This window comes from Paenibacillus lemnae (assembly GCF_012933385.1).
Lineage (GTDB): Bacteria > Bacillota > Bacilli > Paenibacillales > Paenibacillaceae > Paenibacillus_AQ > Paenibacillus_AQ lemnae.
The window spans coordinates 56,961-114,631 of sequence record NZ_JABBPN010000005.1; the positions used below are offsets into that span (position 1 = coordinate 56,961).

54 protein-coding genes and 2 riboswitches (2 of these 56 cut by a window edge) are annotated in these 57,671 nt (G+C 48.9%); of the genes, 39 read left to right on the top strand and 15 right to left on the bottom strand.

Translation table 11 applies throughout. From position 1 onward, the window contains the following. Both HII30_RS07630 and sda read left to right on the top strand, forming a co-directional pair. On the top strand, positions 1 to 448 hold the 3' portion of the coding sequence (locus tag HII30_RS07630; protein ID WP_169504421.1) for a YheC/YheD family protein. 215 nt of this gene lie to the left of the window's left edge; the window shows 448 of its 663 coding nt (coding positions 216–663); its start codon lies beyond the left edge, outside the window; it ends in the stop codon at positions 446 to 448. A 304-nt stretch (positions 449 to 752) separates the two neighbouring features. Continuing rightward, on the top strand, positions 753 to 896 hold the full coding sequence (gene sda / locus HII30_RS07635) for a sporulation histidine kinase inhibitor Sda (protein ID WP_169504422.1): 144 nt from the start codon (positions 753 to 755) through the stop codon (positions 894 to 896). A 149-nt stretch (positions 897 to 1,045) separates the two neighbouring features. Here sda and HII30_RS07640 read toward each other — a convergent pair whose 3' ends face one another. After that, positions 1,046 to 2,044, bottom strand: coding sequence for an NAD(P)/FAD-dependent oxidoreductase (locus HII30_RS07640; RefSeq protein ID WP_169504423.1), 999 nt, complete (start codon positions 2,042 to 2,044; stop codon positions 1,046 to 1,048). A 306-nt stretch (positions 2,045 to 2,350) separates the two neighbouring features. On the opposite strand from HII30_RS07640, the gene HII30_RS07645 reads away from it, so the two are divergent. Together HII30_RS07645 and HII30_RS07650 are read left to right on the top strand one after the other, a co-directional pair. Beyond that, complete coding sequence (locus HII30_RS07645) at positions 2,351 to 3,541, top strand: NAD(P)/FAD-dependent oxidoreductase (RefSeq protein ID WP_169504424.1); 1,191 nt, start codon at positions 2,351 to 2,353, stop codon at positions 3,539 to 3,541. After that, the gene (locus tag HII30_RS07650; protein ID WP_169504425.1) at positions 3,542 to 3,790 is read left to right on the top strand and encodes a hypothetical protein; all 249 of its coding nucleotides are present in this window, start codon (positions 3,542 to 3,544) and stop codon (positions 3,788 to 3,790) included. A gap of 352 nt (positions 3,791 to 4,142) precedes the next feature. Here the strand turns inward: HII30_RS07650 and hemQ are convergent, their stop codons facing one another. After that, entirely contained in the window at positions 4,143 to 4,892 is a 750-nt protein-coding gene (hemQ, locus tag HII30_RS07655) for a hydrogen peroxide-dependent heme synthase (RefSeq protein ID WP_169504426.1), read from the bottom strand. A gap of 267 nt (positions 4,893 to 5,159) precedes the next feature. Here hemQ and HII30_RS07660 point away from each other — a divergent pair, with 267 nt between their 5' ends. The 3 genes from HII30_RS07660 (at position 5,160) to dnaI (ending at position 8,077) form a co-directional block, all read left to right on the top strand. Then, a complete protein-coding gene (locus HII30_RS07660; RefSeq protein WP_169504427.1) occupies positions 5,160 to 5,459 on the top strand; it encodes a YuiB family protein in 300 nt (99 codons plus the stop codon). Between the two features lie 134 nt (positions 5,460 to 5,593). After that, complete coding sequence (locus HII30_RS07665; RefSeq protein ID WP_169504428.1) at positions 5,594 to 7,096, top strand: replication initiation and membrane attachment family protein; 1,503 nt, start codon at positions 5,594 to 5,596, stop codon at positions 7,094 to 7,096. Positions 7,097 to 7,129: 33 nt separating this feature from the next. Beyond that, positions 7,130 to 8,077 carry a primosomal protein DnaI gene (gene dnaI, locus HII30_RS07670; RefSeq protein WP_169504429.1) on the top strand — a complete coding sequence of 316 codons (948 nt, stop codon included), beginning with the start codon at positions 7,130 to 7,132 and terminating at the stop codon, positions 8,075 to 8,077. A 98-nt stretch (positions 8,078 to 8,175) separates the two neighbouring features. On the opposite strand, the gene HII30_RS07675 is transcribed toward dnaI, so the two are convergent. Beyond that, positions 8,176 to 8,331 carry a YqzM family protein gene (locus HII30_RS07675; RefSeq protein ID WP_169504430.1) on the bottom strand — a complete coding sequence of 52 codons (156 nt, stop codon included), beginning with the start codon at positions 8,329 to 8,331 and terminating at the stop codon, positions 8,176 to 8,178. A gap of 224 nt (positions 8,332 to 8,555) precedes the next feature. On the opposite strand from HII30_RS07675, the gene trxA reads away from it, so the two are divergent. After that, entirely contained in the window at positions 8,556 to 8,873 is a 318-nt protein-coding gene (gene trxA / locus HII30_RS07680; RefSeq protein WP_169504431.1) for a thioredoxin, read from the top strand. 126 nt (positions 8,874 to 8,999) lie between these two features. Further along, a complete protein-coding gene (gene uvrC / locus HII30_RS07685; protein ID WP_169504432.1) occupies positions 9,000 to 11,054 on the top strand; it encodes an excinuclease ABC subunit UvrC in 2,055 nt (684 codons plus the stop codon). Positions 11,055 to 11,232: 178 nt separating this feature from the next. On the opposite strand, the gene HII30_RS07690 is transcribed toward uvrC, so the two are convergent. Next, complete coding sequence (locus HII30_RS07690) at positions 11,233 to 12,897, bottom strand: CPBP family intramembrane glutamic endopeptidase (RefSeq protein ID WP_169504433.1); 1,665 nt, start codon at positions 12,895 to 12,897, stop codon at positions 11,233 to 11,235. 266 nt (positions 12,898 to 13,163) lie between these two features. Continuing rightward, a riboswitch (cyclic di-AMP (ydaO/yuaA leader) is annotated at positions 13,164 to 13,305 on the top strand. An 84-nt stretch (positions 13,306 to 13,389) separates the two neighbouring features. Here HII30_RS07690 and HII30_RS07695 point away from each other — a divergent pair. After that, positions 13,390 to 14,718 (top strand): TrkH family potassium uptake protein, encoded by a 1,329-nt coding sequence (locus HII30_RS07695; RefSeq protein WP_169504583.1) that lies wholly within the window; start codon positions 13,390 to 13,392, stop codon positions 14,716 to 14,718. Between the two features lie 14 nt (positions 14,719 to 14,732). Continuing rightward, a complete protein-coding gene (locus HII30_RS07700; protein ID WP_169504434.1) occupies positions 14,733 to 15,398 on the top strand; it encodes a potassium channel family protein in 666 nt (221 codons plus the stop codon). An 87-nt stretch (positions 15,399 to 15,485) separates the two neighbouring features. Here HII30_RS07700 and HII30_RS07705 read toward each other — a convergent pair whose 3' ends face one another. Next, positions 15,486 to 16,415 (bottom strand): LysR family transcriptional regulator, encoded by a 930-nt coding sequence (locus tag HII30_RS07705; protein ID WP_169504435.1) that lies wholly within the window; start codon positions 16,413 to 16,415, stop codon positions 15,486 to 15,488. Between the two features lie 179 nt (positions 16,416 to 16,594). Between HII30_RS07705 and HII30_RS07710 the strand changes: the two genes are divergently transcribed. From HII30_RS07710 to HII30_RS07730, 5 genes are all read left to right on the top strand, one after another. After that, positions 16,595 to 17,263: a succinate dehydrogenase cytochrome b558 subunit gene (locus HII30_RS07710; protein WP_169504584.1), complete on the top strand. Its 669-nt coding sequence runs from the start codon at positions 16,595 to 16,597 to the stop codon at positions 17,261 to 17,263. 17 nt (positions 17,264 to 17,280) lie between these two features. Then, entirely contained in the window at positions 17,281 to 19,023 is a 1,743-nt protein-coding gene (gene sdhA / locus HII30_RS07715; protein ID WP_169504436.1) for a succinate dehydrogenase flavoprotein subunit, read from the top strand. Positions 19,024 to 19,038: 15 nt separating this feature from the next. After that, the gene (gene sdhB / locus HII30_RS07720; protein WP_169504437.1) at positions 19,039 to 19,803 is read left to right on the top strand and encodes a succinate dehydrogenase iron-sulfur subunit; all 765 of its coding nucleotides are present in this window, start codon (positions 19,039 to 19,041) and stop codon (positions 19,801 to 19,803) included. Positions 19,804 to 19,952: 149 nt separating this feature from the next. Further along, entirely contained in the window at positions 19,953 to 20,642 is a 690-nt protein-coding gene (locus HII30_RS07725; RefSeq protein WP_169504438.1) for a potassium channel family protein, read from the top strand. Between the two features lie 23 nt (positions 20,643 to 20,665). Continuing rightward, complete coding sequence (locus tag HII30_RS07730; protein WP_343045076.1) at positions 20,666 to 21,550, top strand: metallophosphoesterase; 885 nt, start codon at positions 20,666 to 20,668, stop codon at positions 21,548 to 21,550. A 155-nt stretch (positions 21,551 to 21,705) separates the two neighbouring features. Here the strand turns inward: HII30_RS07730 and HII30_RS07735 are convergent, their stop codons facing one another. Beyond that, complete coding sequence (locus tag HII30_RS07735) at positions 21,706 to 22,518, bottom strand: histidinol-phosphatase (protein ID WP_169504440.1); 813 nt, start codon at positions 22,516 to 22,518, stop codon at positions 21,706 to 21,708. A 54-nt stretch (positions 22,519 to 22,572) separates the two neighbouring features. Next, complete coding sequence (locus HII30_RS07740) at positions 22,573 to 23,475, bottom strand: LysR family transcriptional regulator (protein WP_169504441.1); 903 nt, start codon at positions 23,473 to 23,475, stop codon at positions 22,573 to 22,575. 324 nt (positions 23,476 to 23,799) lie between these two features. On the opposite strand from HII30_RS07740, the gene HII30_RS07745 reads away from it, so the two are divergent. The 5 genes from HII30_RS07745 to HII30_RS07765 all read left to right on the top strand — a co-directional run bounded on the left by HII30_RS07745 (position 23,800) and on the right by HII30_RS07765 (position 28,738). After that, positions 23,800 to 24,258 (top strand): chemotaxis protein CheX, encoded by a 459-nt coding sequence (locus tag HII30_RS07745; RefSeq protein ID WP_169504442.1) that lies wholly within the window; start codon positions 23,800 to 23,802, stop codon positions 24,256 to 24,258. 78 nt (positions 24,259 to 24,336) lie between these two features. Continuing rightward, the gene (locus tag HII30_RS07750; protein ID WP_169504443.1) at positions 24,337 to 25,110 is read left to right on the top strand and encodes an SDR family NAD(P)-dependent oxidoreductase; all 774 of its coding nucleotides are present in this window, start codon (positions 24,337 to 24,339) and stop codon (positions 25,108 to 25,110) included. A 206-nt stretch (positions 25,111 to 25,316) separates the two neighbouring features. After that, the gene (locus HII30_RS07755; RefSeq protein WP_169504444.1) at positions 25,317 to 26,747 is read left to right on the top strand and encodes a DEAD/DEAH box helicase; all 1,431 of its coding nucleotides are present in this window, start codon (positions 25,317 to 25,319) and stop codon (positions 26,745 to 26,747) included. 18 nt (positions 26,748 to 26,765) lie between these two features. Beyond that, entirely contained in the window at positions 26,766 to 27,518 is a 753-nt protein-coding gene (locus HII30_RS07760; RefSeq protein ID WP_169504445.1) for an ABC transporter ATP-binding protein, read from the top strand. Continuing rightward, the gene (locus tag HII30_RS07765) at positions 27,515 to 28,738 is read left to right on the top strand and encodes an ABC transporter permease (protein WP_169504446.1); all 1,224 of its coding nucleotides are present in this window, start codon (positions 27,515 to 27,517) and stop codon (positions 28,736 to 28,738) included. Before HII30_RS07760 ends, HII30_RS07765 begins: the two co-directional genes overlap by 4 nt. 66 nt (positions 28,739 to 28,804) lie before the next feature. Here the strand turns inward: HII30_RS07765 and HII30_RS07770 are convergent, their stop codons facing one another. Continuing rightward, positions 28,805 to 28,921, bottom strand: coding sequence for a sporulation protein YjcZ (locus HII30_RS07770; RefSeq protein ID WP_169504447.1), 117 nt, complete (start codon positions 28,919 to 28,921; stop codon positions 28,805 to 28,807). 162 nt (positions 28,922 to 29,083) lie between these two features. After that, entirely contained in the window at positions 29,084 to 30,382 is a 1,299-nt protein-coding gene (locus HII30_RS07775; RefSeq protein ID WP_169504448.1) for an aminotransferase class I/II-fold pyridoxal phosphate-dependent enzyme, read from the bottom strand. 196 nt (positions 30,383 to 30,578) lie between these two features. Between HII30_RS07775 and HII30_RS07780 the strand changes: the two genes are divergently transcribed. Further along, positions 30,579 to 31,364 carry a helix-turn-helix domain-containing protein gene (locus HII30_RS07780; protein WP_169504449.1) on the top strand — a complete coding sequence of 262 codons (786 nt, stop codon included), beginning with the start codon at positions 30,579 to 30,581 and terminating at the stop codon, positions 31,362 to 31,364. A 287-nt stretch (positions 31,365 to 31,651) separates the two neighbouring features. Next, positions 31,652 to 32,536 (top strand): SDR family oxidoreductase, encoded by an 885-nt coding sequence (locus tag HII30_RS07785; RefSeq protein ID WP_246246186.1) that lies wholly within the window; start codon positions 31,652 to 31,654, stop codon positions 32,534 to 32,536. Positions 32,537 to 32,538: 2 nt separating this feature from the next. Here HII30_RS07785 and asd read toward each other — a convergent pair whose 3' ends face one another. Next, positions 32,539 to 33,342: an archaetidylserine decarboxylase gene (asd, locus tag HII30_RS07790; protein WP_169504450.1), complete on the bottom strand. Its 804-nt coding sequence runs from the start codon at positions 33,340 to 33,342 to the stop codon at positions 32,539 to 32,541. A 164-nt stretch (positions 33,343 to 33,506) separates the two neighbouring features. Beyond that, a riboswitch (TPP riboswitch) is annotated at positions 33,507 to 33,621 on the top strand. A gap of 93 nt (positions 33,622 to 33,714) precedes the next feature. Between asd and HII30_RS07795 the strand changes: the two genes are divergently transcribed. The 7 genes from HII30_RS07795 (at position 33,715) to HII30_RS07825 (ending at position 43,799) form a co-directional block, all read left to right on the top strand. Further along, a complete protein-coding gene (locus HII30_RS07795) occupies positions 33,715 to 34,344 on the top strand; it encodes an ECF transporter S component (RefSeq protein ID WP_169504451.1) in 630 nt (209 codons plus the stop codon). After that, the gene (locus HII30_RS07800) at positions 34,337 to 35,935 is read left to right on the top strand and encodes an ABC transporter ATP-binding protein (protein WP_169504452.1); all 1,599 of its coding nucleotides are present in this window, start codon (positions 34,337 to 34,339) and stop codon (positions 35,933 to 35,935) included. The genes HII30_RS07795 and HII30_RS07800 overlap by 8 nt, the downstream gene beginning before the upstream one ends. Beyond that, entirely contained in the window at positions 35,932 to 36,738 is an 807-nt protein-coding gene (locus tag HII30_RS07805; RefSeq protein WP_169504453.1) for an energy-coupling factor transporter transmembrane component T family protein, read from the top strand. Before HII30_RS07800 ends, HII30_RS07805 begins: the two co-directional genes overlap by 4 nt. Before the next feature lie 263 nt (positions 36,739 to 37,001). After that, positions 37,002 to 37,946: a stalk domain-containing protein gene (locus HII30_RS07810; RefSeq protein WP_169504454.1), complete on the top strand. Its 945-nt coding sequence runs from the start codon at positions 37,002 to 37,004 to the stop codon at positions 37,944 to 37,946. Between the two features lie 356 nt (positions 37,947 to 38,302). Beyond that, positions 38,303 to 40,477 (top strand): DUF5704 domain-containing protein, encoded by a 2,175-nt coding sequence (locus HII30_RS07815; protein ID WP_211184479.1) that lies wholly within the window; start codon positions 38,303 to 38,305, stop codon positions 40,475 to 40,477. A 670-nt stretch (positions 40,478 to 41,147) separates the two neighbouring features. Then, positions 41,148 to 42,941 carry a group II intron reverse transcriptase/maturase gene (ltrA, locus tag HII30_RS07820; protein ID WP_169504586.1) on the top strand — a complete coding sequence of 598 codons (1,794 nt, stop codon included), beginning with the start codon at positions 41,148 to 41,150 and terminating at the stop codon, positions 42,939 to 42,941. A gap of 174 nt (positions 42,942 to 43,115) precedes the next feature. Next, positions 43,116 to 43,799, top strand: coding sequence for a hypothetical protein (locus tag HII30_RS07825; RefSeq protein WP_169504455.1), 684 nt, complete (start codon positions 43,116 to 43,118; stop codon positions 43,797 to 43,799). Positions 43,800 to 43,910: 111 nt separating this feature from the next. Here the strand turns inward: HII30_RS07825 and infC are convergent, their stop codons facing one another. After that, positions 43,911 to 44,438 (bottom strand): translation initiation factor IF-3, encoded by a 528-nt coding sequence (gene infC / locus HII30_RS07830; protein ID WP_169504456.1) that lies wholly within the window; start codon positions 44,436 to 44,438, stop codon positions 43,911 to 43,913. Positions 44,439 to 44,671: 233 nt separating this feature from the next. Between infC and HII30_RS07835 the strand changes: the two genes are divergently transcribed. Further along, entirely contained in the window at positions 44,672 to 45,649 is a 978-nt protein-coding gene (locus HII30_RS07835; protein WP_169504457.1) for an aldo/keto reductase, read from the top strand. 151 nt (positions 45,650 to 45,800) lie between these two features. Beyond that, positions 45,801 to 47,561, top strand: coding sequence for a WG repeat-containing protein (locus HII30_RS07840; protein WP_169504458.1), 1,761 nt, complete (start codon positions 45,801 to 45,803; stop codon positions 47,559 to 47,561). Positions 47,562 to 47,603: 42 nt separating this feature from the next. On the opposite strand, the gene HII30_RS07845 is transcribed toward HII30_RS07840, so the two are convergent. Together HII30_RS07845 and HII30_RS07850 are read right to left on the bottom strand one after the other, a co-directional pair. Beyond that, complete coding sequence (locus HII30_RS07845; RefSeq protein WP_169504587.1) at positions 47,604 to 48,023, bottom strand: ImmA/IrrE family metallo-endopeptidase; 420 nt, start codon at positions 48,021 to 48,023, stop codon at positions 47,604 to 47,606. A gap of 17 nt (positions 48,024 to 48,040) precedes the next feature. Further along, entirely contained in the window at positions 48,041 to 48,487 is a 447-nt protein-coding gene (locus HII30_RS07850; RefSeq protein WP_169504588.1) for a helix-turn-helix domain-containing protein, read from the bottom strand. Between the two features lie 340 nt (positions 48,488 to 48,827). Between HII30_RS07850 and HII30_RS07855 the strand changes: the two genes are divergently transcribed. The 4 genes from HII30_RS07855 (at position 48,828) to HII30_RS07870 (ending at position 52,731) form a co-directional block, all read left to right on the top strand. Continuing rightward, positions 48,828 to 49,235 carry a phage holin family protein gene (locus tag HII30_RS07855; protein ID WP_169504459.1) on the top strand — a complete coding sequence of 136 codons (408 nt, stop codon included), beginning with the start codon at positions 48,828 to 48,830 and terminating at the stop codon, positions 49,233 to 49,235. A 157-nt stretch (positions 49,236 to 49,392) separates the two neighbouring features. After that, positions 49,393 to 50,814, top strand: a complete 1,422-nt coding sequence (locus HII30_RS07860; RefSeq protein WP_169504460.1) for a deoxyguanosinetriphosphate triphosphohydrolase family protein — start codon at positions 49,393 to 49,395, stop codon at positions 50,812 to 50,814. 37 nt (positions 50,815 to 50,851) lie between these two features. After that, positions 50,852 to 51,787 carry an MsnO8 family LLM class oxidoreductase gene (locus HII30_RS07865; RefSeq protein ID WP_425495981.1) on the top strand — a complete coding sequence of 312 codons (936 nt, stop codon included), beginning with the start codon at positions 50,852 to 50,854 and terminating at the stop codon, positions 51,785 to 51,787. Further along, positions 51,784 to 52,731, top strand: coding sequence for a TRM11 family SAM-dependent methyltransferase (locus tag HII30_RS07870; RefSeq protein WP_169504461.1), 948 nt, complete (start codon positions 51,784 to 51,786; stop codon positions 52,729 to 52,731). Before HII30_RS07865 ends, HII30_RS07870 begins: the two co-directional genes overlap by 4 nt. A gap of 98 nt (positions 52,732 to 52,829) precedes the next feature. On the opposite strand, the gene HII30_RS07875 is transcribed toward HII30_RS07870, so the two are convergent. Continuing rightward, positions 52,830 to 53,783, bottom strand: coding sequence for an NAD(P)-dependent oxidoreductase (locus HII30_RS07875; RefSeq protein ID WP_169504462.1), 954 nt, complete (start codon positions 53,781 to 53,783; stop codon positions 52,830 to 52,832). A gap of 403 nt (positions 53,784 to 54,186) precedes the next feature. Here HII30_RS07875 and thpR point away from each other — a divergent pair, with 403 nt between their 5' ends. From thpR to HII30_RS07890, 3 genes are all read left to right on the top strand, one after another. Continuing rightward, the gene (gene thpR, locus HII30_RS07880) at positions 54,187 to 54,759 is read left to right on the top strand and encodes an RNA 2',3'-cyclic phosphodiesterase (RefSeq protein ID WP_169504463.1); all 573 of its coding nucleotides are present in this window, start codon (positions 54,187 to 54,189) and stop codon (positions 54,757 to 54,759) included. A 91-nt stretch (positions 54,760 to 54,850) separates the two neighbouring features. Then, positions 54,851 to 55,831, top strand: a complete 981-nt coding sequence (locus HII30_RS07885) for a cell wall hydrolase (protein WP_169504464.1) — start codon at positions 54,851 to 54,853, stop codon at positions 55,829 to 55,831. Positions 55,832 to 55,871: 40 nt separating this feature from the next. Further along, entirely contained in the window at positions 55,872 to 56,555 is a 684-nt protein-coding gene (locus HII30_RS07890; RefSeq protein ID WP_169504465.1) for a metal-dependent hydrolase, read from the top strand. Between the two features lie 154 nt (positions 56,556 to 56,709). On the opposite strand, the gene HII30_RS07895 is transcribed toward HII30_RS07890, so the two are convergent. Then, positions 56,710 to 57,671 carry the 3' portion of an MGDG synthase family glycosyltransferase gene (locus HII30_RS07895; RefSeq protein ID WP_169504466.1) on the bottom strand. The gene runs 202 nt beyond the window's last position, so only the last 962 of its 1,164 coding nucleotides appear in the window; its start codon lies beyond the right edge, outside the window — the gene reads right to left on this strand; its stop codon occupies positions 56,710 to 56,712.

A 57,671-nucleotide genomic window follows, 5' to 3' on the forward strand; every position in this document is an offset into this window, starting at 1 on the left:
CAGCCATAAAGGGCAGACCATGTTCGCAGCTTCATTTTCACAGTTGATCCAGATGATCACAAGAATAAAACTAAAGCGGAAATATCTCATCCAGCAGGGGATTCATCTGGCAAAAATCAACGGTCGGCCGCTGGACTTTCGTGTCAAAGTGGTTGAGATTAACGGTGTCTGGCAGTTCCGGGCTATGGTAGGGCGTCTGGCCCGCCGAGGATTGTTTGTGACCAATCTTTGCAAAGGGGGTACTATGCTTAAATGCAGACCCGCGATCCGAATGTCTCTACCACATGTCAACTCGCTTGCCATTCGCAATGAAATGAGACAGCTCACACGCAATTGCATAGCGGTAATGGAGTCCCATTTCCCTGGAGTTGGAGAATTAGGATTTGATTACGGGATTGATATCAACGGCAAGATATGGATCTTGGAAGTGAACACACGCCCTAGCTGATTTTTCCGACATATACCATTTATGTTGTTTATATCTTTTCGATGAGGGTAATAAACTATAAACGTAATATTGCCGATAATAATATTAAGTTAGTAAAAAATATTTTTTGAGTCATAGATTTCCTTTATATCCTGTGTATAACTGTTATCCCCATTATCCAGTTTGGTATATCTGGATTTACAGCACTTACTAACACTTTATACACAGGATTTCCACAACAGCTTGTGGATAGACGAACAGTTGTTCTGGCATTCAATGTTTGATATGATGATCTCAGGAAAATGAAGGAAGGGGTGCAATTCGTATGGCTATGTTGACGGATGAGATGCTTTTAGATTCCTATCATATGGCAATTGAATTAAAGTTGGAAAGGGAATTTATCACACTGCTTCTGGCCGAGATCCATAAACGGAACCTAGACACCGTTTCCAACAGTATCCTGCATTAACTCACACGACGTATAGAGAAATGAATCTATGATGACAGCATCATAGTGATAGAAGACCTACATATAAACAACTGTCATCCCATAGAAAAGGTATCTTCCATTCACAGATGATTTTGGATCAAATGTGGTGAAAGATACCTTTTTTGTGACTACAATTTCATATTTGAGCTGTGTCCAGGAGCCAGGCGCGCATCGGGATCGAAATATACCTTGGCATTGTTAACAGCTGTAGGTGCTTCACCGAAACCGACGGCAATCAGCTTTACTTTACCGGGATAACTCGTAATGTCCCCTGCAGCGAAGATACCTGAGACACTGGTTTCCATCCGGGAGTCCACGATGATGGAATTGTTCTCAATGGCAATTCCCCATTCTGTGATGGGACCCAGGGATGAAACGAAGCCGAAATTGACAATGACATCATCGACTTCAATATCCTGCTGTTCTTTAGTCTTGATGTGGGTAAGCGTGACCTTGTTGATCTGCTCCTCGCCATGTAGTGCGGAAATTTCGGTCGGCGTGATTACCTTCACGCTGGAATTCATGAGCCGCTCTACGCTGTGCTCATGAGCCCGGAATTTATCCCGGCGGTGTACCAGGGTGACCTGTTCTGCCAGAGGCTCCAGCATCAGCGCCCAGTCCACTGCAGAATCGCCGCCGCCGCTGATCAATACGTTTTTGCCTTCGAAACGGCGAAGGTCACTGATGAAATAATGCAGATTACTATCTTCAAACCGGCTGGCGTTCTCAAGTTCCAGGCGCCGAGGTTCAAAGGCACCGACTCCGGCTGTAATAATAATAGACCTGGCATGATGCTCGTCCTTGTCGGTCTTCACAATGAAGTGACGATCTTCCACTTTCTCGACAGCCAGAACCTTCTCATCCAGCCGGATGTCTGTATCAAAATGATCCATCTGCCGGGACAGATTATTTACCAATTCCTGTGCGGTCACTTTAGGGAATCCTGCGACATCGTATATATATTTCTCGGGATATAGGGCGGCGAGCTGCCCTCCAAGCTGAGGCATGCTTTCGATCAGCTTCACTGAAGCCTGGCGCATACCGCCGTAAAATGCGGCAAACATACCCGCTGGACCGCCACCGATGATAAGCAGGTCGCTCATTTGTTCCTCCGGTATTGTACTCATGGGGATAGCACCTCCGTCTTTCATCATTAGATTCTAACACATTCTTTACTATTATAATCGTCCTTCACGTGCAAAGAAAGCGGGGAGGCTTGTGCAGCCTAATACGGTCAAAATTAATTCTTGATCTTTGCAGTGAATATGTCTATGATTAACGTGATAACTTGTGCTTATTGGCTTGAACACAGCCTGCTATGCATGTAAATCTATGTCATCATATCAGCGGGCTCTTTAGAGAGCTCTCTCTTTTTTTAATCGATGGTCAATAAAACCCACTATATATAGAAGAAAGCCGGGAGGAGCAGGAGAATGAGCAGCATACCGAAAATCGTAATCCTTGGAGCGGGTTACGGCGGCATTTTGACAGCGCAGCGGCTGCAGAAAGAACTCAACTACAATGAAGCGGACGTTACACTGGTAAATCGACACGATTATCATTATATCACGACCCATCTGCATATGCCGGCAGCAGGAACAGACAGCATTGAGAATACCAGAGTATCCATTTCCAAGCTCATCGACGAATTCAAAATTGATCTGGTGAAATCCTCGGTACAGGAAATTCGTCTGCATGATAAAAAAGTGATTTTGGAGGATGGAACGCTCTCATATGATTATTTAATCATTGCGCTTGGGGGCGATCCGGAAACCTTCGGCATTCCGGGCTTGGCAGAGCATGCCATGTCCATTCGAAGCATTAACTCGGTTCGTCTCATTCGCTCGCATATTGAACATCAGTTTGCATTGTACAAGAATGAGCGCAGACCGCAGGAACGCATTAACTTTGTCGTAGGGGGTGCTGGATTCAGCGGCATCGAATTCGTTGCGGAGCTGGCAGACCGCATTCCCAAGCTGTGCAGAGAATATGACGTAGACCCGGCTCTTGTTAATATATACAACATTGAGGCTGCGCCTACGGCACTTCCGGGTTTTGCTCCTGAGCTGGTCGATTACGCGATGGAGACGCTGAAGAAAAAGGGAGTGACCTTCAAGCTGGGCACTGCCATTAAAGAATGTACACCGCACGGAGTTATTCTAAGTACCGGAGAGGAAATTCGCTCGAATACAGTTGTGTGGACCGGCGGTATCCGCGGTAACCGTCTGGTGGAGTCAGCCGGTTTTGAAACCATGCGCGGGCGTGTGAAGGTGGATGAATACCTGAGGGCACCTGGGCATGATAATATTTATATTATTGGAGACAATTCGCTGATCTTTAACGGGGAACGTCCTTATCCGCCGACAGCTCAGATGGCGATGCAGCAAGGTGTGTGCTGTGCGCAAAATATCGTGGCGACGATCCGGGGCAAAGTCCTGCGCAAGTTTGAATATCAACATAAAGGAACCGTCGCTTCCCTGGGCAAGGGACAGGGGATCGGGGTTGTCGGAAACAAGACATACCAGGGATGGAAAGCAGCACAGCTGAAAAAACTGGTAGACCTGAGATATCTGTATGTTATCGGCGGCATCATGCTCGTCCTGAAAAAAGGAAGGTTTCTGTAAATGAGACACTGCAGTGTACAGGTGCGCGGTTTACTGGAGAGAAGCGAGCTGGACCGATATAACGCGCTCATGGAGGTCGGTTCGTTCTTGGAGTCTCAGGAGCGATATGATCTGGCTTACACGATACAGCAGGAAGTGGATCTGCTCATTATGCCTGCTATCGAGCGTTTGAAGGATAAGAGCAGAGCACGAGATGCCGCTACGGCGGAATATCTGCAATCCCTGCGCGACAGCGAAGACGATGAATAAACATAAACAGGCTGCTTCACAGAGATATAATCTCTGCTGAGCAGCCTTTTTGTAATTATTTAGAATTAAAATAAAATTCACTTGTTTAACGTAGGTTGAGAACCAATCTGGAGAAGCGAAGCGGTCGGCTCAAAGCTTTCTGAAGGAAAGCTAGCATCGGAAGCAAACGCTATCCCCGGATTTACCCTTATATGAGTATCAATTCAAAAAAATCTGGGGATAACAGCGATCGGAAGATGGTTCTCAATCGAAGTGGACCTTTGTGTAATTTATAACTTCAATTTATGTAGGTGATATAAAAAAAGCAGCCTGCCTTCCATAGGGAGTGCAGACTGCAGCCATCGTGTGCGAACTATACTTTCATCAGCTGATTCAAGCTTGGGTGGTCCAGCAGATTACCGACGTAAAACGGACCAAATTCCCCGAAACGCGCACTAACCTCATCAAACCGCATTTCGTAAACAAGCTTTTTGAATTGGAGGGCGTCGTCTGCAAACAGAGTCACGCCCCATTCCCAGTCGTCGAAACCGACGGAACCCGTAATAATTTGTTTGACTTTCCCTGCATATCCGCGTCCGATCAGACCATGACTTTGCATCATGGATTTGCGCTCATCCATGCTCAGCATGTACCAGTTATCTGACAGATCCCGCTTTTTGTTCATCGGATAGAAACAAATGTGACGGGATTTTGGAAGCTGCGGTTTCAGTCTTGCCACGACATGTGGGTTCTCCATCGGATCGCCGCCGCCGGAAGCAGCCAAGTAGTTGCTCAGCTCCACAACACTGACATAGGAATAGGATTTCGTCGTATATTTGGCAAATGTCGTTTTATTAAACGCATTTTCGATCTCGTTCAGATCCTCCAGTGTTTCCCTGAGGTGCATGAATACCACATCGGCTTTTTGTCCCACAATGCTGTAAACCGCCGTGCTGCCCTGCTTCGCTTCATCCACCTGATCCCAGTCAGCCAGAAATTCGTTCAGCTCTTCTAGGGCTACAGCACGTTCCTCTTCATCAGCCGCCTTCCAGGCCGGCCAGTTGATGGAACGAAAATCATGCAGTGCGTACCACCCTTCCAGGGTTAAGGCCGCTTCATTCATATGATCACTCCTACATCATAATGATATTTCCATATCCACGCATCCAAGCAGGCAGACACATCGACTTGTCCGCTTGGCATACCTCTTTACATTGTATCGAACGGGAGGCGGAAGGGCAAACGCTGACACAATCTATTCACGGAAAATTCGTTGATATACGACATTATTTTTAGTAAACTATCTACTAGTCCGTCCTAGTTTCTACTAATGAAGCATGATATATAATAGGAACACAGGGCGGCGAAGAAGAAGAGGTGAAGGGCTGCAATGCTTGAATTAATTCCGGTTTTGGTACTGATGATATTGTTTTTCGTCATGATGTTCGGTATAGGCTTTATCCTGAACATGCTGATGAAAACGACCTGGTTTCCCTGTTATTTATTCGTGATCGTTGTTCTTCCCCTGGTGGTGTACAGCTTGTGGAGTCCGGAGGATACAACACTTCTTGCCCATATAGGTTCATTCCAGCTGGTCGATTATTTAACCGGTGTGGCTGGTTTAGGCGGAGCTTTTTTAAGCGGCTGGGCGATTCATGTTCTGCGGATCAAGGGGTTCAAAATGTTCTAGGGATCTTGTGCCATACTGTGGCATCGGCGGCTCACCCGAAGGGGAGGGTCGTTTTTATTTTCGTTTTTATGATAGAATAGAGGCAGTCTATTTTGAGCAGATGCTGCTTGAATGACTGGGAAGGAGCTGACACCATGCGCATGACTAATTTCTTGCATTTTACTGAAAACCACCGTTACTGCGTATATCGCGACTTCTGCCTGAGTGGTTTGGATGACAAAATGCTCAGTTCCATATATCAGCCTATGGTTGGCGCGTTTGCCGTCAGTCTGTATCGCCTTTTGGGCACACATGTGCCTGTGGAAAAGGTAGGCTACTCTAATATCGAGCAGCAGCGAAGGCTGTTTCTGACCTTGGGACTTGAGCCCAGCGAAAAAGGACGGCGATATTTAATCGAACAAACGTCCAAGCTTGAAGCGGTGGGACTGCTGCAAACCAGCCGGCTTTATGTGCCTGAAACGGATGATTATATTTACGAATATGAGATGCAGCCGCCGCTGTCGCCATCTGAGTTTTTTAATACACAGCATCTGACACTGCTGCTGCGCGACAAGGTTGGCAAGTTCACGGTATTGGCGCTTCGTGAGCAGCTGTGGAGCAAGGAGCCTCAGGAATGGAGCGGTGTTTCTTTAAATAAAGAGAATATCTCTGTCCCTTTTTATGATATTTTTGAACTGAATACACATGTCATCGATTACGAGCTGGAACAGGCGCTGACCGAGGTAGAAACTCCCAGGAAGCAGGCGGTTCCAGTGATTCAGCAGGCCGAGGGCCTGAATTATGCCGATATTATTCTCCGGTTTCCCCGCGAATCCAAAAACAGGGTGTTTGTGGAGCGGCTGCGGTATGATCATGAGCAGATGGGCATCGTGAACTATGTTGTCCGCAAATACGAGCTGAACGTGCAGGATATCTGCCGCCTTCTGGATGAGGATGGCATCTTCTCCAGTACGGGAGACGTGATGCTTGATGATCTTCAGCACAGGGCGAGCCTGCATTTTCGTCAAGGCATGAAGCTGCAGGAGAAGCGGCAGGTAACCGCAGGCAAGGTGGTAGCCCTGCATCAGGAGCTCAGTGCTGACTCCGGCGAGCCTGCTGAAGAACATGCTGTTCAGATGGAGTACTATGTAGAAGTGCCGATTCAGTTTCAGTCCAAGTGTGATATTCACCAATATAATATGATGCTCCGCAATGAACCGTATACCCGATTGCTGCAGACGTTTTTTCCGGGCTCGGTGCCTGTTCATTTTATGGATATGTTTGAAAAAATCGACCTCAGCTACAAGCTGCCGGGCGAAGTCATAAACGTATTGATTCATTACTTGATGTCTCTCATCGCCGCAGGCGGTGAACAGCGCATCAACCGCAATTTTGTCGAGGCGATCGCCTCCAACATGCTGCTGAAGCAGGTCAACAGCTATGAGAAAGCCGTCCAGTATATTCGCGACCAGGCCAAGAGCAAGGGCAAACAGGCGCAAGCCGCTTCGCGCACGCGTACATACGTCAACGGAGGGAAAGGCAAGCCGGACATTCCGGTCGTGTCCACCTCCGCATCAGGAGAGACGGTGACAGAAGAGGAATACGAAGAGATGATGAAGCTGGCTGCCGAAATGCAGACCAGCAAGAAAAAGGGATAGAGTATCTGCATGAAGAGAAAGGAGGGGACAGTCATGGAATCTCTGGGAGAACTGCTGGACAGCATGAAGAGTCCGGCCTTCCGCCGCAAGTCTGATGAAATTGCCAAGGAGCTGCTGGAACATCCGCTGGTCCGAAGCCTGAAAGAGCAGCATCCGGAGCTGACTGAACAGGTGCTCCGCACCAACTTGAGCAGGGTGTATCAGTATGTCGGGGATCACAATAACTGTGAGCACTGCCCGGGGCTTGAGCGTTGTCCGAATGATTTTCAGGGACACTACAGCAAGCTGGATGTTCAGATCGTGAACGGTTCGCCGGAGATTTATGAACGAAAGGCACCGTGCTCCCTGCAGATCTCGAAGACCAATGAGGACCAGATCCGTAAGCGGATCCGCAGCTTTTATGTGGATGAACGTGCGCTGGAGGAAGGGTACAATGAGGTTGAGATCATGTCCAAGGATCGCCTTCGTGCTCCTGCAGTCCATCAAGTATTCAGGTATATCCGCGATACGAGAGAGAACGGATTGTCTCCGAAGGGTTTGTTCCTGACAGGATCGTTTGGGACAGGAAAGACTTTTTTGATGTGTTATCTGCTGCATGAGCTGGCGAAGCAGGGGTTTACCGGAGTCATCGTGTATATGCCGGAGTTCATGGAAGATTTGAAATCCATGATGCAGGATAACAGCAAGCTGAAGGAAACGGTAGAAACGATGAAGCACTGCGACCTGCTCATTTTTGATGATATTGGAGCGGAAAATCTGAATCCCTGGGTTCGGGACCATGTGCTCGGCTCCATATTGAACTTCAGAATGAACCGCAAGCCGACATTTTATACGTCCAACTATCGGCTGGATGGCCTTGAGAAGCATTTGAGCTTTACGAGCAAGGATGGGGAAGAGGCTCACAAAGGACAGCGTCTAATGAACCGGATTTCGCCATTCGTCGATGTAGTGCAGCTGTTTGGAGAGAATCAGCGGGGATAGAGCAATAGGACAATCCAGATAAAAAGAGGGGTATCCCGCAAGATCCAGGATCTTGACAGGGTACCCCCTCTTTTTTCGTGTGAGACCTTATGGAGACATTAACTGAAGATGAACTTCACAATAACCATAGCGAAGAATACGATGAACATGAAAATAAACATGCCACCGAATCCAAGCATCAGGTCGAAAAAGTCATTGCGCGGTTCTTCATTCACATGTTCCCGAGGATCTACTGCGTGCACGTTTACATCCATGGTGCTGCCTCCTCAAACTGCCGGATGATGGGTGTAGACCGATCATCCAGTTGTTACTAGTAGTATACTCAATGCATTGTTCATTTGTAAAGAATAGAGAAACAGCCGGGTGCGTGTACATGTTTCGCAATCGACTCAATGGTGTGGTATACTATAGTGGTCAGCTTAGACATAATAGTCTAGGCACCATTTTATTGTGAGATCCCTGTAAGGAGGAGATATTCATGGCTATCGTCAATGTATCCGATCAAACCTTTGCAAGTGAAGTGGAAGGTCAAGGAACGGTTGTAGTTGATTTTTGGGCGCCTTGGTGCGGTCCTTGTAAAATGCTTGCTCCGATTCTGGATGAATTGTCCCAGGACCTCGGTGATGATGTGAAAATTGCGAAGGTAAACGTGGATGAGAATCCTGAGTCTGCATCGCGTTTTGGCGTAATGAGTATTCCTACCATGATCTTCTTTAAAGACGGCCAGCCTGTCGATAAAGTCGTAGGACTCAACTCCAAAGAAGCCTTGAAAGGCATCATTGCTAAGCATCAGTAAGCATCTTTAGCAAGGATGAAGTGTAATCATACAGCGCCTTCGGTTTTTTCTGCCGGAGGCGTTTTGTGTGGATGAAGGATGAACATGGTGTGATCCCATATTTCCCCCTTGGAGAGGAGGAGAAGGATGGAAGATTTTGCGCGTAAGCTTCAGGAACAGGAGAAAGCCATGGAGAAGATTCGCAACAAGCTGGCATTGCTGCCTGATCTGTCGGGATGTTACCTGATGAAAAACGGTGAGGGCACCATTATATATGTGGGCAAAGCGAAGGTTTTGAAAAACCGCGTGCGTTCCTATTTTACCGGGAGCCATGATGGTAAGACCCAGCGTTTGGTTTCGGAGATCCGTGACTTTGAATACATTGTAACCGCAAGCAATATGGAAGCGCTCATTCTGGAATGTAACCTGATTAAAGCGCACCAGCCGCGTTATAATGTCCTGCTCAAAGACGATAAAACCTATCCATATCTCAAAATAACCTATGAACCGCACCCCCGTCTAAAAGTGACACGGAAGGTGCTTAAAGATAAAGCTAAATATTTCGGACCTTATCCGAACGCCTATGCGGCCCATGAGACGAAAAAACTGCTTGATCGCATGTATCCGCTGCGGAAGTGTGATGTGATGCCGAAGGATGTCTGTCTGTACTATCATATGGGACAATGTATGGCTCCTTGTGTGAAAGAGATTCCCAAGCAGGCCTACGAGGATATTACGAATGAGATCCGTGCTTTTCTGAGCGGCGGTCATGAAGAGGTCAAAAAAGAACTTCAGCGCAAAATGGAAGAAGCCGCAGAGGAACTCTATTTCGAGCGCGCCAAAGAGCTGCGGGATCAGATCATGCATATCGATGCCATTATGGAGAAGCAGAAGATCACGACGGCCGATACCCGGGATCGGGACGTGTTCGGTTACTGGGTCGATAAAGGCTGGATGTGTGTGCAGATCTTTTATATGCGGCAGGGGAAAATGGTTCAGCGCAACGCATCGGCATTTCCGTATTACGGGGAAGCCTACAGCGACTTTCTGTCGTTCGTTGCCCAGTATTACAGTGACAATCCTGCGCTTCCGCAGGAAATTCTTCTGCCTGTTCCGGAAGAAGCGGATGACCTTGCTCAAACCGGGACACCGGCTGCGGCAGCTGAAGCTGAGCATGAACCGGGACGAAACGCGGAACATGACGCCGACCTTGTCGTGAACAATGAAGATACAGATGCCCCTTCAGACCTTTTGGATGAATCAGAAGACAGCCTGGATAACTCAGATGAATCAGCCAGTACCAAGGCTGACTTTAAACCGGATCTTACCGGGGCCGTGGATCCGGCAGGAGCGGCTTCTGCACTGCAGGAGTGGATCGGCGTAAAAGTGCTTGTCCCGCAGCGCGGCAAGAAGCGTCAGATGGTCGGCATGGCTTCCCAGAATGCGAAGGTTGCACTGGATGAGAAATTCCGCCTTATTGAACGAGACGAAGAGCGTACGACGGTGGCAGCGGCGAATCTGGGGGAATTGATCGGTTTGGAGAAGCTGGACCGGATCGAAGCCTTTGATAACTCCAACATTCAGGGGTCCAATCCGGTATCGGCGATGGTCGTATTTATCGACGGCAAGCCGGCCCGAAAGGAATACCGGAAATACAAGGTTCGGTCTGTCGAAGGGCCGGATGATTATGAGACCATGCGGGAAGTGATCAGGCGCCGCTATGAACGGGTGCTGAAGGAGAACCTGCCGATGCCGGACCTGATTGTCGTCGACGGCGGTAAAGGCCAGATATCCGCAGCTGTGGATATTCTGGAGAACGAGCTGGGGTTGTTCATTCCGGTCTGCGGTCTCGTGAAGGATGCCAAGCATAAAACAGCACAGCTGATGGTCGGCGACCCGCCGGAGCCGGTGGCGCTGCCCCGCGACAGCCAGGAGTTTTACTTGCTGCAGCGCATCCAGGACGAGGTGCACCGGTTTGCAATTACCTTTCACCGCGATCAGCGGGGGAAATCCATGGTGACCTCCAAACTGGACGGAATCCCCGGCATCGGAGAGAAACGGCGCAAGCTGCTGCTGAAGCATTTTGGCTCCATCAAGAAAATCAAGGAAGCCAGTATCGAGGATTTCCGGCCATTGTCCATCGGCGACAAGCTTGCCCGTGAAATCTTAAAGGCCCTTAATGATACCGTAAGTGAAGTTTAAGAGTCTGTCGCTTAACTTTTTATTGGATGGCACGGCAGTGGAAACTATATGTGAGACAAATAAACAAGGCTCTGCATCACGCTTCGCGGCGCGGCAGAGCCTTGTTTGTTAATTATATAGACTGAACTGAAGATAAAACCCTTCTGTAGCGGAGGTGACAAGTGATTCTGGAGAGGCGCTAGACGGTGCTGCCGCCAAAGCTTTTCTGTTTCGGCTGATGATATTTGAAGATGACCAGTCCCACAATGGCGGGAAGCAGCATATAAAAGATGCCTGTCAGCAGGTTGGCCGTTCCGCTCATCATGGCCAGGCTGAAGCCCATCAGAATGCTGTTAAACACGACATGTGCAAACATGACAGCCAAGTACCCGTATCGCAGAAATATAAAGCTGAACAGCAGGCCGATCACAACCAGCTCAATGGGCCTTGAGATGATCGGGTAAATTGGATACAGCGTATGACCCAAAGCCCAGATGATGGAGGAGATCAGGCTGGCAGCAAATGTGCTGCGGAATATTTTTTTGAGCATCTTGATTCCGAACATTCGAAATACAGCTTCCTCCATAATACCGGCCAGCCAGGCCATTAACGGAAATAGAAAAGGATACAGCATGTTGTACGGAGACTGCTCCGCATCGGTGGTGGACCAGGTGTTCAGCGTCAGGCCGAGCACCACAAAGATGATTGACTGCACACCCATCAGGATGAAAGCCCACAAATATCCGAGCTTCATGCTCTGCAGGACGTAGCGTCCATAACCCGGTTCTTTGCTTCGGGGCCATGGGTTAAGACTGTTCTCTTTTTGCCACAGGCCGCTGCCCCCTACTAATGCAAAATATACCAGGGCGGAGAAGATCAGCGAGTAACCGCCGTAGAAGAGCATCACGCCACGGATCATGGAAGACGACATTCCCTCGGATTCATACAGCGGCATCAGGTTATACACATTCAGCATTTGAATGATGAACACCAGGATGGCCAGAAAGATTCCTCGTTTAAAGGAAGTGTGTGCCCGTGTCTTTACACTGTATACAATCGAGAGTTTCCCCAGGACCAGGGTCAGCAGGCCGTATCCGAGAAATGTGAGGAGCGTCGCCTGAAGTGTCTGCCGCTCTACATATTGGGTATGGGCTGCCGGAACAGAGAAACCGGGTTCGTACGATCTGAGCTGATTGTTCTCATATGTAAATTTCAATTCTAATACGGCATCGCCAACGGAAGCTGACGGATCTCTATAAATGAGCCCGGGGTCTCCTTCCTGCGTAACCAGTGTAAGCTTGGACGGATTATAGCCAGCCCGCACCACCCATGGCTCCGCAAGTGTCTGTTTCTGCGTTAGCGTCATATCGCCTTCGATCGCAAGCAGCATCTGCTGCCGTACTCGCTCTCCCTGAAGAAGCGCTCCTTTATAGCTGGAGTCCTTCAAATCGTAAATGAAACCCGAGATCGCCCCTGTCTGCATGTGCACATCGATATTCAATGCCGTTCCATCCGGCTGTTCAAAACGGACCCGATATACGTCATAGGGGTATTTATCTTTATACTGCTTGTTGTACTGCTCCAGCTGACTTTCCTTCGTCAAATATCCATAGAGACCGGATCGCGTCTGGTAGCTAACGACGGGACTCTGGGTACGGTCTGGTGTAAACGAGATCTGCTCGTTGACGAAGCGTTCCGCCGCTTCAGCTGCCTCTGTCTTGCTGATGAGGTTAGGATTGGAAGCCTCGGAATTAATCCCGGGAATGACCTGCAGAATCAGAAACAGAAAACATCCGATGAGCGCCATAGTGATCAAGGGCTTAAAATCAGGCTTCAGGACAAGCGGGGTCCCTGAACGGTTCATGTCTTACCTCCTTCGTATCTATATTGTGGACAGGACCTAAAGCCAATATAACATATTATGAAACAGGGGTAGGGGTTATCCCTTCTTTGAGAAATGAAAAAGAAGCTGAAAAAGCGGGAAAACTTACGAAAACCTCAGAAAATCATATGCTATTATTCATGAATATGCTCTATTTGCTGCTTTTTTAAAGGAATTCAATTAAAAATGGCTTTGGGATTTCACGGCCCTTGCGTTATAATCACTTCATGTCAACACATCATATGAATTGAATATACCAGCCGAATTTCGAATTGAAAACGGGGGAACCATGTAATTGGGGTGAATTTCGCAAAGCAAGTCAGCGAATAGGGCAGCCTGTGATATGCCCGAATCCGTCAGCTAACCTCGCAGGCTGTGTGCACAGGGACCTAGGCTTGTTTTTTAAAGGCATTGGATTTCCAGTGTCTTTTTTATTTGCGACTTTGTAGTGGGGTGAGAACGTTGATAAAAAAAATGAAATGGTTCCATCTGTCGCCGCCGCAGGTTCTGGTGACCGGCTTCGGCAGTATAATCCTCATAGGGACCATTCTGCTCATGCTCCCCATTGCGAGCGAAACTGGCGAGTCTTTGGGATTTATGAATGCTTTATTTACAGCCACTTCCGCCACGTGTGTAACAGGGCTTGTCGTCGTGGATACGGAAACCTTCTTCAGCACATTTGGAGAGGTGGTTATCATGCTATTGATGCAGATCGGCGGTCTCGGATTCATGACGATGGCAACCTTGTTCGCCCTGGTCCTGAAGCGGCGCATTTCCCTAAAGGACCGGCTGCTGCTGCAGGAGTCCATGAACCAGTCTTCGATTGAAGGGATCGTACGCCTGATCCGCAGAGTGCTCTTTTACTCTTTGATCATTGAAGGTGCGGCTGTTATTCTCTTCTCGATCCGTTGGGCGTTTGATATGCCTTTTGGAAGGGCCGTTTACTATGGGGTTTTTCATGCCATAAGTCTGTTTAACAATGCTGGATTTGACTTGTTCGGCGGCTTTAAGAGCTTGACCCAGTATGTAAATGATCCATTAGTGAATATTGTTAGTATGTTTTTGATCATCGCCGGCGGCATTGGCTTTGTTGTTATGTCAGAGCTGGTGGATTTCAAAAAAAAATTAAAGCTGTCTCTGCATTCCAAAGTTGTTCTCTCCATGTCGGGCACATTGATCCTAATTGGTGCGGTCGTAATTTTTATATTCGAGTTTACCAATACCAAGACACTGGGCTCTCTGGGATGGGGAGGCAAAGTATGGGGGTCTTTCTTTCAGTCGGTGACCCCAAGAACGGCAGGTGCCAATACACTGAATATTCCGGATCTCCGGCAGGCCTCACAGTTTTTCATCATCATCCTGATGTTTATCGGGGCTTCACCAGGCTCCACGGCAGGCGGTATCAAGACGACGACCTTTACGATCATGATTGGTGCGGTCATCGCAATGATTCGCGGACGCGATGATATTGTTCTCTTTCGTTATCGTCTGGCCCAGGAACGCATATTCAAGGCACTTACGATTTCACTGCTGGCCCTTCTGCTGATCGTCACCGTCTCGATGATTCTTTCTACCACTGAAGATGCCAGCTTCTTGACCATACTATTCGAGACGACGTCCGCGTTCTCAACGGTAGGATTATCTATGGGGCTGACGACGGAACTGTCGCTTTTTGGAAAGCTGCTTATCTGTGTGACGATGTTTGCGGGGCGTGTGGGTCTCCTGACGCTGGTATTTGCATTGGGTCCAAAGAAAGGAAAAGAGCTGTACCGCCATCCGGAAGGTAAAATGATTATAGGATAAGGGGATAGAAATGTATGAAACCAAAGCAGTTTGCGGTGATCGGCCTGGGACGCTTTGGCTCCAGCCTCGCGCTGGAGCTGATGGACCTTGGCTACGAGGTGCTCGGCATCGACCGGGATGAGGAAGTGGTAGAGGATATGAGCGATCTTCTGACACACACGGTAGTTGCGGATGCAACGGACGAGGAGGTCCTCAAATCACTTGGAATTCGTAATTTCGATTGCGGGATTGTAGCGATCGGGGATGATATTCAGACCAGTATTCTGACAGCTATTCAGTTGAAGGAGCTGGGCGTCGCCACCGTAGTTGCCAAAGCGATTTCCGTACTGCACGGAAGGGCGCTGGAGAAGCTGGGGGTAGATCGGGTTATATTTCCTGAACGAGATATGGGAATCCGGGTGGCCCATCAGCTGGTGACACCGAATCTGCTGGATTATATGGAGCTGTCCAAAGATTATCTTCTGGTAGAGATGACGGTAACTGATTGTATGAATGGCAAAACATTGAGTGAGCTGAACACACGGACACGGTATGGCGTAAGTATTGTGGCACTGAATCAGCGCAAAGGGATTATTGTCGCGCCTACAGCAATGGATGTTGTCAGTGCTGGGGATATCATGGTGGTCATTGGCAGCAAGGAGAACATTGACCGTTTTGAAGGAGAAGTCGTCAATACTTGATATCACACGTGAGAAAGCGGCCTTCACATTTGCGCGTGAGTAAGGCCGCTTGATCATGTATTCTTGTTAGCCGGGGGTTGGACAAGATCAGTGGCTCTTCGTATTCTTCAACCGCCGTTCTTCTTCCAGTTTACGAAACAGTGCCTCGGTCTCGGCAATCCAGCGGCTGGCTGCACTGCTGAGCTCGGAAGCGTCACCGTAAATGAGGCTGGTCGTTCTGCGGGTTTCGATCAGGGCGGGGATATGAATGTCCGCAAGCCCGTTGTCTTTCAGCAGCTGGGGCCTCAAATACGATTTGGGCAGCAGAGCCGCAGCCTTGCATGTGGGCAGCAGACGGACAATTGCTTCAAATGAATCGATTTCCATCCGGATATCCGGCATGATCCCCCAGCGGTGAAAGAGATCATCGGTCAGTTTACGGTACCAGGTACCTGTGGAAAAGATGATCATCGGCAGTCCCTGCAGATGCTGCATCCCTACTTCGGCGGCTTCAGCTAGCGGGTGACCCTCAGGCAGTACCAGCTCCAGGTGATCATCAAACAGCGGAATACAGTTCAGTCCCTGCTGGTTAATAGAAGACGCCACAATACCCACATCGACCCGTTTGTCACGGACAGAAGATACGATTTCATGGGTTTTGCCGGTGATGAGCTTGATTTCGGCAGATGGATGGCGCTCCATAAAGGCATTGACCAGCGGCGGCAGTGTGGTCTGCAGTGTCGTCAAACTTGCCCCCAGGGTAATGGTGATTTGTTCACCTTCCCGATAATGGGCAAGCGTCTGCATGAAACGCTGTTGATTTTGACGCTGCTCCAATGCGTAAGTATAAGCAAGCTGGCCAATGGAGGTCAGTTCCAGCCGTTTGCCGCGGCGATTGAACAGCTGGACACCCAGCTCGTCTTCAAGTTTGGAAATTTTGCGTGACAAGGCAGGCTGAGACAGATTAAGCAGCTTGGAAGCTTTATTCAGGCTGCCCTGTTCTACGACAATGGAGAACACGTCCAATTCGTCGAACAATCTATTCACTTCCTTATATAATAGTAAAAAGTACGTTATGCGTGTATATTATAACGATTAATAATTATATTGCAATTCCATTATAAGAAAAAAAAGAGTAACATGAAATGTGACACATGATGTTCACAGTGATAGAATTCATGAAAACGCTACACACATTGAAAGGGGAACGTCCACTGATGAATGGGTATTATTCCAGAAAGCTGCATTCCTTGCTCGGCATTATCCCGCTCGGAGCTTTCTTCGTCGAGCATTTGCTGACAAACTATCAAGCTTTCGAGAGAGGCAAAGAAGGATTTGACAGTGCGGTCAACTTCCTGAACAGCATGCCGCTGGTATTTTTCCTGGAGCTGTTTCTGATCTGGCTGCCGCTGCTGTATCACGGCGTCTACGGTTTGTACATCGCATATCAGGCCAAGAACAATGTAGGCCATTATAATTATTCCCGCAATATCCGTTTCACATTGCAGCGGATTACCGGTGTTCTCACGTTTGTATTCGTGATCTGGCATATGTATGATACCCGCTTTCAGGTGGCGATTGGTCAGATAACACACGAGCAGCTGGGCGGAGTTATGCATGAAATGGTGACCAACCCGTTGATCTTCGCACTTTATGTGATCGGTATCATCTCTGCTTCCTTCCACTTTACGAACGGCCTGTGGGCTTTCATGGTGAGCTGGGGCATTACCGTAGGACCAAGAGCACAGCGGATATCCTCCTATATCTGCATGGGGTTATTCGTCATTATGAGTGTGATGTTTATTATGGCACTGACTGCATTCCGCGGATCCGAGTTCCAAGAAGTTTCCGCTATCGGCGAAGTAATTCAAACAGTTTTAAGTTAAGGGGAGTGACATAAAGAATGGCATCTAACATTATTGTTGTGGGCGGCGGCCTGGCTGGCTTGATGGCGACAATCAAGGCAGCGGAAGCAGGAGCCCATGTTCATTTATTCTCGCTGGTTCCCGTTAAACGATCCCACTCTGTCTGTGCACAGGGCGGCATCAACGGGGCAGTAAATACTAAAGGGGAAGGCGACTCTCCCTGGGAGCATTTTGATGATTCTGTTTACGGGGGCGACTTCCTGGCGAATCAGCCACCAGTAAAGGCGATGTGCGATGCCGCTCCAGGCATCATCCATCTGATGGACCGTATGGGTGTTATGTTTAACCGTACACCAGAGGGACTGCTGGATTTCCGCCGTTTCGGCGGTACCAAGCATCATCGTACGGCTTATGCTGGAGCAACAACAGGACAGCAGCTGCTGTACGCTTTGGATGAGCAGGTTCGCCGCTGGGAAACCGCGGGTCTCGTCACCAAGTATGAAAACTGGGAGTTCCTGAATGCAGTTATCGATGATAACGGCGTATGCTGCGGTATCAATGCACAGGACCTGCGCAGCATGGAGCTTCGTGCTTTCCGCGGAGATGCAGTCATCCTGGCAACTGGAGGCCCTGGCATTATCTTCGGTAAAACGACGAACTCGGTCATCAACACCGGTACGGCGGCCAGTGCCGTTTACCAGCAGGGCGTACACTATGCCAATGGCGAATTTATTCAAATTCACCCGACGGCGATTCCAGGGGATGACAAGCTGCGCTTGATGTCCGAATCCGCGCGTGGTGAAGGCGGACGGATCTGGACCTATAAAGACGGTAAGCCTTGGTACTTCCTGGAAGAGAAATACCCGGCATACGGCAATCTCGTTCCTCGTGATATTGCAACACGTGAGATTTTCCACGTATGTGTGGATATGGGCCTTGGTGTTAACGGTGAGAATATGGTTTATCTTGACCTGTCACACAAAGATCCAAAAGAGCTGGATGTGAAGCTTGGCGGCATTATCGAAATCTATGAGAAGTTTATGGGTGATGATCCGCGTAAGATTCCAATGAAGATTTTCCCGGCAGTTCATTATTCAATGGGCGGCATGTGGGTCGATTATAATCAAATGACGAATATTCCGGGGCTGTTTGCAGCCGGGGAATGTGAATACCAATACCATGGCGCGAATCGTCTTGGAGCGAATTCTCTAGTGTCGGCGATTTACGGCGGTATGGTAGCAGGTCCGAAGGCGATCGAATACGTGAAGGGACTCAAGAAGTCTTCTGAAGACATTTCATCCAGCGTATTTGACCGTGCTGTACAAGAGCAGCAAGCCAAGTTCGACGGTCTCATCAACATGCAGGGCACCGAGAACGCCTATGTGATTCATAAAGAGCTTGGAGAATGGATGACCAACAATATGACGGTTGTTCGCTACAATGACAAGCTTGAAGCCACGATCAGCAAGATCAAGGAACTGAAGCAGCGCTATGCCAACATCAATATGACGGATACTTCCCGCTGGAACAACCAGGGCGCTGCCTTTACACGTCAGCTGTGGAACATGCTGGAGCTCGCAGAAGCGATGACACTTGGCGCGCTGCTTCGGGATGAAAGCCGTGGTGCGCATTACAAACCGGAATTCCCTGAACGGAATGACGAGAAATACCTGAAAACCACGAAAGCCGCATGGACACCGGATGGACCTCAAATCTCGTACGAAGAGGTTGACGTATCCTTGATTACGCCGCGTATCCGCGACTATTCAAAAGATAAGTAAGAAGGGGGATTTGACATGGCTGAAACAACTGCGTCCTCGAAAAACGTCAAGTTTATTATCACTCGTCAGGACAGCCCGGAGTCGAAATCCTATACAGAGGATTTCGAAGTTCCCTACCGTCCCGGCATGAATGTCATTAGTGCGCTGATGGAAATTCAGCGTAATCCGAATAATGCTCAAGGCCAAACGACCGCTCCGGTATGCTGGGAAGCCAACTGCCTGGAGGAAGTCTGCGGAGCCTGCTCCATGGTGATCAACGGCAAGCCGCGCCAGGCCTGTGCCGCTCTGGTCGACAAGCTGGAGCAGCCGATCAAGATTGAACCGATGAAGACTTTCCCGGTTGTACGCGATCTCGTGATCGACCGTACCCGGATGTTCAATGCGCTGAAGAAAGTCAAAGCATGGATACCGATCGACGGTACTTACGATTTGGGTCCAGGACCGCGTATGCCGGAGAAAAGACGGCAGTGGGCGTATGAGCTCTCCAAATGTATGACCTGCGGCGTCTGCCTGGAGGCTTGCCCGAACGTGAATGAAAAGACCGACTTTATCGGTCCGGCTGCCCTCTCCCAGGTTCGGCTTTTCAACGCCCATCCTACAGGCGAGATGAATAAAGAAGATCGATTGGAAACACTCATGGAGGACGGCGGGATTGAAGGCTGCGGTAACTCGCAGAACTGTGTACGCTCCTGCCCTAAAGGCATTCCTTTGACGACTTCCATTGCAGAATTGAATAAAGATACGACCAAGCATCTATTCAAACGGTGGCTGGGCGTATAAACCTAACCAAGCAAACAGGCACTTGACCGGATAACGGCCAGGTGCCTGTTTGCTTAACTTACGGAAAAATTCCCAGAGTCCATGGCCTCGCAGAAGGGTAATAATAGAAATTAATCTATGAATAATCCGACAGGGAAGGAGGAGGGCATTTGACTTGGTGGATGTGGTTGATCAATATTGTAGGACTGGTTACGCTTGTCGTTGTTTTTTATAACATTGACAAACGGTGGTCCAGTAAGCCGATATTGCTGGCACCGCTGCTCATTTATATTGCCATTTCTCTAGAAGATCTGGTAGGCTTGATCGATCTTAAGGAAATTGTACCGGGAGAAGGCGGCATGCGTGTGATCATCCTCCTGTTCACGTTAGCTTCCGCAGCATTTTATATACTGTATATTTTTCGGAAAATTGCGGAATCGGTACATAAAGAAATTACGATCCGAACGACATTGATCCGAATCAGCTTTGCTGCGCTGACATGTATCCTGTTCTTTACTTTAGTGTACATGTCCATTTACAAGTTATTCGGCAGGGAATCCTTTGTCGGGGAAAACTTGGGCGAGGATTCTTTGAGCCAGTTTATCTCTTTCTTCTACTTCAGTGTCATCACCTTTGTTACCGTCGGTTACGGAGATGTGGCTCCGGGTGACAATACCGCTCGTTTGGCCGTCATTATTCAGATCGTCTTCAGTTTTGTTACCGTCGGTTATGCGTTGTCCATGCTGGGAACACTTCGGCAGATATTCACGCCAGGTGAAGATGATCCGGATGAAGCTGTGAAGAAGGAGCAGGAGGAGGCTGCGGAGAAGGAAGAACAAGAGGAAGCAAAGGAGTCGTGAAGGAGATGAGGGGAAATCCGGGAGTGAATCACGATCCGCATTCAGGGTCCGACAGCCGCTCCGGGAAGATGATGACACGGCGTCAGTTCCTCAAACGGAGTATGGGGACTGTGGCAGCTGCAGGGCTGCTGAGCGCGGGGTACGGGACGTTCTGGGAACCGCGCAGAATCGAGACCATCCGGCTGGTATTGAAGCAGAAACGTCTTCCTGCTGCCTTTAATGGATTGAAGATTGTGCATTTTAGCGATTTGCATCTAGGTTTTCCTTTATGGGCGGAGGAAGCGGAGCATGTTGTCTCTTTGATTATGAAGGAGAAGGCTGATCTGATTGTATTTACCGGTGATATGGTGGACGGGGAGGCAGAGGCGGTAGATTCATCTATGAAAGCCTTGTCTCAGCTGAAAGCTCCTTTGGGCGTGGTGTCGGTTCTCGGGAATCATGATTACGAGAATGACCGTTATCTCATATCACGCCAGCGGGAAGCGGGTTTTACGGTGCTGCGCAATGCACACGTCATACTGGAGCGAAGCAATCAGCGCATGGCGGTGGCCGGACTGGATGACTGGCTGCTGGGTGATCCAGATCCCGAAGAGGCGCTCCAGGGAGTACCTGATGGCATGTATACATTGATGCTCATGCATGAGCCCGACTATGCGGGGATGGTTTCAACCTTCCCTGTGGATCTTCAGCTCTCCGGCCACAGTCATGGCGGACAAATCCGCCTGCCGGGTATGGGTGCCGTCATTACGCCTTCCGGTGCGAGAAGGTATATTCAAGGGTTATATGAAGTAGGAGACTCTCATATGAAGCTGTATGTGAACAGGGGAATCGGAACGACCCGGCTGCCAATGCGGCTGTTGTGCAGGCCGGAATTAACCGTAATCACACTGCAAAGAGACGATACCTAAAGTTTGTCACACAATTGAAATATAGCTGTTACGTAACTCTAACAGCAGTAGGGTAAGCTTATCACATGACCCCCTTTTGAGAATATATAATGCTTTTGGGACCCGAGTAATCGGGTCCTCTTTTTTTGTCCGCATATAAAAAAAGCTCCCGCTCCTCAAGGAAGAGGCACGGAAACCTTCTGCATTTGTTTATAATACACCCATTCTGTATATCCAATCTCTTTCAACATCACGGCAACCTGTTCAAGCTCATCACCGACCCTGGACGGAATGTGGGCATCCGAGCCAAATGTAACTTCTACGCCATAATGATGCGCCCGTTCCAGAATGGCATGAGATGGGTACCAGCCGCCGCACATTTTGGTTTTACCGGACGTATTAATCTCAATCGCTACCCCGCACTCTGCGATAACCTGAAGTGTATCATCCAGGGCTTGTTCTGCCGCAATATCCGAGAATGATGGATAGTTGCCTTTCATAGCATCGATATGGCCCAGGATTTGAAACATGCCATTTCTGGCGGATTGAGAGATCAACGCGTAGTATTCCTCTTTATGCGCGATCTTCTCTTTAGTGCTTAACCCTTTCCAGCGGTTCTTGTTGAAGATGCTGACGCCACCGACCTGATGAACCGATCCGATGATGTAATCAAAAGGGTATTGTGACAAGGTATCTCTGTAAACTTGAGCATGCTGCGGGAAGAAATCGGACTCAATCCCAAGAAGCACATCAATTTTGCCTTCATATTCTTTTTTTAGCTGTAAAACTTCGTGTACATAATTCGCGATCTCACTTTTGCCCATGGCGATATAGGGAAAAGGCTGTTCCTCGGGGCTGCCGAAATAGGGTGTATGATCGGAAATGCCAATGACCTGAAGTCCGGCGGCAATTCCTGCTTCTATATAATCACGAATATTTCCATCTGCATGGCCGCAGCGGAAGTGATGCGTGTGCAAGTCGAATTTCATATTGATTACGGTCCTTCCTGAACTCTGCGCTTGGCAGACTCGTATATTAAACCATTATTCACTGCTGATAAACTGGTTTTCAGGCATGCCTTTTAAATCACTTAAAAATTGACGCATAGCGGAACTGACGTATCTGCCGCTTTTGTAGATGACGCCGACAGGATGACTGACCTCAAGCTCCGGGATGGGCACAATCTGAAGACTGCCGTTGCGCAGCTCCTTCGATACCGATTGTTTGGATAGGATGCCCGCACCCATATTGATCTCAACCATTCGTTTGATTTCCTCGCTGCTGGACAGCTGCATAATGACTTGAGGATCAATATTATGTTTTCTCATGACTTCATCTGCAAATCTTCGTCCCACTGTATCCTGGGTGAGCATGATCAGCGGCGTATGGCCCAGTACTTCCATACCGGCTTTATTCTGTTTGGCCAGTGGATGCTGCGGAGAAACAACCAGTTCAAAAGAGTCGTAAAACAGGATGGATGAATTAACATTGGGATTGCGTTCAATCAAATAACCGATTCCAATGTCGATCAGGCTGTTTTCAACACCGTGGTAAATTTGTGAGGATGCCATGGATTGAATCGTAGTTTTAATATTTGGAAACTGATCCTGAAAATAAGACAGTACGCGGGGCAGAATTTGTATGGCTATGGAAGTGGTCGTCCCAAGACGGATATGCCCTTGAGGGGTTTGATCCAGATCCGATAGACGCTGCTTCATCTCGTCGACAATCCGGAGAATATGTTCGGCGTGTTCCACAAATACTTGCCCCCGGTCAGTCAGCGTTACGGGCTGGCTCCGGTCGACAAGAACCGTTTTGAATTCCTCTTCCAGACTTTTGATTTGGGCCGAAACGGCAGGCTGGGTAAGATTGAGCAGTTCTCCCGCTTTGCGGAAGCTCATCGTCTTAGAGATGGTGATCAGTGTTTCCAGTTGACTGATGTTCATGGCCTTCCTCCTGTCTAGATCTATTCCTGCTCGCCGGTATACGATAACAGTATTCATAAATTATAGGTGATTATGAAAAAAGGGGCAAACCTATTAACTGCGGCGAAAAAAATCCGATAATAGTAGAGACTGTTCTTTTGGAACTACTACTAAAGACCCTGATAAAACGGTTTACTCCGTTAAGATATCGGTTATTGTACTTTAGAGTGCAGTTTTTGTCGTTAATTTATGATGATTTATTAAAGGGTATCCATTATAATGACATTACATCGTTAATGGGACTTTGGAACCCGGACTAAGAACCCAGACAGGGGGCAATCAGTAATGAAAGCGGAAGTCATTAACCCATTTTTGGAATCGGCCAGGCATGTCATCGAGCAGGTGATTCAAGTTTCGCCATCCACAGGAAATCTCGGGGTTAAAGAGATCACGCTGGTTCATGATCATATCTGGATCATGATCGGCATGACAGGACAGATGAGCGGTGATATCGTTTTCGGTTTGAATGAGCAGGTTGCTCTGCGTATGGTATCGGCTATGATGGGCGGCTATGTGTTGACAGAGATGGACGAAATGGGCCAAAGTGCGATTTCGGAGCTCGGCAATATGATCAGCGGCAATGCCAGCACGATTCTGTCCAATCAAGGCGTGAATGTGGATATCACTCCGCCGCAGGTCATCCGTTCAATGAACTTCAATGATTTTTCCATGAAAAAGGCTTTAAGTATTCCTTTAGTGATGGAAGGGATTGGAGAGCTGGATATTCAGGTCATGATCTCTTAAAATAAAGGGATCACAGCCATGTGTACCGTAAAGGCGTAGGCAAGCCTTCCGGCAGGCTGCAGGGAGGAATAGAACATCGTGCTTACTAATAAAGTTGTAGTCATCACCGGAGCGTCCAGCGGAATCGGCGCGATCTTGGCAGAACAGCTCTCCAGAAACGGCGCTCATGTCATATTGACAGGCAGATCGGAAGAGCGGCTGAGAGAGGCTGGAAAGAAACTCTCTGGAAAGTATGATGTCATTCAGATGGATATTAAGGATATGGCTCAGGTGCAGGCCGCTTTTGACACGATATACGAGAACCACGGGCGCATTGATGTGCTGGTTAACAACGCGGGATACGGCGTGTTCGAAGCTTTTCTTGAAACCTCTGAGGAGCAGTTTGAGGATATGATGGATGTTAATTACATGGGCATTGTCCGCTGCACACAGGCGGCGCTCCCCGGCATGCTGAAGCAGAGCAGGGGACAGATTGTCAACATTGCCTCGATTGCAGGCAAGATGGGGATTGCCAAATCCACAGCCTATGCCTCAACCAAGCATGCTGTGCTGGGACTCACCAATTCGCTCCGTCAGGAGCTGAGAGGAACCGGTATTACGGTCTCATCTGTGAATCCTGGGCCTATCAACACGCCATTTTTTCAACAGGCTGATCCATCAGGACGATATGTGAAAAATGTAGGCTGGTTTATGATGAAGCCGGAGTATGTCGTCTCCCAAATCCTGAAGCTGATTGTAAAACAGAAGGAAGAGATTAATCTTCCCAAATCTGCAGCTGCGGGTATGAAAATATATCAATTGTTTCCCCGTCTTGCGGATCGGCTGCTTCACCGCTGGATGGATCTGAAATAATACAGTTTCGTTCAGTTTAAATAACCGTTTGTATATGCTGGAGGATGTCTTCAAGTCCGGTATAGACAGACGGTTTTTATGTTTGCGTGACATGCAAAACCATGTTGCAAGGATCAGTTTTTCATTTCGTTTGGTGGGATGTTCTCTTTTAGCATATAATGAGACAAGAGTGAACAAGACTCGAAAGATAAAGGATGGAAAAATATATGACCTCAGAACTTACATTTCAACGTCTCGGGATTGCCGAAGACTTCGCGGAACGTCTATTAGAGCACGGAATTCAGGAACCCTCCCCTGTACAGGCGGAAGGTATTCCTCACATACTTGAAGGCAAGGACGTGCTGGCTACTTCACAGACAGGCACGGGAAAAACGCTTGCATATCTGCTGCCGGTGCTGCAGGGAATTGATACAGCGGGCAAGAACGTTCAGAAACTGATTCTGGCACCGACACAGGAGCTGGCTGTTCAGATTGTACGGGAAAGTGAGCGCTATGGGGAGGGCCGCGGGATCGGCGTACTCGGATTAATCGGAGGAGCCGCTGTCAAGCGTCAGCTGGAGAAGCTGAAGCAGCATCCTCAACTGATCGTTGGAACTCCTGGACGGATTCGTGAACTGATCGAGATTCGAAAATTAAAAATGCACGAAGTCAGCACTATCGTCGTTGATGAAGTGGACCAGGTGTTTAATCTGGGCGGTGCGGGAGATGTGGATCGGATTCTGAAAAGTGCCAAGCGTGACCGTCAGCTGGTGTTTTTGTCTGCGACTGTCAGTCCTCAAACGGCGGAGCTGGTCAAGCGGGAGATGGATCGTCCTGTCGAGATCGGTATTGATCCGGAGCTGCGAACGCCTGCGTCGCTGGAGCATATTTATTTTGTTGCAGAAGAGCGGGACCGGGTGGATATGCTGCGCCGGATTGTACGACATTATAAACCACAGCGGGCCATCGTGTTTGTGAACCAGACTGAAGATCTGGCAGAAGTGGAAGCCAAACTGAACTTTATAGGCTTGAATTCTGCGGCACTGTATGGCGATGCTGACAAAATGACACGCAGCCGCGTCATGAATGCTTTTCGGGAAGGCCGCACCCAGCTGCTGGTAGCCAGTGATGTGGCAGCGAGGGGACTGGACATTGAAGGCCTGGAGATGATCATTAATTATGATCCTCCAATCGATTCCGAACATTACACGCACCGCGCGGGACGTACCGGCCGCATGGGGAGAAGCGGTATTGCGATCACGATTGTAACCGACCGCCAAACCTTTATTATGCGGAAGTTCAACAAGGAGCTGGGCATTTCCATTGAAGAACGGGCCATGTTTGGAGGCAAAGTGCGTACGCCAAGATCGGAACGTTTTCCCGCAGGGAACAAGGGAACAGGCGGTGCCTCCAAGGCGCAGATTGCCGGAAAGCGTCCGGCAGACAACGAAGCGGCGGGAAGAACGTCTTCCGGAAGAGATTCAAGGAACAGTGATACAGGTCATTCCCTAGGCAGCAGGCCTTCAGGCGGCAGGAAGAAGACCGTCAAGCCTGCGGCTAAGGAACAGCCACAGGCGCCGCGGCAAAGTGACCGGCATCGCGACCGCAAGAATAAGGGCGCACCGAAGTGGCTGAAGGACAAATCCAAAGGCGATTAGAGGCGGGGGGGACTGATGATGAACGAACATCCGGTATTGTCCGTTAAGGAACTCAGCGGAGGGTACAGCCTGAACCGGCCGGTGCTGCATGATATTTCCTTTCATGTACAGCCGGGAGAGATGGTGGGTCTGATCGGGCTGAACGGAGCGGGCAAGAGTACGACGATGAAGCATATACTCGGACTAATGAACCCTCATAAAGGGGAGGTCACGGTGAAGGGCAGAAGCCGCAGTGATGATGCAGAGGGCTATCACGGAGCACTGGGATTCGTTCCGGAATCGCCGATTCTTTATGAAGAAATGACAGTAAGGGAGCATCTCGAGTTTACGGCCAGATCGTATGGAATATCGAAGGAGAATTATGAGAGCAGGGCGGCTGCTCTTTCCGGCATGTTCCGGATGGAAGACAAGATGGACAGCTTGTCCTCCCATTTGTCCAAGGGGATGCGTCAGAAGGTCATGATCATGTGTGCCTTTGTGGCAAGACCGTCCTTATACATTATTGATGAACCTTTTCTCGGTCTGGATCCGCTGGGGATTCGCTCTCTGCTGGACTTTATGGTGGAGATCAAACAATCCGGCGCCTCTATCCTCCTGAGCTCCCATATCCTGTCCACCATCGAAAATTACTGTGACCGGTTTATCGTGCTTCATCAGGGCCGAATCGTGGCTCAGGGAAGCCTGGAGAGCATTGCTCAAGAGGCAGACACGCCGGGACAGCCGCTGGAAGATATTTTTTATGCACTGACCCAAGGCGGGAGCCGCAAATGAATCTGAGCGAGCTGTTTGCCAAACGAAGGGGACAATTCTGGGGACAGGTGCTACCTTATCTAGGTTATGTTATTCAGAGCGGCGTAGCGGTCGTCTTCTTATTTCTGCTTATTGCGTTTTCAGCATGGTACACGTCTCTTGTCATGAATGTGCCGCCCGGACTGCCGATCCGCTGGATCATGCTGGCGATTCTGGTACCGCTGGCCGTAAACAGCAGTGTGCGTACATACCTGCGTCCGGCAGACACGGTGTTTCTGCTGCCGCAGGAACCTAGGATGGATATGTATTTTGCTAAAAGAAGGGTCAGCGGGGTTGTTTATAAACTCATGCTGCTCATGCTGGTTCTGATCACATTGTGGCCGCTGTATATACGCAGTGACGATCAGCCCAAGATGCTGCTGGCTACCGTGCTCTTGTTAGCGGTATTAAAGCGGTTGTCGAGTTGGGGAAGCTGGAGAGAGCAGCATATCGTTTCCAGACCGGCGGCAGCCGGCCTGCGCGTACTGAGATGGTGTATCATCCTGCTGTCGGCGGCTTCGTGGTTCTGGTATCCTGTCCTGCATAGTGTCATCTTTACCAGTTTGACTGCACTTGCCTATATCGCTGCCTGTTCTGTACCATCACGATATAAGGTGGCCTGGGAACGCCTCATTCTTCTTGAGAAACGTCATGCAGCCAGAGTCATGATGGTGCTGAGCTGGTTCGTCAATGTGCCTCAGGGAGAGCAGCGCGTGTATGCCCGTAAGTGGCTGTCACGCTGGGGCAGCGGTATTCCTTGGAACAAAGGGAGTGCATACCGCTTTCTGCTGATCAAAAGCTTGTCCCGCAGTGATGTCTTTGGAATTCTACTTCGCGTTCTGGTGCTCGGTGCTGTTCTGGTCTGGGTCACAAGAGACAGTCTCGCTTCGGCTGCTGTCTATCTGGCTGCGCTGATGATATCCGGGCTTCAGCTATCTTCTCTGCGGAAGGTACACAAAGAATCCTTCTGGCTGATGGTATACCCGCTTCCTGAGGGCTCACGTCATCACAATGAGATCAAGCTGTTATTTCAGGTGCAGCTGCTCTGGGCCGTGCTGCTCTGGCTGCCGCTGCTGTTCTCGATCATGTCGGATCCCGGATTTGTACTGGGCACTCTAGCGGCAGGTTTGTTAACGGTATGGCTGTTTCGAGCGTCGGCGATCCGCAGTGTGAAGAAGGAAGAAGCGGAAGAGGATCTGTAGTGGAATGCAAAAGAGGCTGGCGCCTGGAAGGCGCCGGCCTCTTTATGAGAGTTGATCATCAGAAAATTAGATCCAGAAAGCACGAGTGATGATTACGAGCAGGATATAGAGAACCAGGATCGCTCCTACGCTTCCGTATCCGTAACCATATCCGCATCTTGCTGCGCCTGCCACTGCACTCATGTTCATTCCCCTTTCGGTTCGTTTATTTGTTGTGGTTGTGATACATGGTATTGTATGATCGCCTGCTTATAGAGGTATGGGCGAGCGTTTATTTACCGGGAAAATAAAAAAACAGACCGGAAGATACCGGTCTGTTTAAGGGATTGATCAGGCTGGCAGGTATTAGGCTTGCTTTAAATCCTGAATGCCTTTATATACGAGATCATACAGATCTTCCAGATGTTCTTCTTCAATGCAGGAGAACGCGATTCTGAGATCATATTCGCCCAGAGCAATGGTCCCTACTCCATATTCATGCAGAAGATGGGAGCGCAGGCTTTCTGCCGTCACATCCTGCAGCTTCAGGCACATGAAGTAACCGGAATTAAACGGATAGTACTCCCAGGCATCGCCGTATTTTCCGCTGTCGAGCAGAGATTTGACCTTATTAGCTCTGCCCTTCATAATTTCGAATTTCTCCTGCTTCTGGCTCTCAAACTCCGGTGCTTTCAATGCATCCAGTACAAAGGTTTGAGACGGATGGGCACCGCTGGAAATGGTGGCACGGATAATACCGAGCGTTTTTTGCTCCAGTGCAGTGAGGAGGTCGGCATGCTTGGAAGCATACGTAATAAAGCCGACGCGGAAGCCCCAGACAAATTCCTCTTTGGTAGCACCGTCAATTTTGACAGCAAGCACCCGGGGGTGAAGATCTGCCAGACGGCCGAAGAGGGATTCTTTGAGCGAGTTCTCAAAAAACAGTCCAAAGTAAGCATCATCCGTTACGGCAACCACATTAATGCCGGCTTCAGCGGCTTCCAAAATAGCGGCAACAATCTCTTCACCTTCCTCCAGCCCCGGTGTATAACCTGTCGGGTTGTTCGGGAAGTTCAGCAGTACAATGGCTTTGCCTTGATCTTTCTGGGACAGCAGCGCTTCCCGGAGACCTGCAGCATTAAATTTCATATCTGCTGTAAACAGAGGGAAGTTAACCGTAACGCCATGACGGCGGATTCCGAAGGTCAGCTCGTAGTTTTCCCAGTTTTTATCCGGATAAATGACGGCGTCTCCTTCATCCACAAACAGGTCGGCGACAATGGAAAGACCGTGAGTCAGTGCATTGGTGACGATTGGATTGCTGAAGCTCTTGCCTTCCAGAGAGGGATTCTCTTGGAGCATTTTGCTCCGCCAGGCTGACCGCAGTTCAGGCTTGCCTTGTGGAGGTGCATAGCTGTATAGATCCTTGGGTGCAAAGGCGGACAGCTTATCCTGAATGACATCCAGGTGCATCGGGATGCCGCCTTCTGTGGCGATTCCGATCGTGGCATTATATGTTTTGGCATGGCTAGCGGCTTCGGCAGACTGGCTCAGTATGCCTTCTTTAGGAAAATAGATTTCCTTGCCGAGATTGGACAGCATGTCGTATACGTGACGGTTTCCTGCCGAAATGCTTTCGTTCAATTGTGCAGCCAATGGGTTCATGAGTGGTTATCATCCTTCCGATAGATCAATTCATTGCCTAACATTATATCACTTCACCGCGGAAGCGTCACGCAAAATGCACATGAGTAAAATGATATCCAAGACCGGGTGAACGTGTAGAAGAACATGCAAAATAATCAAAAAAAGAGTATGATAGATAAGGAATGCCGATTAATAGACAAGGGGGAATGACGTGATGCTGAATGCATCGCCGTCTTCTTTTGTGATCAAGCCCGCTTTAGCCAAAATCGCCTGTGAACCGGGATGGAAATGGCAGAAGCGTGAGAAACCGATGCAAAATTATGACTTGTTTTATGTGTGGAGCGGAGAAGGAACTGTCATTGTGAATGACGAAGCTTACGAGGTGGAGAAGGGGAGCTGTTTTCTTTTTCATCCAGATGATTATACAAGCGCCACCCACAATCCGCAGAAACCGCTCGTTTTGACCTATATACATTTCGATGTCACGGATCCGGTTGAGGAGATTCCTGGACGGTACCGCAAGCTGAGCGACACCATTGATTTCGAGTATCTGCTGGCACGTTATGTGCGTTTATATCTGGATCGACCCTATGGTGCCGAGGAGGAAGGCAAGCTCATTCTGAAGCAGTTGATGATTTTTCTGCTCCGGGAGGATAAGGATATCCCGATTGAGAAAAAAGCAAGTCATCATTTGAGTGAAGCGATTCAGGAAATTGCGAATTATGTGCGCCTGCATCCGGGAATTCCGCACAAGGTGGAGGATTTAGCGGCCAGAGCCGGCTTGTCTCCGAGGTATTTCTCCATCAAGTTCAAAGAGTTGGTGGGGATTCCGGTACAGTCCTATATCATCAAAATGCGGATTGAACGTGCACAGCATTTGCTGCTGCACCAGGGAATGAATGTCACAGAGGTAGCGGATGCCCTGGGATACAGGGATATTTTCTTTTTTAGCAGACAGTTTAAGCAGTACACAGGAAAAAGTCCGTCGGAAGTCCGTTAGAGCAAGTACCCACTTGCTGGTTCATGGCATACCGGTGCGGGTAATACCAGCATAAGGTTAAGCTATGACAGAGAGGGGGTGCCGGCAATGAGCCAGAGAAGAAGAATGCGCAGTCTGATTTGCAGCCGCGGCGGCTGTGGCATTTTCAAAAATCGCTTGCGTCGGTCCAAATTTGTAAAACCGGAAATGGATATGTGGTTTTAATAAATATTAAACACCAAACACAGCATCTTGAATGCCACATTCAAGGTGCTTTTTTGATGCAGTTGTATGGGGGGAGTGGTCATATGATAAGAAAGAAAAGACAGCCAGGGAGAATGTCAGACCTTCATGGAAAAACCGCATTGGTGACTGGGGCTTCCAGCGGCTTTGGCCGGCTGATCGCCGTTGAACTCGCGTTCCGGGGATATGAGGTCATTGCGGGCGTTCGCAGACCGGAGTCGCTTACCGATTTGAAGGCATGGGCCAAAGAAAGTGATGTGGATCAGCGGATTCACGGCGTAATGCTGGATGTTTGTGAACCGGGTCAGATGGAAGAAGTGATGGCGGGAATACAGCATCAATTCGGGCGGCTGGATGTATTGGTGAATAATGCAGGTGAAGCCATTGGGGGATTCGTGGAAGAAGTAAAGATGGATGCATGGCGGCGGCAGTTTGAGGTGAATGTGTTCGGAACGATTGCCATGACCCGGGCCGCCCTTCCTCTCATGAGAGAAGGCGAGGGAGGGACGATCATCCTGATGAGCAGTATCAGTGGTCTAATCGGCTTCCCGGGATATGGGCCGTATGCCGCTTCCAAGTTTGCACTGGAGGGCCTGGGGGAAAGTCTTGCGATGGAATTGGAGCAGTTCGGAATCCGGGTGGTCCTGGTAGAGCCGGGTGCATACGCTACGCCGATCTGGGAGAAAGGTTTCCGTGATTCAGGGCCAGACGAAAAATCACCATATCAGGATATGATGAGAAGCGTCCTTGGTTTTTCCAGCCAGACCGCAGACAGCAGCCGGGATCCCCGGGAGGTCGCGGAACTGATTGGTTATATTGCAGAACATCCGGCACCAAAATTCCGGTATATGCTGCCGGCATCTACCCGCTGGACATTGGCAGCCAAGCGGCTGCTGCCCTTCCGGATGTTTCGGCGGCTGGTGCTGTCTGCCATTCACCGCAAGCGGTGAGGCTATTCGTTGTCTTTCGAATAAGGGTGCAGCAGACCTAACAGTTCGCCCATTTTGACCTGGTCACCGATCTTCAAATCCCCGCGGGGGGTATACGTTCCATTCTCGGTGAGCAGAACAACCGTGGAACCGAATTCAAAGTAAGCCAGTTCATCGCCATTTCGCCATTCGTTCACCGACTCATCGGCATACCGGATACTGCTAACGTTCATGGCGCCCACTTTAACGACAGCCACTTCACCGAATTCATGTGTGATATAGGTGATGAGACGTTCGTTTCGGCTGAGGACGCCGCGGATATGCGTCATGGCAAAATCGTTAACCGGGTACACTTTTCCGCGAAGATATTCGCTTTCTGCTTTTTTTCCGGTAACCGGTGCGTGAATACGATGATAATCGGTGGGACTCAGATAAAGCACATACATATATCCGTTCAAGTAGTTCTCCATGCGCGGTGATTGAGCCAGCAGCTCGGCGATCGTATAGTCCTGTCCTTTTACATTCAGGATTGTGCCTGCAGTTACAGCACCCATTCCTGTAATGACACCGTCTACCGGGCTGGTCATGGCATCTGCCGTCTCGTCGATGGCGCGCATACCCATCTTCAGCCGGCGTGAGAAAAACTCGTTCAGTGAGCGGTACTCGTGTATTTCTTTTTCAGCCTCATGGGCCGGAATTTGGTAAGCTTTAATAAATGTCGGGATCAGATAACGGCTGGCCCTGCTGTGGGAAAAACTTCCCATCAGACGGGAAACCCATTTACGGGAAGACAGCTCTGTCATCAGTCTCAATAAATGTTTAGCCATGAAATTCTCCTTTGAGATCATTCGCCTTGACAGGCACACCATACGCATTCGTACTCTGCACTATATTGACATAGAACAGGGGTTAAATCAATAAGCAGACCTGCCTCAAAAAAAGACTTGCAAATAAATGGGATTCTGTGTATTTTTAAGTCAGCTTAAAACCGAATATGGACTACGGGGGCTTGAGTGAATCAGGCTGAGATTGCAGATAAGATCCTGCTGCTGACCGTTAATCTGAACTGGGTAATGCCAGCGTAGAGAATATCCCATGCCCCTTGTATGTCTAGGGTCTATTTTTCCGTCTGCGCGCATGTCCCAGACGGTTTTTTGCCGTTAATTTTAATTTATTGTTATGGAGAGGGGATTGCGGCAATGCAAAGTAATGGAGGAAACCTTAAACATGGGGGAGGGAAAAAAGGCCTGCGGCTCAGTGATATCCTGGTGACTGTCCTGATTTCTCTGGTGTTTGGTGTGGTGTATCATTTTTGGGGTTCGGTATACAGTTTGTTCAAACCGCTGTTCCCGGAAGCGGACGAGCTGCTGTACGGCATGTGGTTTGCAGCGGCAACACTTGCGTTTCTGCTGATCCGTAAGCCGGGCGTAGCCGTCATTGCAGAACTGGCGGCCGCGCATGTCGAGGTGCTGTTTGGGAGCGGCTGGGGACTGAATCTGCTGCTGTATGGTCTGATTCAGGGTCTGGCGGCAGAGCTGGTGTTTGCGGCATTCCGCTATCGCCGGGCGGGGATCTGGGCTGCGTCACTTGCCGGAGCGGCAGCGGCGATCGGTTCCATGTCCGTAGATTTCTATTTAAGCTATACCGATGATTATGCACTGTGGATGTTTATCGCCAAGTACACGATGCGTGTCATCAGCGGTGCGCTGATCGCAGGAGCCGCCATGGTGGCCTTGGGTAAGGCGCTGGATCGCACCGGCGTGACCTCTCTGCTCAGCCCGGCCTCTGCCAAGGATTATGCGGCACTGGACGATGTGCGTCATGGCTGATCTGCTTCTGCTTCAGGCGGATGATGCAGAAGAGCTGGCAGGAGCCGGGGAAGCGGATAGTGAAGCTGGGCAAAGCGGTCCGCGACCCTCTGTATCTGTGCAGGATTTGCGATTGAAGTTTCCAGGGGATACGCCGATGTTGTTCAGGGACTTGTCCTTTCAAGCGTCTGCGGGAGAGAAGGTGCTGCTGCTTGGACCAAGCGGCTGCGGCAAATCGACATTGCTGCAGGTGCTCAGCGGCATGATCCCGAGGGTGATTGAGATTCCGATGAAATGCTCGGAACAGATCATTCCGGCTTCATGGGCCTATGTATTTCAGGATCCGGATACACAGTTCTGCATGCCTTTTGTAGATGAGGAGCTTGCCTTTGTACTGGAGAACCTGCAGGTTGCGAGGGATGACATGGCCGGACGGATGAAGGACGCTCTGGATGCCGTGGGTCTCCAGCTGCCGGAGCTGCATACCCCGATCTCCAGCCTGTCGCAAGGAATGAAGCAGAGACTGGCACTTGCATCAGCACTGCTGCTGGAGCCGGAGGTGCTGTTTCTGGATGAGCCTTCGGCACTGCTGGACCCTGAGGGGCGGAAGCAGATCTGGGAAGCGGTAAGATCGGTGTCGGCGGACCGGACGCTGGTTATCGTCGAACACCGGATTGAGGAGATTCTCCATGATGTGAACCGGGTTATATTGTTTGGACCAGACGGCGAGATTGTGGGAGAGGGCCGGCCGGAGGAAGTGTTCATCAAGTACCGTAAGGAACTGCAGCAGTACGGGATTTGGCATCCGGGTGTGTGGGAGGATTACAGGGCTGCCGCTTCTGAGAGATCGGCTGTTTCACGGGGGTTCTCTTCGGTTTCGGAGGGGCCGGCCGTTGGTGTGAATCCAGGTGCCGGGGAATCACCGGTTCTGGCGCTGTCACAGTTTCAAGTGCTGCGGAAGCAGCGCCCCGTGGTCACAGTAGAGGAGGCCAGCCTGTATCCCGGTGATTTTACGGCGGTCATTGGTCATAATGGTGCAGGCAAAAGCTCGCTGTTGCTTGGACTTATGGGATTGCTTCCATGTACCGGAGATTATCGTCTTGGCGGAGAACCTGTCGTTTTCGGCAAGAAGCGGCGGGAACGAAAGATGAGGGAACATGCCTTGCGGCGGATCGGATTTGTGTTTCAGAATCCCGAGCTGCAGTTCGTTAGTGAGACCGTGTTGGATGAGGTCCTGTATTCTCTGGTTGTGGATGGGCGGAGCCAGGAAGAAGCTATACAGGAGGCGCATGAATGTCTTGCTCATTTTGGTCTGAGCGGCATGGAAGGGCGGCATCCGTACCAGCTCTCGATGGGTCAGAAACGTAGGCTCAGTGTAGCTACTGCCATGGTGAGGAAGCCGGAAGTGCTTCTGCTGGATGAACCGACCTTCGGTCAGGATGCCCGGAATACGTTCGGTATTCTTGAGCTGTGTCAGGAGCTGGTTCAAGCCGGGACCGCCATACTCATGGTGACCCATGAGATGGACATTGCGCAGCAGGTCGCTCGGGAGATTTGGGAGATCGGAGAAGGGCGTCTGCTGTCCAGGCGAAAACCGGAGGTGGACCGATGAGCATCTGGGGAATGGACCGCCGAACCTGGCTTCACCGGGCAAATCCGGTGATCAAGCTGGCTGTACTGCTGCTGCTGTTCACCATGACCGTGCTCACCCACGATATCGATTTTGTCATATATCAAGCGGTCATATTTACGATATGTCTGGTGCTGTTGTGCGGACTGAAAATGTGGAAGATCCTGCTGTTTGCCCTGCCTTTTCTCATTGCTTTTGTCTCCTCATCCTCTACTATGATGCTGTTCGGTCGAGGAGAGACCATCTGGTGGGAGTGGGGACTGCTCCGGGTATCGGAGGAAAGCTTCTATCGCGGGCTGCATCTGGGTTTCAAAGGGATTGCATTTGCAGCAGAAGGACTTCTGTTCGTGACTACCACCTCATCGGTGGACTTGTTCTACGGATTGATGCAGAAGCTGAAGCTGGCTCCCAAATTTGCATACAGCTTTATGGCTTCGATCCGGTTGCTCCCTATGGTATGGGAGGAGTTCCTGATTCGGCGTCAGGCTCTTCAAGTCCGGGGGTGTCCTCCCCTGCGCGGGGTCCGCGGTATGATAAAGCGGGTTGGTATGTACGCCGTGCCGCTGCTTGCTCAAAGCATCCGCCGTGCCCACCGGGTGGCGGCAGCGATGGAAGCCGAGCAGTTTAACGGAGAGCATGGCAGGGGGCGGACGTATTATTACGAGTCCCGCTACTCCGTCTATGACCTGCTGATTGTTATATTGCTGACCCTCGCAGCAGCTGCAGCTTATATGTGTGCAAGCTGGTATCCATGGTTTGGAATTGGGGATGTACGATTTGATTGATTTTGGCAGCCGTCCGTGCTAGACTGTCTGTAAATACTTTCCTGCTGCCGTATAAAGCGGAGCTTACCGAGCATTTCGGTGGGCTCCGCTTTTTTTGATGATGGGAGTTCGACGGGGAGGCATCAGTGAGAACATTGCTGGCAGGATCTCAAGGGAGGGTTTCAATGACGAATTTTTAAGGAATATAATACCAAATTAGTCTGATTTATGATAACATAGTACCAATTTTGCAGGGTGTTTATTTGTGAGGAGGTCATGAGGTAATGGGTGTGAGGAAGACATGGTGTGTAGCTTTCCTTTCGATTGTGCTGGCGGGTGGACTGATGATGGCTGAAGGACAGGCAGTCGCTGCATCAAATACACAGGTAGAAGTGTTATTGGATGCGCGCAAATTAAGTTTTCCAGATGCCAAACCGTTTCAGGATCAACAAGGCAGTGTTATGGTCCCTATTCGTTTTGTTTCCGAGGCCTTAGGCGCTAAAATTTCATGGAGTAAAGCTCGAGGTGTGACCAAAGTCGATCTAAAAAAAGGGGATAACCTTGTGTCCATGATAGTCGGTCAAGATACAGCACTGATCAATGGCAAATCTAAAAGTTATGGCACCAAGATCATAATCAAACAGAATCGTACATTTGTGCCGCTTCGTTTGGTAAGTGAGGGACTCGGAGAAAAAGTGCAGTGGGATAAAGTAGGGCGATGGGTCTGGATTGGGGAGAGGGGTTTTCGCAATACAGATGATAAGGAGTTTAAGCTGCAGTCTTTGAAGGACTTCAAGCAGTATACAAAAGCTGATAAATTTTTCACTAAATTTAATGGTGAAAGCTATGACGGTATTAAAATAATCAGCTTTAAAGATCTACCTATTAAGCTAGGGAATGGTGAGGTTATCTATGATATTAAAATAGAGAAGAGCTTTAAGAAAGATTACATAGCTATCAGAAGTTCACAAAGAGGAACGCCTATTTTCTTTATGCTCAAAGATGATTTTGTAAAGTATCGATACGGGGTGGATAATGCCTTCATAAATCATAAAGATGGTACGGCAACTAACTTTTATCCCATAGTTAGCACATCTGATAAGTTTCAAAATGGTGTGTATGTTAAGGATTATGTCTGGACTGATTTTAATTTCCAACTTGTAGACTACATTGCATTCAGCACTGATAAACCAGAAAACTACATAGTGGCACTAAGTAACCCTTTTTAAATAAGGAGCTATACATGTTGAAAAAGTTTGTGGGCTCATTTACGTACCTTTTTGTGATGGTTAATCTGTTATTAATTTTTCCTAAAGATATAGAGGCAATTGGAATTTCAAGATTTTATCAAGATCCATATAATGTAAATAAATTTTATTTTGTGGGAATGGTGTACTACGAAACATGGAGCAATTCTAGTGGCCATTGGATAAATACACCACCTGGAGGGGTTACCGATGTAGATGGATTTGACTATATGTTTGAGTTTAATTCAAGTCGAAAAATTAAGGAGGTGACCGTCAGTAGGTTTGACTACAATCATATCTATGGTGATGAAATATTCGAAACATCTAGATCATTTGAAATGTCACAAAATCCTAAGAACTACTATATGAGATCAACATCAGGCTCTTACTCCTTCACGACTAGAGTATGGACTGGCAAAGGAACTAATATTGCCAATGTTCCGGTTTACGTTACCTCTGGAAAGTTAGATGCGATAGTACCGGTAAATAGAAGAGAGGAAGAAGAGAAGAAAGGTCAAACCTTTTCTGATCTAGTTCAAGGCTGGCGATACTACTTCCCAACATTGTTCGAAATCGAACTCGAACCCGACGAAGGCAATGCCATCATCAAGCACTACACGACCAACGGGCGTTCACTAAATGGTGAAGCTGGATTTCAGGATCGTGAAGAAAAGCTGGAGATGGACAGCAATTATGCATTTACACACACACCCGGAAATTCTACATACACCTATAAAGGCCACAAAAAAAGCACGGTTTCCGCACCAAGCGGAGGAACAATTACGCCGGGAGATCCCTACGCTTTCAAATATGACGGCAGTTTCCCTACATATTATCTCTTTTTCTACTATGAGGCGAATGATCCGGACATCCCACCCCCAGAAAGTTCGTGCACCACACCTGCGCCTGGGCAGAAGCGGGAGGGGAGGTATATGGATCCTGTGGTCACCGGAGAAGTTAAGGCAGATGCCCGTGGAAATGAGTCCTTTGACGTTCTCCAGGGCATTCCGACCTCAGAGACCCTCTATGGTAACGTACTAGCCAGAGAGTACTTGTATCAAAATACCTTTGTGAACATGACAGGAACATGCACGTTTGAGATCGAGGTGGAAAAAACGTGGACCTTGACCTGGGATCCTAAAAAGACGGTAAAAGGTCCGGACGGAAAAGATCGTGAAGAGTCCGACCCGCAAACCGATGAGGAAACCGTCACCGAACGGTATACGATTGAACGTCCTTATTCCTATTGGGTGATAGAGCAGCTTGAGATTTACAAAATTGATGAAGCGCAATTGATCAATTACGCGCTGCCGGGCGGGCAAATAACATTGCAGCCTGAAAATTATATTTCTCCATCCTACTCCACATCGCCCAGCGGGAAATATACAGCGCCGAATCCGCCAACCCTGGTTACAGCTCCTTCAGGATCCAGGTCAGGAGGGAAAGAAAGGCCAGCGCCGCCTATAGAAAATCTTCAATCCTTCGCTGAAGAGGCCGTGGATCCGGTCAAAGTAACCAATGATGGACTCGCATTCAAAGGGACAACAATCATGAATAACGTCCCGGCAGATGCATCTGCACCTGTACCTGGATACATACCGGAGCCGCCTCGTATTGGAAATAATGTTCTGTACAGGCCAAATCAGATGATTAGCAGTGACAAGGTTAACCGGGCGAATACCACCAGCGCGGGCAGTATCTTCTATGGACTATTGCCAGGGAACATCAACGGTGGTGAAGACAAAACATTTCCGATCTACGGGATCAACACCGTGACAGTACATACCCCGGTAGTCAATTATGCATCTGTGACCGATGACCAGGCACATAACCAGAAAACCTACCCAAATCCGAACCGGGCTGCGTTTATTTTGGATCGGCCGTTTACGATACGTATGTCCAACTCAGGAGCACATCGGAGTATTCCGGGTTATGGAAACAGGGACTACGCCAAGTACGTGCGCACGAAGCAGGTTTATTTTCCATTTGATGTGTACAACCGGGACCGGACGGTCTTTTACCCGAAAAACCAATGGATTACCGTCCCCGTGCCGCAGACAGAAATGGACTTCTTCCTGCCAGTCTGGGTGGATGAAGGCGATTATTTCGTGTATTTTCGGACCATTGCGGAAAATGCCCCAACAGATTACACGACTCAGCCCCAAGCGAATCTGGATCTGGTCCACCATGTCGCTACCGATATCGAGCCGGTGGAGGTGATTGGCCGGGTGTATGATTTCAGAATTACCGACATTGCCGACTATCACTGGGAGTCTGTATTTCGAACCTCGCCAGGGAGTGCTAACTCAAAAGGAACGTCTTACTGGACGGGACTAAGAGACATCGACGCAGGGCCGAGAGGAAATGTCCTTCCTTACACCCTGCCTATTGCACCCGGCAAACACCCAAATCCAGGCTTCAAAAATGTCGCGGTCAAAACCGGATACCATTTCAAATTTGATCTAAAAACCAAAGGAAATATGTGTGCGACTTGTTTTGCTATAACTGGTTAATACCAGGAAAAGCAAGGACTTCATGTAATGAAGTCTAACTTTCTATCCGAGGACAGGAATGATGAATCCAAGTTTTCTGAAACTGTCCCGTTGAGACTCCTACATGCTTTCTGTTCGGCAGGAACAAAAGGTATGAAGCTAGGTGAAGTCGGCAGAAGGAAGGCTGAAGCCGCCTGCAAAGGAAGGTATGCTAACTGATATGCCGGATGGCTGAAAAATTGTCTATGGTGAGAATGTTCAATCGGGAACTGACTAAACTCCGAATTTTACGAATCTAGATGCCTAACTCATGGAAACATGTTTACCAACAGATGTTGGGGCAAGTGGCGTTGAGTACAATTACATGTTAGGAAATACGCTATACCGAACAATGGCGGTATCAAGCTTGCAGGTTCAAAGGAGTCACCTAAGGATAATATGTATAGCTAGGATAGAAGGAACAAGGAAAACAAGGAACGTCGCAATGAGGACTGCCATCCAAGACGGTTGCTATAAGGTATCCACCGAAATGCATTCATCCTTGTGAGAGTAAGGGAGCGACTGATGAAACTTCCGTAATCGAAGTGGAGGAATAGCCCTGAGTCTTTATAATAGTTTATCTATTTTCCAAAAGTGAACTGTATCGGTCCGGTACGAATGTGGGGACAATCTCTGACAGGGGGTTGCCACAATACAGGCTCTACGTTATTGGGATTACTACAACTTAACAGATACCTTTTCTGATATATATGAACGAGCCAAACAAGGAAATACTTTTAATCGTCTTTATGAACTAATTACATCTAGAGAAAATATTCTCCTTGCTTATCGAACAATCAAATCAAATAAGGGATCAAAGACAGTTGGGACAGACGGTAAGACAATTGAGAACCTCAGAGTAATGACGGACAACGAGCTAGCAGACCTTGTGAAAACAAAACTAAATAAATACCAGCCAAAGAAAGTCAGACGAGTCTTCATCCCCAAAGCAAATGGTAAAAAGAGACCATTGGGGATTCCATGTATCATTGATCGATTGATACAACAATGCTTTAAACAAGTACTTGAACCAATCGCTGAAGCGCAGTTTTTTAAACACAGCTATGGATTTAGACCGCTAAGATCTGCCCACAACGCATTGGCCAGAGTGCAGTTTCTGATTAATAAAGGACAACTTCATTATATCGTTGACATTGATATAAAAGGATTCTTCGACAACATTAATCACGCGATCTTGTTAAAGCAAATATGGAATCTAGGGATTCAGGATCGCAAAGTCTTAAGCATCATAAACAGGATGTTAAAAGCTGAAATCGAAGGTGAAGGTGTTCCTGAAAAAGGAACACCACAGGGAGGCATTCTTTCCCCTCTGCTTTCCAATATCGCACTACATGACTTGGATGTATGGGTGGCCGGGCAATGGGAGGATTTCCAGACCAGGCACGCATATACAAAGAGGAATAAATATAGCGCTCTGAAAAAGTCCAAGCTTAAAGAAGGGTTTATCGTACGTTACGCTGACGATTTCAAAATCCTCTGCCGTGATTGGAAAACAGCCCAAAAGTGGTTTCACGCAGTAAGACTGTATTTGAAAGACCGTCTAAACTTGGATATTTCCCCTGAAAAGTCGAAAATTTTGAATCTACGGAAGCAGAAATCTGAATTTCTAGGATTCACAATAAAAGCGACTCTGAAAGGAAAGAAGCAAGTTGCACATACTGGTGTGATTGATAAGAAGAAACAACAGATAAGAATGCAGTACAAAAAACTTATTCAAAACATCAAACAATCACCATCGGCTGGTAACGCGCACAAATTCAATAGTTTTGTTCTCGGTGTCCATAATTACTTTAGAAAAGCGACACATGTATTCAAAGAGTTCTCACGACTTGCCTATGACCTGAAAAAGTTCACCTATAATCGTCTGAAACGATGTGGCATATACGATCATCCAAGTAATCCACCACCAACATACAGGAACTTTTATTCGACCACCTATCGAACGTTCCTAATCAATGGTGTTTATCTTTACCCGATAGTGGATGTAAGCACTTCTAACAACCTAAACTTCAGCCAAGAATTAACACCATATACGTTAGAAGGCCGGAGTCGTATCAGCAGAAAACTGAGTGGAGATGTCCAAAAGGAAATCATTAAGTTAATGAAATCCAATAATCCCCAGCGCAGTGCTGAGTATCTGGATAATCGAATTAGCCGGTATAGTATGGCTATGGGTAAATGCGAGATCACAGGTGCATTCCTATACGCCGATGACGTACACTGTCATCACTATATTCCGTCAAATTCTGGTGGTAATGATAAGTATAACAACTTACGTATTATCCATCGAGATGTCCATAAGCTAATTCATGCTGTGAACCATGAGACGATTATTGAACTCAAAAGCGTGCTGGATTTAACCAAAAGCATGCTTATCAAGGTTAACCAATACCGTAAATTGAGTAACTTGGGAATGATCGATTAAACTATTATGAAGATGGAACGCCGTGTGCGGTGAAAGTCGCATGCACGGTGTGGAGGTGGGGAAAAGGTAGCGACGTAGTCAAAGCCTTACCTATACCTATTTAGCAAAACCGATGCAATCTCGATTACGCCACAGTTTGATTTCGTAAGTACAGACGGGAGCAGTCGGCAGCCAGTGGATCTGTATTACCATAGTGGTGATCAGCATTTTATTCGTATTGGATCACCAGAGGATACCGTGCGGCGGTATGTGGTTTTGAACGAACGGCTCCGGAATGTACCCCGGCAGGAACTGCTGGATACCGCGGGTTATTTATATCAGCAGGAGGGGCGGGGCGGAGGTTCGGCGAGTGAATTCACAACCGGGTATATCAACAACACAGCGAAAACCAAAACGTGGATCGGCCGCTACAGCTGGCTGATGCTTCCTTCAAGTTTACGGACCCTGACAGGACCTAAGGTGATACCATCCGGTGTCGATCCGTTGCGCGCGATTGCGTCCACTCAAACGTGGTATGGCGAGTACAGTATCCCGTCCGATGTATATGTCGTACCGCAAGGGACCGATCTGGCAGCGTATGGAGTAGTGAACAGACTGGATGAGAAATCGAGTGTTTTTCTGAAACATGGATTTATTGTGGTGAATTTCAATATCGAAACAATCCAGGATGGCCGTCTGGACAGACCGCACCTTCAATATATTCATGCGCCGCTGATGAATCAGTGGAGGCTGGAAGGTTTTGCAGGGAGCTACCGGGACCCGTATGGTTATAACTTTCTGCTTAAAGACGGAGATACATTGTTTTATCATGCCGATCTGTCGAGCAGAGGGGATTTTACTTCTCAGGTGCCGCATTAAAGATATATGTTTGCTGCTACTGCTATACTATTGTTATGTGAAAAAAGACCAAGTTCCTGCAGTTCTTGCAGCTTGGTCTTTTTTAGGTCATGTTTCATAGCTTAGCCGGATTCAGCGAGGATTCAATTTGACTTGTGAACCTTTGCCGCCGGACTGGATTCCGGTCTCTTTTACCCCGCATTCCTTCAGGTCTGCCAGCAGGCGTTCCAAAACAGATTTTGCCGCGGCAGCCTCCTTGCTGCCCGATGCTTTTACCACCAGCTGAACCGGCTTGCCGGAGCGCAGATGCTTGTCTGCCTGGCGGAGCTTGGTATCATAATCATGATCCTCGATATATGCGGTGAATCTCAGTTCTTTGACTTTTTCTTTGGCAGAACCTTTACTCTTCTTGTCTGCTGCCATACGGCGGGTGCTGTTCTCGGATTTATTTTGCCCCTGAGCGAATGACTTACTTTTTCCCTTGGCTACCAGACGGCAGGGAGGGGGACTGCTCATAAGAGAAGTACAGACCAGGTCTGCTTTATACCAGCGGGCTGTAGCAAGCGCCTCTTCACGGGACACGACACCAAGCGGTTCGCCATTAAGTCCGGTAAGATTCACCTCAGAAGCACGTATTTGTTCATTCATGAATAAAGCCACGGGTTGATTCCTCCTGAATAAAATAGATATAGCTATCATATCGGCAATGGAGATCAGTTTCAATGAACCAGGCAGGCAAACCGCAAGGTTTATGAATAACTTGTCTACCTGTAGTCAACTCGTTAATTTGGTAATTCAGTAAAAGCAGGAACATGGGTAAAGATGGAAGAAGATATACATACAGAAGATGAGTTACCGAGCCTAATAATATAAAAAATGAGGTGAACATTGGTATGTCTTATACACAGCTCCCCTTGCATCACCATCAGATTCCGGCAAGCCCCTTGGTTCTAGGATGTATGCGGTTCGGAGGTGAATGGGACGGCCTGCCTATTACTTCGGATCTTGTGGTGGAAGGCCATCGGGCGGTAGAAGCCGCTCTCGAAATAGGTATCAATCATTTTGATCTGGCGGATATTTATACGCGCGGCAAGGCGGAATATGTACTTGGACAGGTGTTGTCCGAAAATCCGGGTCTTCGCGAACAGATCATTATTCAGTCAAAATGCGGCATTCGGCTCGTGGGCGATGATGAAGGACCGCAGCGTTACGATACTTCAGCTGCTCATATTCTGGCGAGCGTGGATGGAATACTGCATCGTTTAGGTATAGATTATCTGGATATTCTGCTCCTGCACCGTCCTGATCCGCTGTCACATCCACAGGAGATTGGGGATGTGCTGGCGAAGCTTCATCAATCCGGTAAAGTTCGGCATTTCGGGGTGTCCAATATGGGCTCTGAACAGATACGCCTTCTTCAGAAGCACAGCCGTGTGCCTTTGATCGTGAACCAATTGGAGATGAGTCTGGACAAAATCGGGTTCGTTGAAGCTGGTGTCACGGTAAATCGTGTGCAGGCAAAAGATAATGTGTTTCCCTATGGTACCATGGAATATTGTCAGGCCGAGCATATCCAGCTGCAGGCCTGGGGGCCGCTTGCTCAGGGACGGTTTACCGGCAGGGTGGTCGAGGGTCAGCGCCCGGAGATCGAACTTACCGCTGAATTGGTTAATCGGATGGCGAAGGAACGAGGTGTTACACCAGAATCCATCGTACTGGCATGGTTAATGAAGCATCCCGCAGGGATTCAGCCTGTGATTGGTTCCATCCGCCCAGAGCGTATTCTGGCCTGCCGTGATGCTGTAGAGACTGAGCTCACCCGATATGAGTGGTACGAGCTGTACTCGGCTTCATGCGGACGCAGGATGTAAGGTAATTAAAACGACAGTAGATCCACGATGTGTTGAATTCGGAAGATTTGCAGATGGTCCTGGCCGCTGCAAATCTTTTTTTATTTCGCGTCATAACCGCAGTGATGCCGCATACCATTAGGCGAATGCTGCGAAAAGGGAGGACACAACGATGTCGAAGAGCGAAGCAGGCAGTCAAGCCAGGGTACAGACATGGTTATTTCCGATCTCTGTTATGACGATAAGCGGGACCCGCTGGGGGTATATGGATGCACTGGGGAATGTTCGGCTGAAGCCGGTTTGGGAGGATGCCCGTGATTTTCAGCCTAACGGTTTGGCGGTCGTTGTAAAGAGTGGTCATGCCGGTGTTATCAATCTTGAGGGTCAGTATGTCGTGCAGCCTGTGTATGATTCCATCAATCCTTTTTCCGAAGAAAGGGCGATTGTGGTCGATGCTGAAGGATTTAAAATGATGAATGAGCAAGGCGTTATTTTGACAAAAAGAGCTTATCCGTTTATTGCTGACGTGGAGAACGGCCGGGCGGTGTTCAATCAGGCAGCCTCTGATCCGGCTGGTGAATCAGGAACGAAGTACGGTTATTTGGATGCTTCGGGTAATGAAGTCATTTCGGCTCATTTCATATCCGCAAACGATTTTCAACATGGAAAAGCCGTGGTACAGGTCCGGGATCATCAATATGCGTTAATTGATCGGGATGGCCATCAGCTGGCTGTGTATCCTTATGCTTATGTGGGGCCGCTGGGAGACGGCTTGCTGGCTTTTCAAAAAGAGACCTCGGGTACTTACGGTTACATCGACGAACGAGGGAATATCGTCATTCAGCCCGGGTTTACGTCTGCTTTACCTTTTAAAGGAGGGCAGGCGATCGTGAATACAGCTCGGGATTACAAGTCGAGCTATGGTGTGATCAATTCACAGGGAGACTATATCATACAGCCTGCTTATAATGACATTCAGGCACTGGGGGAGCAGCGCTATGCGCTGGGGAAGGCGATTGATCCGGAACAGCCTTTTATTGGCTCTATATACGCAATTGCAGATGCGGAGGGCAGAAGACTTACAGATTTCAAATATCGTGAAGTGAGCACTTATCGCAACGGGCTTGTTTCTGTATCAGACGGGAGACAGACGTATTTACTGAATCTGCGTGGCAGGCCAGCCCCTGGATACCCGCAGGTGGAAGGTTCCGGGACGATGGAAGCTGCTGCACCTGATCTGATTAAGGTCTATGTAGATCGGCGGTTATCTTATGTAAACCGTACTGGCAGGATCATTTGGCGGCAAAATACTATTGTGCCGCTTGCCCCTCCGTATTCTGTACGCGAAGAGAAGTATAAACCGAATCGAGATTACCTAGTGTATTATCCGCAGGTAGAAGGCCTGAGTGATCCATCACAGCAGCGTGCGCTGAATGCCAAGCTGAAGATGCTTTCCCAGGTAAAACCGATCCCTGCCGAGAAACAGCTGGATTATACGTACACAGGAGATTTTGAGATTACGTTCTATCAGAAGCAGCTGCTGCAAATACAGCTCACTGGCTACAATTATCCGGCGGGTGCTGCGCATGGGATGCCTTCGATAGTGTATGCGATCATTCACCTGAGTGATGGACAGCTGTATGAGTTGAAGGATTTATTTAAGCCCAATAGTAACTATGTGCAGGTATTAAGTGGGATTGTGGGTGATCAGATTAAGAATGATCCACAGTACGCATATGTATTTCCGGATACGTATAAAGGCATCAGCCCGGATCAGCCGTTTTTTGTCTCAGAGGACGCTCTTCATCTCTACTTCAATCCTTATGATATCGGTCCATATGCAGCAGGTTTCCCGACGTTTACGATTCCGTTTGCCCAGATTAAAGATATTATTGATATGGAAGGTTCATTTTGGCGGGCATTTCATGCTTGAGGCACAGCATTCGTAGTTCAGCGGTACCAATGCCCGATCCGATCAATCTCCGCCCAGGATTTCCTGCGGAATACCTGCTCTCAGATAAAACTCGCTTATACTTTCGTCAGGGAGCATGGTTAGATCTGAAGTGAGCAGGGCGACAGCAAAACGGTTCGCCTGACGCTCCAGCTTTCCGGGCGCGAAATAAGAATGCTCCTCCATAAAAAAGCGGCTGATTCCCTTGTGCAGACGGTCGTGTCCCAGCTCATGGGCACAGATAAAACGCTGCCATTCGGCGGGCAGCTGAGAGTGGATGACGATAAAACGCCGCCGCAGCTTGCGAAAATACAGACCCTTGGTGGCCTTCCCCAAATCGGCATAACGGATATGGATGCCCAGTAGGGAGGCCAGCGCGAACGGGCAGTTCGTATGATGTTTTTTGATGAGCCTGCTGATTATCGATTGTACCAAATCATCCATAACGTTCACCTGCACTTCTACGATTTATCTTTGCCCCGTTTGTTCATCTGTTTGGCTTCCCAAAACAGCCCGGTCAGCACATCCTTAATCCGCTGCTTGTCCTCCTGATCCAGAGGAATCCCGTCAAACATCAGCTCACCGTCATCTTCCAGCATTTTTTTGAAATCTCTCTTATCCTTATAGGTAGCCCAGTCGGGTGTGTCATGATTTGATGCACCCTGGCCGTATACAGGGTCGTGCTCTCCATCCGTCCAGTATCCGGCCCGGGTCATCAGCTCCTCATAAGAGCTGCCCAGCGCATCGGCGATTTTACGGATGGTCGGTGGCTTGGGAATTCCCCGCAGTCCATTTTCAATCCTTGATATTTGTGAGCCGCTGATTCCGGCAGCCTGGGCCAGCTGATTCATGCTGATCCCGCGGTCCTCCCGGAGTTTTTTTAAATATAAGCCAAAGGCTTGCTCCACATCCGCCACTCCTAACATTCCGAGATTCATGCTGCATCATCCTGCTGCTTCATCTTGCTTCTTTACTATAGTATAAACACAATATTTTTTGTTGCCAACTGGTAAGATAAAACTAGATATATTACCAAAAGGCAAGGAAATGAGAGACAGGGAAGTATTCTACAGCATATTTGATGATATTAAGCCTTTTACTTAATTGACAAAAAAGTGGTATATTCAATCTAATAAAGAACATTTGTTCTTATATCTAATAAACGGATGTACTATGCCATTTGGCAAAGATACAAAAGGAGGAGTTCACGGCTTCATCTGTCTTATAAAATTTAAAGGAGGGGTTGTTATGATAGAGTTCATGGAGACAGCTTATATTTGGATTGAAGCAGCTGCGCAGCGTTCAGCAGAATATTTATGGGGTGGATGGTCATTACAATTGAATCTGCTCCTGTGGATGATTATTGTCAGCGGACTGATGGGGTGTGGGGCAGAATGGATGGAGCGTAATCTCAAATCACGGACGATGTACATTTTGTTAGCTCGAAAGGCAACGGTTTTTGTTATGATTGCAATCTCTCATTTAATGGACAAGACATGGGGCGAGATGAGTTACTTCCAGAATACTGTTGTTTTTTTCTACCTGGCGAATGAACTTCTTACGATTATTGATCATGCTGGACGAATCGGGGTACCTGTACCTCACGCGCTTAAGAATGCAGTAAAGCTGTTTCATAGCAAATCTCGGGATGAATAATCCCCCAATAAAAAATACCTGACATCCTTTTTCTTTAAAGCGCGGAATGACATATAATCATAGATAAACCACAGCGTACATGAAAAACGCATGATACCTCCCCTTTAAGGAGAGATATGATAACACATAGACACTGGATAAACAGGAGTGGAGCAGGATGCAGAAACATACTAAAGCATTGAGAGAACACCGCCAGTACCCCGAAAAAACAAAAGATGACGCGACCCGGGCTGCTTACGAGCGGGATTATTCCCGCCTCATTCACTCTCCGACGTTCCGGCGCCTGCAGGGAAAATCCCAGGTTTTTGGCGCAGGGACGGGGGATTATTACCGAACCCGCTTGACCCATTCGCTGGAGGTGGCCCAGATTGCGAGGGAGGCGGCGCGCAGTCTGGCACGGACCTATCCCGAAGTGCTGCCGCAGGCCGCAGAGAATGCCGGGCTGATCATTGATCCGGAGGTGGTGGAGTGTGCGGCGATCGCGCATGATTTTGGACATCCGCCGTTCGGACATAAGGGTGAGGAAGTGCTGCAGGACATTCTGAACAAGCTGATTGACCGGAAGACGGAACAGGATCTGCTGAAGCGCCCGGGCATCCCTTCCCCGGAAGAAGCACTGCAGACCAAGCTGGACATGCAGATGAAATATGAACATTTTGAAGGGAACGCCCATAATTTCCGCCTGATGATGTTTCTGGAGAAACGAGAAGACGTCAATGGTCTCAATCTCTCTGATGCGGTGCTGCTGGGTGTTAACAAGTATCCGTTCCCGGGTCTCGAGAAGCCCAAGGGCTTGTATCGCCATGAGTGGGAATATATCTCGCACATCCGCCAGCAGTGGGGCATCCCGGGGAAGAAAAGAACGCTGGAAGCCCAGCTGATGGACCTGTGCGATGACATCGCCTATTCCGCGCACGATCTGGAGGATGGCATCAAGGCCGGTAAAATCGAGGTGCATGAGCACTTTTTGCGGGATGGTCACCTGAACCGGCTTATCGTGGAGAAAATTACGACGCTGGAGGATGACTTCTGGAGTAACTGGACCCCGGAGCAGATCGAGCCGAAGGTTACGCAAGTGCTGGATGCATTCCTGCGCGTGTGGAACGAAAAAATGCCGCTCTGCGAGAATGACTACTCCCGTACCCGCCGCGAGGTCAAGGCATACTGGGTCAGCCTGTTTGTGAGCAGTCTCGGTGTTATTTCAGACGGAGATTGGAAGAAGGTTACATTTGTAAAAGACGGCATGGAAGACGAAGATATGCTGCGCACCGTCAGTGTGCTCAAAAGCTTCGCCTGGGTTACCATGATCCGCGACCTTCGCGTCCAGCGGCTGCAAAAGCGCAGCGAATGGATTCTCCGCCGGTTGTGGGGGGCCTTTGTAGATCCCGATTCGTCGAAAGCGATTATTCCGTCTGACTGGCTGCAGCGCTATGAAGACGATCAGAAGCGAACGCATCCTATCTGGACCTGGGAGCATATGGTGATTGATTACATTGCAGGAATGACGGACGCTTTTGCCGAGAAAATTTATAATGAGCTGTATGGACTCAAGGTAGGGTCGATTTACGATCTGGACTAGGGCGTAGATATGCCTGAGCTGATAGCGGTAAGGAGGAATACGCTTGAAAAAAATTACGTTAGGCGTGCTGGACCTCGTTCCGCGCATGGAAGACATTTCGTTTGAAGAAGCACTGCAGCAGGGAGTCAGGCTCGCGCAAACGGCAGAGCAGTGGGGCTACCACCGCTACTGGGCAGCCGAGCATCACGATATGGATGGACTGTCCTGCGCATCGCCGGAAGTGCTGCTGAGCCATATCGGAGCTGTGACGACGCGGATCCGGCTTGGTTCGGGTGCCGTGCTGCTGCCGCACTACAGTTCGCTGAAGGTGGCAGAGCATTACCGCATGCTGGCCGCGCTGTATCCGGGACGCATTGATCTGGGCATCGGCCGGGCTCCCGGCGGATCCGCTCATACGTCGATGGCGTTGAGCGGGAATTTTCTCGCCCATGTGGCGGATATGCCGGACCGGGTAAAAGCACTGCGTGCACTGCTGCAGGACAGCTATACATATGAGGATGTTCCGGTGACGGCGAAGCCCGTTCCACAGGTACAGCCTGCGCTCTGGATGCTGGGCACCCATGTGAAGAGTGCAGATCTAGCTGCTGAACACGGAACAGGTTATGTATTCGGGCAGTTCATGAGCGATAAAGACGGCAAGGAAGTGCTCGCAGCATACAGGGAAAACTTCCGCCCATCAGGTTTACAGGAAGAGCCGTCAGCCATAGTCGCCGTCGGAGTCATCTGTGCAGAAACACAAGGAAAAGCGGACGAACTGGCACAGAGCTCACGCCTGCCCGGTCCCCCGTCTGAAACCGAAGAAAACGGCCGCCGGTTGGTGGCAGGAACCCCGGACTATGTATATTCCAGACTTCTATTGATGGCAGATTATTATAACTGCAGTGAGTTTGTCATATATACCCCGCCGCTGGGCAGTTATGAGGAACGTTTGGCGTCTTACCGGCTGCTCGCAGAGGAAGCAGGCAAGTTATGAGGTATGTGTATACCTTTGCCTGTCATGAATCAGAGCAGGACTTGTGCCGTATGGAGCTCGGGGAACTGCTGGGACAAGCACCGGAAGGGCAAAGGGGCTTGATTCCGAGCGACAAGCTGGTGGACCCGAACCGAAGTCCGTTTCTTACAGGTAGGCTGGATGTCGTCATAACAGGAAGTACAGCGGCGGAAGTTGCTGTTTTGGCTGAAGGGATCGGGCTGTCTGAACAACATGAGCAGGGTTCCATACAGACCTTCAAAGTGCAGTATCTTAAAGAAGGAGATCCTTTCAGCTATGAGGAGCAGCGCCGTTTGGAACGATGGGTAGGAGGAAGCATCCAAGGAAAAGCCCGGATGAAATCACCGGATATTGTTCTGGGACTCACGGCAACGCAAGGAAATTGGATGCTGGGCATGATGCATACACCGAGACGGGAATGGCTCGCGCATAAACAAAAGCCGCAAAATTATTCGACAGGACTCAGTTCGCGGGCTGCGCGGGCGCTCGTTAATATCGCGGCACCCCGCCTGGAAGGCATCTCGCTGCTGGATCCGTGCTGCGGGATGGGCAATGTGCTGATTGAAGCCTTGTCTATGGGGCTAACTGCAGAAGGGTGTGATATCAACCCGCTGGCGGTCCGCGGTGCCCGGGTCAATCTGCGACACTATGGATATTCGGATGATTGCGTCCGGATCGCAGATATGAATACGTACACCAGCGAGTACGATACCGCGGTACTGGACCTGCCGTATAATGTCTGTTCCGTGTTCCCGGAAGAGGAGAAGAGTCAAACGCTGGCAAGCCTTCGCAGGCTCTCCCGCCGTGCCGTTATTGTCAGCACGGAGCCGCTTGGCGAGCTGCTGCAGGAGACAGGCTGGCGTGTCCTTGGTCACATTACGACACGCAAAAGCACCTTCATTCGGGAAATATGGCTGTGTGAGTGAACGATAAGGCCGATCCAACATTTGGATCGGCCTTAAGTATGTTTAATATAGGTAGACTTCTATAAATAGTAAATTCACAAAAAAAGTGGCAGCAGCACTTAATAAGAACGCTCGTAATCGATCACATTGCGCGGGAGCGGGCTGCCCTCCACGAACGCTTTTAGATTCTCCACAAAGATATCCATCACGCGCTCATTATAGTGCTCCGTATCGCCCGCAGTATGTGGTGTGAGCATAACTTGCTCCATGTTCCACAAGGGGTGATCTGCAGGCAGCGGCTCTTCTTCAAATACATCCAGACCTGCTCCGGCCAGATGTCCGGACTTCAACGCGTCGACCAGGGCGGTTGTATCGACACTTGGACCACGGCCGACATTAATGAAGAAAGCTCCTTCTTTGATCGCAGCAAAGCGGTCGGCATTGAACAGACCCTTGGTTTCTTCAGTCAGCGGCAGAATGTTGATCACGAAGTCACCCTGACCAAGCGCTTGATCCAGTTCTTCTGTCGTATACATGACATCAATATGAGGGTCGTCTTTGCCAGATCTGCGGACACCGACGGTTTTCATGCCGAAGGCTTGAGCGATCCGGGCGGCGGCGCTGCCGATCTGACCTACACCAATGATCACAGCCGTCTTGCCGGAAAGCTCATGAAATATTCCGCTTTTATCCCACTCGTTCCGGCTCTGATGGCGCACCGCCTGATGTAGATTCCTTGCGTAAGCAAGCATAAAGGCGAAAATGTGCTCCGAGATCGGTATGCTGTGAACCCCGCTTGCATTGGTTAACTGGATATTCCGTGCATCCAGCTCCTGAAGCGGCATCCGGTCCACACCCGCAGACCAAACCTGAATCCAGCGCACCTGACTGTTCTCCGCCAGCGCTTCCTCCGCGGCAGCACCACTCCATCCCATAAGGATATCGGCGCCTGACACGGTACCTGATGGCAGCTCCTTATATTTACCAGAAATGACTTCATATTCAGGAGCCGCATCCTCAATTCGATGGATTTGTTCCTGGGAAAGTTCGTGTAATGCAACAATTTTTGGCACGATACAGACCTCCTTTTATTGGCGAATAAAAAAAAGTACTCACTTGTAAAGACATCTTAACAAAATTAAACCTGCCATGCATTCAGTAAACCATTTCTGCCTCAAGAGAGTATTGAAAAAGGGGAACAGGTGCGCGTAAAAAATACTTGATACATAAGCTTTTATAGCGCTTTCACTCTCACAGGCCACCCACTCAATCGATGCTTCCTTGCCGTGTCATCCGCATTCCCCCTTAGAGACAGGCAATGAGCTGTGAAACGCCGACAGATGTATACCAGGAAACCCTGGATGGTATTTTTTTGCATTCACTTTTTTTGAATTTATGGTATCATGTTAAACTTAACGCGGGTTTGTACACAATATGAGGGTGTTATCCAAACGAAAACAGGAAGAAGGTTATATCATGAATGCAGCCGCCGAGCGTTCGGTTTTGCGTTTATTTGTAGCGGTACCTCTCCCTCAAGAGGCCGCTGAAGCCATATTCCGGTGGACAGAAGAGCTGAGCCAGCACATGTCCTTCCGCAAATGGGTACATCCGCAGGATTATCATATTACACTTCAGTTCCTCGGGGACACAGACACGGAAAATACGGCAGCCGTGGTGTCTCACCTTCGTCAGGCTGCTGAAGGCCAGAAGTCATTCACCTTATCATTACGGGGAGCCGGTGTGTTCGGTCAGCCGACCTCGCCGCGGGTGCTATGGACGGGGATTGACGGAGAGGTTCAGGAACTGTATTCTTTGCAGCAGCGTGTAACGGATGCGATGGCACCGCTCGGCTTTAAGCCAGAAGAGCGTCCATATCGTCCGCATATTACGACTGCAAGAAAATTTATAGACGGCCGCATTTCATCGCCATTGCTGGAGCAAGGACCAGACAGCGTCAGCTGGACGGCCGGCTCTATGGTCCTGTTTCGGACCGTGATGCATGCAAGCCCTATGTACGAAATTCAGGAGCAAGTACCTTTTGGAAGCTAAATTATTTTGTCATTTGAGAACAGTCATGTTTTCAACTCCTGAGATTTTGGTTACATAGAGAAGGAATGTGCCGACGTATAGGAGGAAAAACATGGGAATTTCAGTCTTTCGGCAAAATCGCTGGATCGCTCTTTTAGTTGGAGCGCTTTTAGTGAGCTTGTCTTTAATAAGTCTGCTGGGAATGCAGACGATTACCGAAAAAGGAGGGAAGAAAGAATCTGCTGAAGCACGACAGGCTGCATCTTCTTCCACCGTCCCTGTCACTCATGGGGACATCAATGTTCAGAGCAAGAATAAGATAGATATAAAATCCAATATAGAGAAAAAGGAAGGAAACCCTGTGCAATTGCCGGGATTGTTTGCAGCTAATGAGCTTCAGGGCTGGAAACCCGAACCGGATACCCTATTGTCCTTACCGGAAATTGAGCGTCAGGAAGAGAATGTACCTTCCAAGAAACAGGAAAAATCAACTCCTGAGAAGAAAAGTACACCTTCCAAAAAAGACGACGACAACCGGATTTCTAAAAGCAGCTCCAATGATGCAGCATCCTCAACGACTGCAAAACAGGTGAAGCCGAAGAAAAAAGAGGGGACGACTGCCGTACAACCAAAGGCCAAGAGCCTACAACCCCCCACCAAGTTATTCTTCACAAGAACAAAGACGTTAACTCAGGATCAGAAAGAGAATGCAACCTGGGATTATGCTTTGTCGGCTGAAGAGCTGCTTCTGCTCCAGAAGATTGTTATGGCAGAGGCGGAAGGCGAACCGTACGAAGGCAAAGTGGCAGTTGCCAATGTTGTCTTAAACCGGCTGCGGTCAGCTAATTTTCCCGATACAATTAGAAATGTCATTTACCAAAAATACCAGTTCAGTCCTGTCGCGAACGGGCGGATGGACCGTGTCAAACCAAGCAAGGAAACCATTAAAGCTGTAACAGCTGCGCTGCATGGGCATAAAGCAGTCAGTGATGACACTTATTTCTTCCTGTCTTTAACGCTGGCTCAAGACTTGACGGTGCATCATTCAAGGACCTTTAGCAAGAAGATCGGCAACCATTCTTTTTACAAATAACCTTAGTTGGGTAATGTAAAACAAGGAGGTGCTTTAAGCCGTGAAAATAACCTATTATGGCCATTCCTGCACGCTCGTAGAGCATGATGGAATCTCTGTGATTATTGATCCTTTTTTAAGCGGTAATCCGCATACAAACGTGGATCCAAGCGACATTAAAGTGAATGCTGTGATTCTGACCCATGGTCATGACGACCATTTCGGGGATACGATTCAGATTGCGAAGCAAAATGATTGTCCTGTCATTGCGGTCTATGAGCTTGCCGTATTCTGCGGTAAAAAAGGCGTAAAGGCTGATGGACTCAACATTGGCGGCGGCCGGAAATATGACGGGTTCGAGGTGAAATACACCCAAGCCTTTCATTCATCCTCGGTTTCTGACGGGGATTCCTGGGTGTATGCAGGCCAGCCGGGCGGCGTGCTGCTGACCATGGGAGGGAAAACCTTCTATCATGCCGGAGATACGGCACTCTTCGGAGATATGCGCCTGATTGGGGAGATGAATTCAATCGCCTGTGCAGCACTGCCGATTGGCGGCGCACTGACAATGGGGCCGGAGGACGCGCTGCTGGCGGCACAGTGGCTTCGCACATCACGTGTGATCCCTCTGCATTATAATACCTTCCCGGGCATTGAGCAGGACCCTGAAGCTTTCTGTGACCGTTTGAAGCAGACCGGTGTCGATGGATGTCCGCTTACCCCTGGCGAAAGCCTGGAATTATAAAATGTTTTTAAGCTGACTGCGCATGAGCGCGTCAGCTTTTTTTTGTTCTCCAAAGCGAGGGGAGGAACGTTTCGTTTCGTACGGGGAGCGTCTCACAACAATAAAAAAGGCCATCCCATAAGATACTAGATCTTTTGGGACAGCCCCTTCACTATTAAGAATCTGCCAGCAGCTGAATCGCCTGAGGGTAAACAACCGGCTCGTGATTCAGCATGCCCAGCACCTGATCGGCACAATGATCCGGCTTAAGATGAGCGGAAATGCCTCTCATCATATCACGCCGGTACGCTTCAACAGTATCATATCGTTCTGCTAACAGATCCAGCCATTTATCCAGTAAGGAAGGCTCCAGTACCTCGCCCAATCCTTCACTGACAAAGAAATGGCAGTTCTCTTCCTCTTGTCCGGGAATCGGCTCGTAGAAGAGCATTGGAATGCCTTTGGCAGCACCTTCGGTACAAGTCATGCCGCCCGGCTTGGTGATGAGAAGATCCGAAGCGCCCATCAGCTTGTGGATGTCTTTCCGATATCCGAAAATATGAATATGCGGATGGCGGAACAGCGGATTATCCTTCATATCCGCGACAAGCTTCTCATTTTGCCCCATGCAAAATACCAGTTGGATTTCATCGGCTCTGGATGCGAGTCTGCCCAGCAGGTCTTTGTTGAATACGAGACCCCAGCCGCCGCCCATAATAAGGATGGTGGGCATATTTTTCAGCTGGAGCTCTGATCGCAGTAAATCCTGGTTCTCTTGATCCCAGAACTTCGGATGAACAGGAATGCCGGTTACATGTATGTACTCGGGCGAGATATCTCTGCGCATGAGCAGCTTCTTCACCTGAGCAGTGGATACCAGGTATTCATCGACCTCCGGATTCACCCAGGTTCCATGTGCGTCATAATCGGTAATCAGCGTAAACAGCGGCACATTCAAGCCCTGACGTTTGAGACGGGATACAACAGCGTTTGGAAATGGATGAGTGCAGATGATCAAATCCGGTTTAAGCTGCTGAATGACTTGTGCTGCCTGGGCATAAAAAATCCGGTGCAGAGCCAGACGTGTTAGTTTGTTTAAGGATCTTTTATATTGGGAACGGTACAGCATGCCCACAA

What these genes read in the sequence shown, in the direction of transcription:
- HII30_RS07800 (WP_169504452.1), top strand. Translation starts at nt 34,337, where the DNA reads ATGGCTGATCTGCTTCTGCTTCAGGCGGATGATGCAGAAGAGCTGGCA.
- HII30_RS07665 (WP_169504428.1), top strand. Translation starts at nt 5,594, where the DNA reads ATGCGCATGACTAATTTCTTGCATTTTACTGAAAACCACCGTTACTGC.
- HII30_RS07675 (WP_169504430.1), bottom strand. Translation starts at nt 8,331, where the DNA reads ATGGATGTAAACGTGCACGCAGTAGATCCTCGGGAACATGTGAATGAA.
- HII30_RS07695 (WP_169504583.1), top strand. Translation starts at nt 13,390, where the DNA reads ATGAAATGGTTCCATCTGTCGCCGCCGCAGGTTCTGGTGACCGGCTTC.
- sdhA (WP_169504436.1), top strand. Translation starts at nt 17,281, where the DNA reads ATGGCATCTAACATTATTGTTGTGGGCGGCGGCCTGGCTGGCTTGATG.
- HII30_RS07755 (WP_169504444.1), top strand. Translation starts at nt 25,317, where the DNA reads ATGACCTCAGAACTTACATTTCAACGTCTCGGGATTGCCGAAGACTTC.
- HII30_RS07785 (WP_246246186.1), top strand. Translation starts at nt 31,652, where the DNA reads ATGATAAGAAAGAAAAGACAGCCAGGGAGAATGTCAGACCTTCATGGA.
- HII30_RS07810 (WP_169504454.1), top strand. Translation starts at nt 37,002, where the DNA reads ATGGGTGTGAGGAAGACATGGTGTGTAGCTTTCCTTTCGATTGTGCTG.
- HII30_RS07660 (WP_169504427.1), top strand. Translation starts at nt 5,160, where the DNA reads ATGCTTGAATTAATTCCGGTTTTGGTACTGATGATATTGTTTTTCGTC.
- HII30_RS07845 (WP_169504587.1), bottom strand. Translation starts at nt 48,023, where the DNA reads ATGGATGATTTGGTACAATCGATAATCAGCAGGCTCATCAAAAAACAT.
- HII30_RS07645 (WP_169504424.1), top strand. Translation starts at nt 2,351, where the DNA reads ATGAGCAGCATACCGAAAATCGTAATCCTTGGAGCGGGTTACGGCGGC.
- HII30_RS07690 (WP_169504433.1), bottom strand. Translation starts at nt 12,897, where the DNA reads ATGAACCGTTCAGGGACCCCGCTTGTCCTGAAGCCTGATTTTAAGCCC.
- HII30_RS07775 (WP_169504448.1), bottom strand. Translation starts at nt 30,382, where the DNA reads ATGAACCCATTGGCTGCACAATTGAACGAAAGCATTTCGGCAGGAAAC.
- dnaI (WP_169504429.1), top strand. Translation starts at nt 7,130, where the DNA reads ATGGAATCTCTGGGAGAACTGCTGGACAGCATGAAGAGTCCGGCCTTC.
- trxA (WP_169504431.1), top strand. Translation starts at nt 8,556, where the DNA reads ATGGCTATCGTCAATGTATCCGATCAAACCTTTGCAAGTGAAGTGGAA.
- asd (WP_169504450.1), bottom strand. Translation starts at nt 33,342, where the DNA reads ATGGCTAAACATTTATTGAGACTGATGACAGAGCTGTCTTCCCGTAAA.
- HII30_RS07745 (WP_169504442.1), top strand. Translation starts at nt 23,800, where the DNA reads ATGAAAGCGGAAGTCATTAACCCATTTTTGGAATCGGCCAGGCATGTC.
- sda (WP_169504422.1), top strand. Translation starts at nt 753, where the DNA reads ATGGCTATGTTGACGGATGAGATGCTTTTAGATTCCTATCATATGGCA.
- HII30_RS07795 (WP_169504451.1), top strand. Translation starts at nt 33,715, where the DNA reads ATGCAAAGTAATGGAGGAAACCTTAAACATGGGGGAGGGAAAAAAGGC.
- HII30_RS07860 (WP_169504460.1), top strand. Translation starts at nt 49,393, where the DNA reads ATGCAGAAACATACTAAAGCATTGAGAGAACACCGCCAGTACCCCGAA.
- HII30_RS07700 (WP_169504434.1), top strand. Translation starts at nt 14,733, where the DNA reads ATGAAACCAAAGCAGTTTGCGGTGATCGGCCTGGGACGCTTTGGCTCC.
- HII30_RS07650 (WP_169504425.1), top strand. Translation starts at nt 3,542, where the DNA reads ATGAGACACTGCAGTGTACAGGTGCGCGGTTTACTGGAGAGAAGCGAG.
- HII30_RS07740 (WP_169504441.1), bottom strand. Translation starts at nt 23,475, where the DNA reads ATGAACATCAGTCAACTGGAAACACTGATCACCATCTCTAAGACGATG.
- HII30_RS07770 (WP_169504447.1), bottom strand. Translation starts at nt 28,921, where the DNA reads ATGAGTGCAGTGGCAGGCGCAGCAAGATGCGGATATGGTTACGGATAC.
- HII30_RS07760 (WP_169504445.1), top strand. Translation starts at nt 26,766, where the DNA reads ATGAACGAACATCCGGTATTGTCCGTTAAGGAACTCAGCGGAGGGTAC.
- HII30_RS07815 (WP_211184479.1), top strand. Translation starts at nt 38,303, where the DNA reads ATGTCACAAAATCCTAAGAACTACTATATGAGATCAACATCAGGCTCT.
- HII30_RS07735 (WP_169504440.1), bottom strand. Translation starts at nt 22,518, where the DNA reads ATGAAATTCGACTTGCACACGCATCACTTCCGCTGCGGCCATGCAGAT.
- HII30_RS07885 (WP_169504464.1), top strand. Translation starts at nt 54,851, where the DNA reads ATGGGAATTTCAGTCTTTCGGCAAAATCGCTGGATCGCTCTTTTAGTT.
- HII30_RS07835 (WP_169504457.1), top strand. Translation starts at nt 44,672, where the DNA reads ATGTCTTATACACAGCTCCCCTTGCATCACCATCAGATTCCGGCAAGC.
- hemQ (WP_169504426.1), bottom strand. Translation starts at nt 4,892, where the DNA reads ATGAATGAAGCGGCCTTAACCCTGGAAGGGTGGTACGCACTGCATGAT.
- HII30_RS07780 (WP_169504449.1), top strand. Translation starts at nt 30,579, where the DNA reads ATGCTGAATGCATCGCCGTCTTCTTTTGTGATCAAGCCCGCTTTAGCC.
- HII30_RS07765 (WP_169504446.1), top strand. Translation starts at nt 27,515, where the DNA reads ATGAATCTGAGCGAGCTGTTTGCCAAACGAAGGGGACAATTCTGGGGA.
- HII30_RS07840 (WP_169504458.1), top strand. Translation starts at nt 45,801, where the DNA reads ATGTCGAAGAGCGAAGCAGGCAGTCAAGCCAGGGTACAGACATGGTTA.
- sdhB (WP_169504437.1), top strand. Translation starts at nt 19,039, where the DNA reads ATGGCTGAAACAACTGCGTCCTCGAAAAACGTCAAGTTTATTATCACT.
- HII30_RS07855 (WP_169504459.1), top strand. Translation starts at nt 48,828, where the DNA reads ATGATAGAGTTCATGGAGACAGCTTATATTTGGATTGAAGCAGCTGCG.
- HII30_RS07870 (WP_169504461.1), top strand. Translation starts at nt 51,784, where the DNA reads ATGAGGTATGTGTATACCTTTGCCTGTCATGAATCAGAGCAGGACTTG.
- thpR (WP_169504463.1), top strand. Translation starts at nt 54,187, where the DNA reads ATGAATGCAGCCGCCGAGCGTTCGGTTTTGCGTTTATTTGTAGCGGTA.
- HII30_RS07710 (WP_169504584.1), top strand. Translation starts at nt 16,595, where the DNA reads ATGAATGGGTATTATTCCAGAAAGCTGCATTCCTTGCTCGGCATTATC.
- HII30_RS07640 (WP_169504423.1), bottom strand. Translation starts at nt 2,044, where the DNA reads ATGAGTACAATACCGGAGGAACAAATGAGCGACCTGCTTATCATCGGT.
- uvrC (WP_169504432.1), top strand. Translation starts at nt 9,000, where the DNA reads ATGGAAGATTTTGCGCGTAAGCTTCAGGAACAGGAGAAAGCCATGGAG.
- HII30_RS07805 (WP_169504453.1), top strand. Translation starts at nt 35,932, where the DNA reads ATGAGCATCTGGGGAATGGACCGCCGAACCTGGCTTCACCGGGCAAAT.